Origin of the sequence: Pseudomonas sp. M47T1, assembly GCF_000263855.1 — a bacterium.
GTDB lineage: Bacteria > Pseudomonadota > Gammaproteobacteria > Pseudomonadales > Pseudomonadaceae > Aquipseudomonas.
Map to the genome: position 1 here is coordinate 1 of NZ_AJWX01000038.1, position 50,285 is coordinate 50,285.

Below are 50,285 nucleotides of genomic sequence, written 5' to 3' on the forward strand. Positions count from 1 at the left end.
GGTTGCGCACGGCTGCTGGTGAGCGGCCGCGGCATGCGTTCCTGATTGACTCGGCCCATTGCCTTGACCTGTAGCCGCTGCCGCAGCGGCTACGGGCGTTTCGCGTGACGGCGGCGCCATTGGCGCGCCACCCACCAGCGCCAATACCCCAGGGTGGCCACATAGCCCAGTGCCCCCATCACTACCCCCGTCACCACGGACCCCAACACGAACGGTTGCCACAGCGTGACCAACTGCCCGCTGATCCACTCCCAGCTCAGATTGTCGGGCAGGGTGCGTGGGGGCGAACCCATCAGCCAGGCGCCCACCTGGTAGGTGACGAAGAATATCGGCGCCATGGTCAGCGGGTTGGTCAGCCACACCAGGCTGACGGCAATCGCCAGGTTGCCCCTTGCCAGGATGGCCAGCGCGGCGGCCACCAGCATTTGCAGGGGGATGGGCAGGAACGCGGCGAACAGCCCCACGCCCATTGCCCGGGACACGCTGCGCCGGTTTAGGTGCCACAGGTTGGGGTCGTGGAGCAGTCGCCCGAGAAAGCGTAATGACGCGTGTTGGCGCAGTTGCTCGGGGTCGGGCATGTAGCGTTTGAACAGGCGGCGCGGCATGCAGATTCTCGCGAAACGGCCCAAGGGGTATAGGCGCAGTATGCCCGCCTTCACGGGCGCTCAGGTTCAGACTTTGTGACAAATATTTAGCGGCGCTGCCCGGTGTTTGCGCCGATGCTGGCGGCTCGATTGCTCAAGGATGAGTGTATGCGCACCGCGATGCTGGCACTGGCCGTCGGCCTGGTTACCCTGCGTTTTCTGCCGGTATTGCCCGGCCCGTGGGCGTTGGCCGCCTTGCTGGCACTGGGTGTTACGCTGCTGGCGCGGCGTTGGGTAAGGCCTGCATTGCTGGTGCTTGGGCTGGCATGGGCGTGCGTACAAGCGCACTGGGCGCTGGATGACCGTCTGTCGCATTCGCTGGATGGCCAGACCGTGTGGCTGGAAGGCCGGGTGACGGGCCTGCCCGACAATCAGGGCAGTTCGGTGCGGTTCGAATTGGCCGACGCCCAGTCCCGGCGCCATGACCTGCCTCGACAACTGCGCCTTTCCTGGTTCAACGGCCCGGTGGTGAACAGCGGCGAACGCTGGCGCCTGGCCGTGACCCTCAAGCGCCCGCGTGGGCTGGTGAACCCGGCGGGCCTGGATGCCGAAGCGTGGCTGCTGGCGCGCGGCATTGGTGCCACCGGCAGCGTCAAGGACGGCCAGTTGCTGGCCCCGGCCCAGGGCGCCTGGCGCGACGCCTTGCGCCAGCGGCTGCTGGCGGTGGATGCCCAGGGCTACGAAGGCGTGATCACCGCGCTGGTGATGGGGGATGGCTCGGCCATCAGCCGAGAACAGTGGGGGGTATTGCAGGCGACCGGCACGGTGCACCTGTTGGTCATTTCCGGCACCCATATCGGCTTGCTGGCCGGGCTGGTCTACGGGCTGGTGGTCGGCCTGGCGCGGCTGGGGCTCTGGCCGGCGGCGTTGCCCTGGTTGCCCTGGGCGTGCGGGCTGGCATTTTGCGCTGCTGCCGGTTACGGCGTGCTGGCCGGTTTGCAGGTACCGGTGCAGCGGGCCTTGATCATGCTCGGGCTGGTGCTGCTATGGCGCCTGCGCTTTCGCCACCTGGGGGTATGGCTGCCGCTGCTGGCGGCCATGAACGCGGTGCTGCTGATTGATCCGCTGGTCAGTCTGCTGCCTGGTTTCTGGCTGTCGTTCTCTGCCGTCGGCGTGCTGATGCTGGTGTTTTCCGGGCGTCTGGGCGCCTGGCCCTGGTGGCGGGCCTGGACGCGAGCGCAATGGTTGATGGCGGTGGGGTTGCTTGCGCCACTGCTGGCGCTGGGGATGCCCATCAGCCTTGGCGGGCCGCTCGCCAACCTGGTGGCTGTGCCCTGGGTCAGCATCGCAGTGTTGCCCGCGGCGTTGCTGGGCGCGCTGATGCTACCGGTGCCCTGGTTGGGTGAGGGGTTGTTATGGACGGTGGGCGGGCTGTTGGCGTTGCTGTTCGATGGCCTGGCCTGGCTGGCAGCGTGGTTGCCGGCCTGGGTGCCGCCCGGGTTGCCATTGGGGGTGTGGTTGCTGGTGTCGGTGGGGGTGCTGCTGCTGTTATTGCCAGCGGGCCTGTCGATGCGGCCTTTGGGGTGGCCATTGGTTTTGCTGGCGGTGGCGCCGCCGCCGCAACTGCTGCCCTACGGAGAAGCCCAGGTCACCCAGCTGGACGTAGGCCAGGGCCTGTCGGTGCTGATACGCACTCGTCATCACGCGCTGCTGTATGACGCCGGGCCGCGCACTCCCGGCCAGGACGCCGGCGAGAGGGTGGTGGTGCCCAACCTGCGCGACCAGGGTGTGCGCACCTTGGACCTGATGCTCATCAGCCACGCCCACATGGACCACTCGGGCGGGGCCCCGGCGGTAATGCGCAGCCTGCCGGTAACGGCGGTGTGGAGTGGCGAGGCCGAGCAGTTGCCGGCCTCGCTGGCGGCGCAGCCCTGCGAGTCGGGGCGCAGCTGGCAGTGGGACGGCGTCAACTTCACTGTGTGGCGCTGGGCCCAGGCGCGGGACAGTAACCCGTCGTCGTGCGTGTTGCTGGTAGAAGCCAAGGGCGAGCAGCTGCTGCTGGGCGGCGATATCGACAGCGCCGCCGAGCGTGCCCTGGTCGCCAGTGGCCTGAGCCTGGGCAGCCATTGGTTGCAGTCGCCTCATCATGGCAGCCGCACGTCGTCGTCCCAGGCCCTGCTTGATGCCATGCAGCCGCGAGGGGCGCTGATCTCCCGCGGTTACGGCAACTCGTTCGGCCACCCTCACGGGCAGGTGCTGGACCGTTATCGCGCCCAGGGCATGGAGGTCCATGACAACGCGCTGCACGGCGCCTTGCACCTGCGTCTGGGGCGCTTTGATGGTGTCAGCGGCGAGCGTGAGCGAAGGCGCTTCTGGCGCGACCCGACATGACGGTCTACGACCCGTAGCCCCCCTATGTTAGAGTGGCGGACTTTTTCGAGGGGGTCCTTACTGTGTGGGAATTGGTCAAATCCGGCGGCTGGATGATGTTGCCGATCATTCTGAGCTCCATCGCCGCGCTGGGCATCACCGCCGAACGCCTGTGGACCTTGCGCGCCAGCCGTGTAACCCCTGCGCACCTGCTGGGTCAGGTATGGCGCTGGATCCGCGACAAGCAGTTGGACAAGGAAAAACTCAAGGCGCTGCGCGCCGACTCGCCCCTGGGCGAAATTCTGGCCGCAGGCCTTGCCAACTCGCGCCATGGCCGCGAGATCATGAAAGAGTGCATCGAAGAGGCCGCAGCCCGCGTCATCCATGAAATGGAGCGCTACATCAGCATGCTCGGCACCATTGCCGCCATGGCGCCGTTGCTGGGCCTGCTGGGCACCGTGCTGGGCATGATCGAGATCTTCAGCTCGTTCATGGGCAGCAACATGGCCACCAACCCGGCCGTACTTGCCGGCGGTATCTCCAAGGCATTGGTCACTACGGCGTCCGGCCTGTTCGTGGGTATTCCGGCGGTGTTCTTCCACCGTCTGCTGCAACGCCGCATCGACGAGCTGGTGGTGGGCATGGAGCAGGAAGCAATCAAATTGGTGGAAATGGTGCAGGGTGACCGCGAAGTCGATCTGGCTGAGGAAAAAGCGTGAAATTTCGCCGTAAGCAGCGGGAAAACATCGACATCAACCTGGTCTCGCTGATCGACGTGGTTTTTGTGTTGCTGCTGTTCTTCGTGGTGACCACCACGTTCACCAAGCAGACGCAGTTGCGGGTGGACTTGCCGGAGGCTGTCAGCGGCAGCCCCGAGCAGGACACCGGCAAGACCCTGGACATTGCCATCAGTGCCGACGGCGTCTACTCGGTGAACAACAAACTGTTGCCCAAGAGTGACCTGAGCACCCTGATGGATGCCCTTGAGGCTGAATCGGCGGGCGACACCCAGTTGCCGCTGTCGATCAGCGCCGACGGCAAGACCCCGCACCAGGCGGTCATCACCGCCATGGACGCGGCCGGCAAGCTGGGCTTCAGCCACCTGAGCATGACCACGGTCGAGGCGCAGGCGAACAACTGATGGCCCTATCCGATCGCTTGTTGGCGGCCTGGTACGCAGGGCATCCGGCGCTGACGCTGCTGCGCCCGCTGGAATGCCTGTACCGCCGCGTGGTGCAGGGCAAGCGCCAGCGCTTCCTGCGCGGGCAGGGCACTATCTACCGCTCGCCGGTACCGGTGGTGGTGGTCGGCAATGTCACCGTAGGCGGCACCGGCAAGACCCCGATGATTCTCTGGCTGATCGAACACTGTCAGCGCCAAGGCCTGAAGGTGGGCGTGGTCAGTCGTGGTTATGGCGCCAAGCCACCACAGTTGCCGTGGCCAGTATTGCCTGAGCAGGACGCCAGCGTGGCCGGCGACGAGCCGTTACTGATCGTGCAGCGCACCGGCGTGCCGCTGATGATCGACCCCGATCGCAGCCGCGCCGTGCAGGCCCTGACTGCCGCGCAGCCGCTGGATCTGATCCTGTCCGATGACGGCATGCAGCATTACCGCCTGGCCCGCGACCTGGAGCTGGTGCTGATCGACGCCGCCCGTGGCCTGGGCAACCGCCGCTGCCTGCCGGCCGGGCCACTGCGCGAGCCGGCCGAGCGCTTGCAGTCGGTGGATGCGGTGCTGTTCAACGGCGCCGCGCAGGACACCTCGCAAGGCTTTGCCTTCACCCTGCAGCCCATGGCCCTGATCAATGTGCTGACCGGCGAGCGCCACGGGCTAAACCTGTTTGCCCCCGGGCAGGCGGTGCACGCGGTGGCCGGTATCGGCAACCCGCAACGTTTCTTCAATACCCTGCAGGCGCTACACTGGCGGCCACAGGCCCACGCGTTCGCCGACCATGCCGAGTACAGCCTGGCGGCCCTGACTTTTTCGCCGCCGTTACCATTGGTCATGACTGAAAAGGACGCGGTCAAGTGCCGCGCCTTTGCCCGTGACGACTGGTGGTACCTGGCGGTAGACGCGCAGCCATCGCAAGCCTTTGTCGACTGGTTCGATGGGCGTTTGCCCGGCTTGCTGGCGCGTACCTGACCTTATTGCCTTCACGCTGCATCTTTGCCAAGGACCCACCATGGACACCAAACTGCTCGATATCCTCGCCTGCCCGATCTGCAAGGGCCCGTTGAAACTCAGCGCGGACAAGACCGAGCTGATCAGCAAGGGCGCCGGCCTGGCCTACCCGGTTCGCGACGGCATCCCGGTGATGCTGGAAAGCGAAGCGCGCACCCTGACCGACGAGGAGCGTCTGGATAAATGAGCCAGGCCTTTACCGTTGTCATTCCGGCGCGTTTTTCGTCCACGCGCCTGCCCGGCAAGCCGTTGCAGATGATCGCCGGCAAGCCGATGGTCCAGCACGTGTGGGAGCAGGCTTGCAAAAGCAGCGCCGAGCGCGTGGTGGTGGCTACTGATGATCAGCGTATCGTCGATGCCTGCCAGGCGTTCGGCGCCCAAGTGCTGTTGACCCGCGCCGATCACGAGTCGGGTACCGACCGTCTGGCCGAAGTGGCCCAGGCGCTGGGCCTGCCCGCTGATGCCATTGTGGTCAATGTGCAGGGGGATGAGCCTTTGATCCCGCCAGCGGTGATCGATCAGGTAGCGGCCAACCTGGCGGCCCACGCTGAAGCCGGCATGGCCACCCTGGCCGAGCCGATCGAGGATGTGGCGTCGCTGTTCAATCCCAACGTGGTCAAGGTGGTCAGCGACTTCAACGGCCTAGCGCTGACCTTCAGCCGCGCCACGCTGCCGTGGGCGCGTGATCAGTTTGCCCAGGACCGTGACGCGCTGCCGGCTGGCGTGCCGTTCCGTCGCCATATTGGTATCTACGCCTACCGCGCCGGTTTTCTTCAGGCCTTCGTGGGCTGGGGCCCTTGCTGGCTGGAAGAGACCGAGCGTCTGGAGCAACTGCGTGCCCTGTGGCATGGCGTGCGCATCCATGTCGCGGACGCCGTCGAGGCGCCGCCGGCTGGCGTCGACACCCCCGAGGACCTGGAGCGCGTCAAGCGCCTGCTGGAGGCCTGATGCGGGTTCTGTTCGTGTGCCTGGGCAATATCTGCCGCTCGCCTACCGCCGAAGGCGTGCTGCGTCATCAATTGCAGCAAGCTGGGCTGGCCGAGCAAGTGCAGGTGGCGTCAGCCGGCACCGGCGACTGGCATGTAGGCAAGCCGCCGGACAGCCGCACCCGTAACGCCGCGCTGCGACGCGGCTACGACCTGTCGGCCCAGCGGGCGCAGCAGGTCAGTGCCGCCGATTTCGGCCGCTATGACCTGATCCTGGCCATGGACGAGAGCAATCTGGGTAACCTCAAGCGCTTGCAGCCAGCCGGCGCCCGCGCCGAGCTGGACCTGTTCCTGCGTCGCTACGACGGCCTGGTGGACGAAGTGCCGGATCCTTATTACGGCGGTGAGCAGGGTTTCGAGCAGGTCCTGGACTTGATCGAGCAGGCCTGCCACGGCCTGGTCACGGAATTGAAGGGGCGGCTATGAGCGTGCAGATTCGCGAACGGGTATCGCTCCAGCCATTCAACACCTTCGGCATTGATGTCAGCGCTCGTTGGTTTGTCGATGTCAGTGATGATGATCAGGTCCGCGAGGCGCTGTCCTGGGCCCGTGAACATCAAGTACCGGTGCTGCCCATCGGCGGTGGCAGCAACCTGTTGCTGACCGGTGACCTGCAGTTGCTGGTGATGCGCATGGCCAGCATGGGTGTGAGGGTACGGGTGGACGACGGTCAGTCGGTAGTGGTCGAGGCCCAGGCCGGCGAGCCCTGGCATCCCTTTGTCCAGCAGACGCTGGACATGGGGTTGGCGGGTCTGGAGAACCTCAGTCTGATCCCAGGTACCGTGGGTGCGGCGCCGATGCAGAACATCGGCGCCTATGGCGTCGAGATCAAGGACGTGTTCCAGGGGCTGACCGCTCTGGATCGTGAAACCGGCGAGCTGCGCGACTTCAGCCTGGCTGACTGCGCCTTTGGCTACCGCGACAGCCTGTTCAAGCGCGAGCCGGGGCGTTGGTTGATCCTGCGCGTGCGTTTCAACCTGACGCGCACCGCGCACCTGCATCTGGACTACGGCCCGGTGCGCCAGCGCCTGGCAGAGCAGGGCATCGAAGTGCCGACGCCTGCGGACGTCAGTGCGGCCATTTGCAGTATTCGTCGGGAAAAGCTGCCGGATCCTGCCGAGCTGGGCAATGCCGGCAGTTTCTTCAAGAACCCGGTGGTGCCGGCGGCCTTAGCTGAGCGCATCAAGGCCGAGCATGCCGACCTGGTGGGTTACCCCCAGGCCGACGGGCAGGTCAAACTGGCTGCGGGCTGGTTGATTGAGCGGGCGGGGTGGAAAGGTTTCCGCGAAGGCGATGCTGGCGTGCATCGCTTGCAGTCGCTGGTGCTGGTCAACTACGGATCGGCCACGGGTGAGCAATTGCATGCGTTGGCCATGCGTATCCAGGCAGATATTCTTCAGCGCTTTGGCGTGGCGTTGGAGATGGAGCCGAATCTGTACTGAGCCGGTTGCCTGTGCGCGACGCGCAGAGTGGGTTCGCTGACTGTTAGTTTTACCAGTAGTTGGGGGCTATCCATTTTGCTCAACTCTCGTGAGCGGCACCGAGTTGGTGCTGTCCTTTAGAGGGTCGGATCATGCAGGATTTTACCAAGCGAGCAAATGGGCAACTTGACCCCGAATTCGGCACCGCCGGACTTGTCAGGATGCAAGGCATCGGCGAGTTGCAGGAACGGGCATTTATCAGTGCACTGGCCCCTTTGCCAGAGGGGGCTGTGTTGGTTGCATCGACTGCGATCGACTTCCACAATTTCTATATAGCTCGATTGACTGATGATGGTGCCCCAGACCCCGGATTCCGGGGCGAAGGCGCCTGGCGGGATGATTTTGGCGAGAATGCCATCGTCAGACTGATTCACCCGCTGGAAGGGGGTGGCTTCCTCGTGGCGGCACAGTTGCTGAAAGGGATTGCCCTTGCGCGTTACCACGCCAGCGGTGAGCCCGACATGAGCTTCAACAACGGCAATAAGATGATCCTGCCGATCAGTGACCTTTCCCGGCTGAAGGCGTTTAGCGGGGGCGAAGCGCTGGCCATGGCGCCGCTGCACTCACGCGGCATTCCCGACAGCGACCTGGCTGGAGTGCAGTGTGTGGCTGATGGTGATCGTGTGTACTATGCGATGGACACCTTTTACGGGGAGTATGAGCGCCTGGTCGTGGTGATCTGCCTGACCAGCGAGGGTGTGCTTGCCCCTGATTTTGGCACCGATGGATACATTATTATCACCCTCAATGGGGCGATTGGCCCGTGGTCCGGGTTTGAGGCCATCGCACTTCAAGCACATGAGGGGGGCAAACTGCCCGTCATTCTTGGGCTTGTTCCTGAGTATGATCTTGGCCCGCGCCAGGGGTTTGTGCTGCGATGCCAATATGACGGATCACCCGATCCGCTATTTGGTCACGCCCAGCAACCGCAGAATCCGGGTGTGGTATTGATGCCCCAGGCGATGAGGTTTAGCTGGGCGTTGGCGGCGTCACCAAGCGGCTCGATAAGTGTGGGTGGCGAGGCCGCAGCGGGTGCAGTCGCTGTTTGCCTGGACAATAGTGGCGGATTTGATGAAGTCTTCAATCAGGGGCAGCCGCTGCTCAGTCTGCCTCCAAGTGCATGGACTTCGGCAACCTATGTGGATGGGCAGGTTGAGCGTTCATTGATGTTGGCGGGTACTACTCGCGTTTCCAATGGGTACAACATTGCGCTGCGACGGGTTGCTGCTGATGGGGTGGTGGACCCGGAATTCGGGGATCAGGGTTTATTGCAGTTGCCCTATTCCTTCCGGCCCGCAGGGATAGCGGATATTTATATGGACAGCCGTCGGCGCGGCAGCACCTACGTGGCGGCCGAGGTCGAGCTTTACCGACTGCTGGTGTGACAACCATTCCTTTTGATTGCGTCGAGTGCTACCTGCGTACCAGCAACTGCCCCTGCAGGCGCCGAGCTTGCTGGCGATGAGGCCCTTCCTGGCACGCTGCGGGGGCTGCATCGCGACCAAGGTCTGCTCCTACCCAATCGTAGCGTCACCACCGACGTAGCTGCCGAAGGCATGTGCTACCTACCGGCGCAGAGGGCTATGTTGCCTGGTTCCCAGCATTGCGCGCAGAACCAAAAAAAAGCCCCCGCTGCATCACTGCAGCGGGGGCTTTTTCATGCCTTCAATGTCAGGCGAACGGTTTGTGTTCGTGCTGTTCCTCTGAGGCGCGGTGCTGATGCTCAACCACTGGCTCGGCTTCGGCTGCCTGGGCTGCGGCAGCAGCGGCAGCTTCGGCTTCACGCTTGCGGCGACGCACTTCACGTGGGTCGTTCGGGGCGCGGCCGTTCGAGCTCAGGGCTACCGCCGGGGCTTCAACCACTGGCTCGGCCACGGCTGCAGGTTCGGCAACCACTTCAGGCTTGGCTTCGACTACAGGTTCGGCAGCAGCCACCGGCTGGGCTTCAACCACAGGCTCTGCCGGGGCTTCCACCACCGGTGCAGCTTCAACGATCGGGGCTGGAGCGGCTTCCACCACTTCTGCCTTGACCGGCTCGGCCACTGGCTCCGGTTGGATGTCGACGACCGGTGCGGCCGCTTCTTCCACGGTTTTCGGTGCCGGTGCTTCGAACACGAAGGATGGTTGCTCGACCACTGGGGCGGCAAACACTTCCGGTTCTGGCTGGGCTTCGATCACGGCAACAGGTTCGGCTACCGGAGTGGCCTCGACCACTGGCGTCACTTCAACAGGGGCTTCGCTGGCCGGGCTTTCGATGACCGGAGTCACTTCCACCGGCTGGTCGGCCACGACTTCGGCGTGCACAGCCGGGGTGGCGACTTCTTCTGCCGGGGCAGGAGCGGCTGCGACGACCGGTGCTGGCGCTTCGAACACTTCAGGGGCGGCTTCGTGCACGGTGGCAGTGGCGCGCTCGGCCTGAACGGCGGCCTCGGCTTCGGCTGGTGCGCTGATCACGCTGCTGGCAACGGCGGCAGTGACGGCCAGGCCGGCAGCCAGTTCGGCGCCCGACGGCTCGTGACCTTCTTCCTGACCTTCTTCCTGACCTTCTTCCTGACCTTCTTCGCTGCCTTCAACCACGTTGCCATTGGCATCGCGCTGACGCTCACGACGGTTGCTGCGACGACGCTGGCCGCGGGAGCGACGACGTGGACGTTCGCCATCGGCGCCTTCCAGGTTTTCGTCCTGCTGCAGTTCTTCGTTCGGCAGTGCCTCGTCAGCGGCGGCTGCCACGGCTTCCTCTTCGCCCTGTTCAGGACGCAGGGTGCGCGGTGCACGCTCTTCACGCGGGGCGCGTTCTTCACGCGGCGCACGCTCTTCACGTGGTGCGCGTTCTTCACGCGGTGCACGCTCTTCACGTGGCGCGCGCTCTTCGCGAGGTGCCCGCTCTTCACGTGGAGCACGTTCTTCACGCGGGGCGTCGTCTTCACGCAGTACGCGTTCTTCACGCGGTGCACGTGGCGCGCGCTCTTCACGAGGGGCACGTTCTTCACGTGGTGCGCGCTCAGGGCGCTCTTCGCGTGCGGCCGGTGCTACGGCGTCCAGCGGCTCGCGCAGTTCACGAACCGGGCGGTCCTCGCGGCTACGGCGCTCTTCGCGTGGTGCGCGTGGCTCGCGTGGTGGGCGTGGGGCGCGCTCTTCGCGGGCGGCCGGGGCTTCCTCGCGGGCTTCGCGTGGGGCGCGCTCTTCGCGTGGGGCACGGTCTTCGCGCGGCTTGCGCTCTTCGTCGCGACGGCCGTTGCGGTTGCGGCTTTGCTGGCGGCCGTTACGGCGTTCTTCGTTGCGCTGCGGGCGCTCCGTAGTCGCCGGCTTCTCGACAACCACGGGTGCGGCAGGCTCTTGCTTGGTGGCAAACAGGCTCACCAGGGATTTCACCAGGCCCTTGAACAGGCTTGGCTCCGGAATAACCGGGGCAGGGGCCGGGGCGGCAACCGGTGCGGCTGGCTCTTCGGCGGGTACCGGTGCCGAAGCGCGGGCCGGGGCGGTCTTGACTGCGGCTTCCTGGCGGACCAGGGTGCGGGTCGCGGCCACTGGCTGGACTTCTTCGACTTCGGCGGCAGCGATCTCGTAGCTCGACTGGGCGTTCTGGGCTTCAGGGCTGTCGTCGCGCAGGCGCTGTACTTCGAAGTGCGGGGTTTCAAGGTGGTCGTTCGGCAGGATGACGATACGAGCACGGGTGCGCAGTTCGATCTTGGTGATCGAGTTGCGTTTTTCGTTCAGCAGGAACGCGGCGACCGGGATCGGCACCTGGGCGCGGACTTCGGCGGTGCGGTCCTTCAGGGCTTCTTCTTCGATCAGGCGCAGGATGGCCAGCGACAGCGATTCGACGTCACGGATGATGCCGGTGCCGTTGCAGCGTGGGCAGACGATGCCGCTGCTCTCGCCCAGGGACGGACGCAGGCGCTGGCGGGACATTTCCAGCAGGCCGAAGCGTGAAATGCGGCCGATTTGCACGCGCGCACGGTCGGCTTCCAGGCATTCGCGGACTTTTTCTTCCACGGCGCGCTGGTTCTTGGCGGGGGTCATGTCGATGAAGTCGATCACGATCAGGCCGCCGATGTCGCGCAGGCGCAGCTGGCGAGCGATCTCTTCAGCCGCTTCCAGGTTGGTCTGCAGGGCGGTTTCTTCGATGTCACTGCCTTTGGTGGCGCGCGCCGAGTTGATGTCGATGGACACCAGGGCTTCGGTCGGGTCGATCACGATCGAGCCGCCGGACGGCAGTTCAACCACGCGCTGGAAGGCGGTTTCGATCTGGCTTTCGATCTGGAAGCGGTTGAACAGCGGCACGCTGTCTTCGTACAGCTTGATCTTGCTGGCGTACTGCGGCATCACCTGGCGGATGAAGGTCAGGGCTTCTTCCTGGGCTTCAACGCTGTCGATCAGCACTTCGCCGATGTCCTGGCGCAGGTAGTCGCGGATGGCGCGGATGATCACGTTGCTTTCCTGGTAGATCAGGAAAGGTGCGGAACGGTCCAGGGAGGCTTCCTTGATCGCGGTCCACAGTTGCAGCAGGTAGTCCAGGTCCCACTGCATCTCTTCGCTGCTGCGGCCAAGGCCTGCGGTGCGCACGATCAGGCCCATGTCGGCCGGGGCCACCAGGCCGTTCAGTGCTTCGCGCAGTTCGTTGCGTTCTTCGCCTTCGATGCGGCGCGAGATGCCGCCGGCGCGCGGGTTGTTCGGCATCAGGACCAGGTAGCGGCCCGCGAGGCTAATGAAGGTGGTGAGGGCGGCGCCCTTGTTGCCACGTTCTTCTTTCTCGACCTGGACGATGACTTCCTGGCCTTCGCTCAGGACGTCCTTGATGTTGACGCGGCCTTCGGGGGATTTCTTGAAGTATTCGCGGGAGATTTCTTTGAGTGGCAGGAAGCCGTGACGTTCGGAGCCGAAGTCGACGAAGGCGGCTTCCAGGCTCGGTTCGATACGAGTGATTCGGCCTTTGTAGATGTTGGCCTTCTTCTGCTCGCGGGCGCCGGACTCGATGTCCAGGTCGTAGAGGCGCTGGCCATCTACCAGGGCAACACGCAACTCTTCGGGTTGAGTTGCGTTAATCAGCATTCTTTTCATGTAGTACCGTCGGTTTCCGGGCTGCCGGAAACGGCGTTCGGCACACACGACTTCTCACGGTCGGTGTCAGGTGCGTCAGCAGTGGCGGGGGCCATTGCAGTGTCTAGCGAGTCCACCCAACGGGGGTGAAGTCGCGACCACGCTTCCTGCTTGCTGTGGTGTCAAAAGCACTCAGTCAGGAGGAGGAATCAATTGTCCTGCGTGGACGCCCGTGGCGTCTGATCAAGCCCGGGTCGTGTCGTGAGGCGCCTGTGGCAGTACTCGACATGACGCGGTGCTACACGGTCCGACGATTGTGCATCTCCACCCTACACGTATCCCTGATAATTCGGGTGCTGCCGCGCGCTGAATCCGCAACGGGTTGGCATTTATCGCAAGCACCGACAGGGCGCATGCGCATTTATGGCTAAGGCTTTGTGTTTCCGAAGCATTCGCCGCTACCGAGTGACAACGACCGCGATGGATGGGAGTGGCATCGAAAAAAAACTGAAAATGAGTGCAAAAACACCGCTCTTTTTGGCTTTCTCTCGGTCTTCTCACATCTGCGCCGGTTACGTTGCGTACCACCCCGTAATCAAGCAAAAACCCCGTCGGACGGCCTCGCGTCCTCATGAATTGCGTAGGCAAGGGCCGGTCTACTACCGCATATCCGCTTGCCCGCCACTTTTGGCGGCGTTCGCGACTATAGCAGCAATCATTAAGTGCTTCAAATCCATAAAAAATTGTTATTATGGGGAAATGACGACTACAACCCCTCCAACCTCCGGCGTCCAGCTGCTCGAGGTTGCGCCGGAATATGCCGGCCAACGCATCGACAATTTCCTCATTACTGCGCTCAAGGGTGTGCCCAAAACCTTGGTCTATCGCATTCTCCGCAAGGGTGAAGTGCGTGTGAACAAGGGGCGGATCAAACCCGAGTACAAGCTGCAGGCCGGGGACATCGTCCGTATTCCACCTGTTCGCCTGCCCGAGCGCGACGAGCCCGTGCCGCTGGCCCAGGGGCTGTTGCAGCGCCTGGAAGCCTCGATCGTTTTCGAGGACAAGGCGCTGATCGTGATCAACAAGCCGGCCGGCATTGCCGTGCATGGTGGCAGCGGCCTGAACTACGGGGTCATCGAGGCCTTTCGTCAGTTGCGCCCGGACACCAAGGAGCTGGAACTGGTGCACCGCCTGGACCGCGACACGTCTGGCCTGCTGATGATTGCCAAGAAGCGCAGCATGTTGCGCCACCTGCATGCGGCCCTGCGCGGCGATGGCGTGGACAAGCGCTACATGGCCCTGGTGCGCGGGCGTTGGGACACGGCTCGCAAGCAGGTCAACGCGCCGTTGCAGAAGAGCAACCTGCGCTCCGGTGAGCGCATGGTCGAGATCGACGAAGAAGGCAAGGAGGCCCTGACCCTGTTCAAGGTGCTGCGCCGTTTCGGTGATTTCGCCACCATGGTGGAAGCGCGACCCATTACCGGGCGTACCCACCAGATCCGCGTGCATGCCCTGCATGCCGGCCATAACATCGCCGGTGACACCAAATACGGTGACGAGGACTTCAGTCGCGAGATCCGCGACCTGGGCGGCAAGCGCCTGTTCCTGCACGCCTACCAGTTGACCGTACCGCTGCCCGATGGCGGCTCGCTGAAGCTTGAGGCGCCGGTGGACGACATGTGGGCCAAGACCGTGGAGCGCCTCGCCAGTGCCCCGTGACTATGATCTGCTGATCTTCGATTGGGATGGCACCTTGGCCGACTCCATTGGTCGGATTGTCGAGGCCATGAAAATGGCGGCGCGCTCGGCGGGTTATGCGCAGCGTGACGACGAGGCGATCAGGGGCATCATCGGTCTGGCGTTGCCTGAGGCAATTCTTACGCTGTATCCGGAAATGGATGACAGTCAGGTCGTGGCTTTTCGTCAACACTATGCCGATTGCTACATGACCATGGATGCCGAGCCATCGCCCTTGTTTCCGGATGTGCTGGAGTCGCTGGCGGCATTTCGGGCCGCTGGTTACCGTTTGGCGGTGGCCACGGGCAAGGCGCGTCGTGGCCTGGATCGGGTGTTGAAGGCCCATGGTTGGGAAGCGTACTTCGACATCACTCGCGCCGCTGACGAAACCCGCAGCAAGCCGCACCCGCTCATGCTCGAGCAGATCCTCGAGCATTGCCAGGTGCCGCGCGAACGAGCACTGATGGTGGGTGATGCGTCGTTCGACCTGCTGATGGCACGCAATGCCGGCATTGACGCCGTGGCGGTGGGGTATGGGGCCATGCCGCTTGAGGCTCTGAAGGTGCATGGGCCGGTACTGGCCATCGAGCGTTTCGCCGAGCTGCACAGCTGGTTGAGCGATTCGACGAATTGAATTTTTCCGTAGGGAGCTGAACGATGTCTGATGAATGGAAAGCGCCCGACGCCGAAAAGCGTGGTGATGACAAAAGCTGGCAATTGTTGGAGAGGACGTTGCAGGCCAACGTGATCGAGCACCGGCGTACTCGCCGCTGGGGGATCTTCTTCAAGTCGCTGACCTTCATCTACCTGTTCCTGGCCCTGGCGGCGTTCACGCCGTTGATGGACATGGAAAAGAGCGCCACCCGTGGCTCGCACTACACCGCGTTGATCGAAGTGCGTGGCGTGATCGCCGACCAGGAGGCGGCCAGCGCCGACAACCTGATCGGCAGCCTGCGTGCCGCCTTCGAGGACCCGAAGGTCAAGGCTGTGGTGTTGCGCATCAACAGCCCTGGTGGCAGCCCGGTGCAGGCAGGTTATGTGGTCGACGAGATTCATCGCCTGCGCAAGGAGCATCCGGATACCAAGCTGTACGCGGTGATCAGTGACCTGGGGGCTTCGGGCGCCTATTACATCGCCAGCGCCGCTGACCAGATCTACGCCGACAAGGCCAGTCTGGTGGGCTCCATCGGTGTGACGGCGGCCGGTTACGGCTTTGTGGGTACCATGGAGAAGCTGGGCGTGGAGCGTCGCGCCTACACTTCGGGCGAGCATAAGTCGTTCCTCGATCCGTTCCAGCCGGCCAAGCCGGAGGAAACCCAGTTCTGGCAGGGCGTGCTGGATACCACGCACAACCAGTTCATCAATGTGGTCAAGCAGGGCCGTGGCGACCGCCTGAAGTTCAAGGAGCATCCCGAATTGTTCTCGGGCCTGATCTGGTCGGGTGAGCAGGCGCTGCAACTGGGCTTGATCGACGGGCTGGGCAATTCCAGCTACGTGGCGCGTGAGGTGGTGGGCGAGAAGGAGTTGGTCGACTTTACCGTCGAGGATTCCGCCCTGGACCGTTTCTCCAAGAAGCTGGGCGCCAGCGTGGCCGAAAAATTGGCCTTGTATATGGGGTTCAATGGCCCATCGTTGCGCTAAGCCTCGCCCTGGTGTGGGAATGGGTAGAGCCCGCTCCCACACCAGGCTTGTGATTAGATTTCCACCCCCTCCTGCAACAACATATCCACCAGTCGGATCAGCGGCAGCCCCACCAGGCTGGTCGCATCCGGCCCGTGGGTGCTCTTGAACAAACTCACCCCCAATCCCTCCGCCTTGAAGCTGCCCGCGCAGTCATACGGCTCCTCGGCGTGCAGGTACCGCTGGATGGTCGCCAGGTCCAGTTCACGCATCTCCACGGTGAATGGCACACAGTCCACCTGGCAGTGCCCTGTGGCGCTGTTGAGCAGCGCAAGGCCCGTGAGGAAGGTCACGCTGGTGCCGCTGGCCTCCAGCAGTTGCGTGCAGGCCTTGTCGAAGGTGTGTGGCTTGCCCAGGATCTGTTCGCCCAGCACGGCCACTTGGTCGGAGCCAATGATAAGATGGCCCGGATGGCTGGCGGCCAGGGCGCGTGCTTTGTGTTCGGCCAGGCGTTTGACCAGCGTTTCGGCGGGTTCGTCGGCCAGCCGGCTTTCATCGATGTCGGGGCTGGCGCAAGTGAAGGAAAGGCGCAGGCGGCCCAGCAATTCCCGGCGATACGGCGAGCTTGAGGCAAGTAGCAAGGGCAGCATGGCGGTCTCCTGAAGATGAGCGGTCATTCTATCACTGCCTAAAGGCCTAATTTCCTTTGACAGAGTGGGGGGTCGTCCCTAGAATGCTGCGCCTATGTTGAATGACCCGATTCCACCTCACGTTGACCCGCGCAAATTGGCCGATCGTGGCGTAACCCTAGAAGGTTCGCTGCCATTATCCGATTTGGAGAGACTCTGCGACCCGCTTTCCGATAACGTCGGTACGGTGCAGGCTAAATTCGTTTTCGAACGAGACGAGCGAAAGGCAGTGGTCATCCACAGCCATCTCGACGTCGAAGTCAAGATGGTTTGCCAGCGTTGTCTTGAGCTGGTAACCCTGCCGATTCACAGCGAATGCAGTTATGCTGTGATGAAAGAGGGTGCAAACACCCAGTCGTTACCGAAAGGTTATGACGTGCTGGAACTGGGCGAAGATCCTTTGGATCTGCAGGCTTTGATCGAGGAGGAGCTTTTGCTCGCCTTGCCCATTGTGCCTGCTCATCATCCGGAAGAATGCCAGCAGCCGGCGGGCGCAGATGAGCCCGAACCGAGCGAGGACGAGGTAACGCGGTCCAACCCGTTCAGTGTATTGGCGCAGTTAAAGCGTGACCCAAACGTTTAGGAGTTAATCAATTATGGCTGTTCAGCAGAACAAAAAATCCCGCTCTGCCCGTGACATGCGCCGTTCGCACGACGCTCTCTCGGCTAGCACCCTGTCGGTCGAAAAGACCACTGGTGAAGTACACCTGCGTCACCACGTATCGCCAGAAGGCGTATACCGTGGCCGTAAAGTGATCGACAAGGGCGCTGACGAGTAATCCTTGTCCGCTCAAGTCATCGCGATTGACGCAATGGGCGGGGACTTCGGTCCCCGCAGCATTGTTCAGGCCTGCCTCGCTTGCCTGGCGCAAACCCCCTCGCTGTACCTGACCCTCGTCGGTCACCCTCTACTTCTTGAAGAACTGATCGCCAGCCAACCCGGTGTGGATCGCACGCGCCTGCAGATTGCTGCGGCCAGCGAAGTCATCGGCATGGATGAGCGGCCCTCCCAGGCCTTGCGTGGCAAGCCTGACTCTTCGATGCGGGTGGCGCTGGAGTTGTTGCGCGACGGCAAGGTCCAGGCCTGTGTCAGCGCCGGCAATACCGGCGCGCTGATGGCCTTGTCGCGCTACGTGCTCAAGACCTTGCCGGGTATCGACCGGCCTGCGATGGTGGCGGCTATTCCGACCCAGACCGGCTACTGCCAGTTGCTGGACCTGGGTGCGAATGTCGACTGCAGTGCCGAGCACCTGTTCCAGTTTGCCGTGATGGGCTCGGTGGCCGCCCAGGCGTTGGGTGTGGCGCGCCCGCGTGTGGCGTTGCTCAACGTGGGTACCGAAGACATCAAGGGCAATCAGCAGGTCAAGCTGGCGGCCAATTTGCTGCAGGGCGCCAAGGGTCTCAACTACATCGGCTTTATCGAGGGCGATGGTGTGTACCGTGGCGAAGCCGACGTGGTGGTGTGTGACGGGTTTGTCGGCAACGTGCTGCTCAAGTCCAGCGAAGGCCTGGCTACCATGATTGGCGCGCGCATAGAGGGCCTGTTCAAGAACAGCCTGCTGTCGCGCGCCGTCGGCGCCCTGGCCATGCCGTTGCTCAAGCGCCTGCAGGACGACCTGGCGCCCGCGCGACACAATGGCGCCAGCTTCCTCGGCTTGCAGGGCATTGTCGTGAAGAGCCATGGTTCGGCTGGGGTCCAGGGCTTTCAGAGCGCCATTTCCCGAGCCTTGATCGAAATTCAGGAAAACCTTCCGCAGCGCCTGCATGGGCAACTGGAAGATCTGTTGCTTTAGGCAAATCCGCCAAGGAATGCTTAAATGTGACCACCCGGTTCCATCTGTCATCCAACTGTCAGTTTCTTGCGTTCAACTTCGGTTGCACGTCAATTCTCCGACGACAAGATCATTAAGGGCTTGTTAAATGTCTGCATCCCTCGCATTTGTCTTTCCAGGTCAAGGTTCCCAGTCCCTGGGCATGCTCGCCGAGCTGGGCGCCCAATACCCGCTGGTGCTGGACACGTTCAAGGAAGCCTCCGACGCGCTGGGTTACGACCTGTGGGCGTTGATCCAGGAAGGTCCGGTCGAAAGCCTGAACCAGACTGACAAGACCCAACCCGCCATTCTGGCGGCCTCGGTTGCCCTGTGGCGCCTGTGGCTGGCCGAAGGCGGCGCGCGCCCGGCATTCGTGGCCGGTCACAGCCTGGGCGAATACAGCGCCCTGGTGGCTGCCGGTTGCCTGACCCTGGGTGACGCGGTCAAGCTGGTGGAGCGTCGCGGCCAACTGATGCAAGAGGCCGTTCCGGCCGGGCAGGGCGCCATGGCGGCGATCCTGGGCCTGGACGATGCCGTAGTGGTCAACGCCTGCGCCGAAGCGGCCCAGGGCGATGTGGTCAGCGCGGTGAACTTCAACTCCCCAGGCCAGGTAGTGATTGCCGGTTCCGCGGCCGCTGTCGAGCGCGCCATCGAACTGTGCAAGGCCGCCGGTGCCAAGCGCGCCATGCCGCTGCCGGTCAGTGTGCCGTCGCACTGTGCGCTGATGAAACCGGCTGCCGAGCGCTTCGCCGAGTCGATCAACGCCATCGACTGGCAGGTGCCGCAGATCCCGGTGGTGCAGAACGTCAGCGCCGCGGTGCCGGCCGACCTCGACACCCTCAAGCGCGACCTGCTGGAACAACTTTACAAGCCGGTACGCTGGGTCGAATCGGTCCAGTACCTGGTGGCCCAGGGCGCCCCGCGCCTGGTCGAATGCGGCCCGGGCAAGGTCCTGGCCGGCCTTAACAAGCGCTGCGCCGAAGGCGTGAGCACTGACAACCTGAATACCCCAGATGCCTTCGCCGCCGCCCGTGCGGCGCAGGCCTGAACTAGGAGAAGCCTGCATGAGCCTGCAAGGTAAAGTTGCACTGGTTACCGGCGCAAGCCGCGGCATTGGCCAGGCCATCGCCCTGGAGTTGGGCCGCATGGGCGCTACCGTGATCGGTACCGCCACGTCGGCCTCGGGTGCCGAGCGCATCGCCGCCACCCTGAAGGAAAACGGCGTGCAGGGCACCGGCCTTGAGCTGAACGTGACCCGCGACGAATCCGTCGCAGCGGTCCTGGCGGCCATCACCGAGCAGTTCGGTGCGCCGACCATTCTGGTCAACAATGCCGGCATTACCCGCGACAATTTGATGCTGCGCATGAAGGATGATGAGTGGCATGATGTCATCGACACCAACCTCAACAGCCTGTACCGCCTGTCCAAGGGCGTGCTGCGCGGCATGACCAAGGCCCGTTGGGGTCGTATCATCAGCATTGGTTCGGTCGTCGGTGCCATGGGCAACGTCGGCCAGGTCAACTACGCTGCCGCTAAAGCAGGCCTGGAGGGCTTCAGCCGTGCCCTGGCCCGTGAAGTGGGCTCGCGTGCCATTACGGTGAACTCGGTTGCCCCAGGCTTTATCGACACCGACATGACCCGCGAGCTGCCTGAAGCGCAGCGTGAAGCCTTGCAGACCCAGATTCCCCTGGGTCGTCTGGGCCAGGCCGAGGAAATCGCCAAAGTGGTGGCTTTCCTGGCTTCGGAAGGTGCAGCTTACGTGACTGGTGCTACCATTCCGGTCAACGGCGGCATGTACATGTAAGTGAAATGTGACGGATTGCTTCAAAAAAATGTCATACGTGCTGTCTAAAATCCGTTATAAAGCTGCAACCAAATTCTAGGCAACCGGCGGGTGTGGAAAGGTGGTGATGGTTTCAGCTTGAAAAGCCGGGGCCTTCCTATAAACTTACACACCGGCCAGCTGCCTGACATATGTCCATTAGGAGTGAAAACTAGGTATGAGCACCATCGAAGAACGCGTCAAGAAAATCGTCGCCGAGCAACTGGGCGTTAAAGAAGAAGAAGTCGTCAACACTGCTTCCTTCGTAGAAGATCTGGGTGCCGATTCCCTTGACACCGTTGAGCTGGTGATGGCTCTGGAAGAGGAATTCGAGACCGAAATCCCGGACGAAGAAGCTGAGAAGATCACTACTGTTCAAGCCGCTATCGATTACGTCACTAAGCACCAGGCTTAAGACTTTGTAATCGCTGCGTCTTGTCATGGAAAAACCGCACTGCCATTGCTGGCGTGCGGTTTTTTCTTTAGATGAGATGTAAAGGTTGTTCCTAGAATAAGGAGAGCGCTGTGTCGCGTAGACGCGTCGTGGTCACCGGTATGGGTATGCTGTCGCCACTGGGCACGGATGTGCCTAGCACTTGGCAGGGCATTCTGGCTGGCCGCAGTGGCATTGGTCTGATCGAGCATACTGACCTTTCTGCCTACTCCACCCGTTTTGGCGGCTCGGTCAAAGGCTTCAACGTCGAAGAGTACCTGTCGGTCAAGGAAGCCCGCAAACTCGACCTGTTCATCCAGTACGGCCTGGCGGCCGGTTTTCAGGCAGTGCGTAACGCCGGCCTGGAAGTGACCGATGCCAACCGTGAGCGCATTGGCGTGGCCATGGGCTCGGGTATCGGCGGCCTGACCAATATCGAAGAAACCTGCAAGATCCTGCACGCCTCCGGGCCGCGTCGGATTTCGCCGTTTTTCGTGCCGGGTTCGATCATCAACATGATTTCCGGTTTTCTGTCCATCCACCTGGGTGTGCAGGGGCCTAACTACGCCATCGCAACGGCGTGCACCACCGGCACCCATTGCATCGGCACGGCCGCGCGCAACATTGCCTACGGCGACGCCGACGTAATGATTGCCGGTGGCGCCGAGATGGCTGCCTGCGGCCTGGGCATGGGCGGCTTTGGCGCTTCGCGCGCACTGTCCACCCGCAACGACGAGCCTGCCCGGGCCAGCCGACCGTGGGACAAGGGCCGTGACGGCTTCGTACTGTCCGACGGCGCCGGTGCCCTGGTGCTTGAAGAACTGGAGCACGCCAAGGCGCGTGGGGCGACCATCCATGCCGAGCTGATCGGTTTTGGCATGAGCGGCGACGCCTACCACATGACCTCGCCACCCGAAGACGGTTCCGGTGCGGCGCGCTGCATGGCCAACGCCCTGCGCGATGCCGGTATCAACGGCAGTGATGTGCAGTACATCAACGCCCACGGTACTTCGACGTCGGCCGGTGACCTGGCGGAAGCATCGGCCATCAAGTCGGTGTTCGGCGACCATGCCTACAAGCTGGCTGTCAGCTCCACCAAGTCGATGACGGGCCACCTGCTGGGTGCCGCCGGTGCCGTGGAAGCCATCTTCAGCATCCTGGCCATCAACAGCCAGGTGGCGCCGCCGACCATCAACCTGGACGAGCCAGACGAAGGTTGCGACCTGGACTTCGTCCCGCATCAGGCGCGCAACATGCCGATCGATGTGGTGCTGTCCAACTCGTTCGGCTTTGGTGGCACCAACGGCTCGCTGGTGTTTCGTCGGTTCAACGGCTGATGCTCAGCTGGGTCGACGGCCTGCCGGCAGACACGCTGGCGCTGGACAGCCGAGGCCTGGCCTACGGCGATGGTCTGTTCGAGACCATCGCCGTCAGGGCCGGCCGGCCGCTGCTGCTGGAACGCCACCTGCAACGGCTGGTGGAAGGCAGCAAGCGCCTGGCCATTGACCTTGATGCCGAGCTGATCCACAACGAACTCCTGGCTGGCGCCGCACAGTTGGGCGAGGGTGTGCTCAAGCTCATCGTCACCCGTGGCGACAGCCGACGCGGCTATGCCGCCGACCTCCAGGCGCCACCGCGGCGCCTGCTGCGTGGCAACCCGCCCGCAGCCTACCCCGTGGCCCATGCCGAGCAGGGCGTGAGCCTGTTCGAGTGCCAGACGCGTCTGGCCGAGCAGCCATTGCTGGCCGGCCTCAAGCACCTCAACCGCCTGGAGCAGGTACTGGCACGCGCCGAGTGGAGCGACCCCGGCCATTGCGAAGGGTTGATGCGCGACGTGTCCGGACGCCTGATCGAGGGTGTGTTCAGCAACCTGTTCCTGGTTCACAAGGGTCAGTTGCTGACCGCTGACCTGAGCCGGTGCGGCGTCGCTGGCGTGATGCGCGCCGAGCTGTTGGCACAGGCGGCCCGGCTGGGTATCGCGGTGCAGGTGCGCGACCTGTGGCTGGATGACCTGCACCAGGCCGATGAGGTTTTTGTCTGCAACAGTGTCTACGGCATCTGGCCGGTACGTGCATTTACATCACTGAACTGGCCGCCGGGACCGCTCACCCGTAAACTGCAGAGCATTGCCCGCGCACTATTGGATGTGTGATTCGTGAGACGTAAATTCTTGGTGCTGCTGGAAACACTGGTGATTCTGGCAGGCCTGAGCCTGGGCTTCGCCGCCTGGAAAGTGCACAGTGCACTGGACCAAACCCTCAATGTAGCCCAGGAAGAGCTGCTGGACGTGCCGTCCGGCTCGACCCCCACCGGTACCTTCAACCGCATGCAGGCCAAGGGCACGCTGCGTGATGCATTCTGGCTGCGGGTCTACTGGCGCTTCAACCTGGCCGGCCAGCCCTTGCACAGTGGCGAATATCGCCTCACCCCCGGCATGACCCTCAAAGACCTGCTGGGCGTGTGGCAGCGTGGCGAGGTGGTGCAATACAGCCTGACCCTGGTGGAGGGCTGGAACTTCCGCCAAGTGCGGGCCGCCCTCGACAAGCAGGAAAAACTCAAGCACACCCTGGCCGGGCTGAGCGATGCCGAACTGATGACTCGCCTGGGTCATGAGGGCGTGTTCCCCGAAGGGCGGTTCTTCCCTGACACCTATAAGTATGTGCGCGGCATGACCGACGCCGAACTGCTGGTGCAGGCCTACAACCGCCTCGATGAGGTGCTGGCCAAGGAGTGGACCGACCGTGCCCAGGACGTACCCTACACCGAACCCTACCAGGCGCTGATCATGGCCTCGCTGGTGGAAAAGGAAACCGGGGTGCCCCAGGAGCGCGCCGAAATCGCCGGCGTGTTCGTGCGCCGCCTGGCCGCCGGCATGCTGTTGCAGACCGACCCTACCGTGATCTACGGCATGGGCGAGCGCTACACCGGCAAGCTGAGCCGTGCCGACCTGCATGAGGCCACGCCCTACAACACCTACACCAATGCCGGCCTGCCGCCCACCCCGATTGCCATGGTAGGGCGCGAGGCCATTCACGCCGCGCTGAACCCGGCCAGTGGCACCAGCCTGTATTTTGTAGCGCGCGGTGACGGTAGCCATGTGTTCTCCGACGACCTGGAAGCCCACAACAATGCCGTGCGCGAATTCCAGCTCAAGCGCCGCGCCGACTATCGCTCCAGCCCTGCGCCCATTCCCCAGCCGGCCGCAGCGCCTGGCCAGGAACCGGCCGTGGAGCCACCGGCAGCAAGCCCCGACACGGCCACCGACAGCAATGCCGATGCGCCCCATGAATCTGAGAAGGACAGCCAGTGAGCGGTTTATTCATCACCCTTGAAGGCCCCGAAGGCGCGGGCAAGAGCACCAACCGCGAGTACCTGGCCGAGCGCTTGCGCGCCGCCGGGCTGGACGTGGTGCTGACCCGCGAGCCGGGCGGCACGCCGCTGGCCGAACGCATTCGTGAGCTGTTGCTGGCCCCCAGTGACGAAGCCATGCACGCCGATACCGAGCTGTTGCTGGTGTTCGCTGCCCGTGCCCAACACCTGAGCGAAGTGATCCGCCCGGCGCTGGCTCGCGGTGCTGTCGTGCTGTGCGATCGTTTCACCGACGCGACCTACGCCTATCAGGGCGGCGGCCGTGGCCTGAGCCACGCACGCATCGCCAGCCTGGAAAGCTTTGTCCAGGGTGAGCTGCGCCCGGACCTGACCCTGGTGTTCGACCTGCCGGTGGAAGTGGGCCTGGCCCGGGCCACGGCCCGTGGCCGCCTGGACCGTTTCGAGCAGGAAGGTCGGGCCTTCTTCGAAGCGGTGCGCAACACCTACCTGCAACGCGCCCACGCCGCCCCCGAGCGCTACACGTTGGTCAATGCCGCGCTGACCCTGGCTGAAGTCCAGCAGCAACTGGACGGGCTGTTGCCGCACATCGAGGCGCGCTGCCGTGGCTGAGGCCTATCCCTGGCAGGACAGCCTGTGGCAGCACCTGGCCGGCCGCAGCCAGCATGCGCACGCCTACCTGTTGCACGGGCCTCAGGGCATCGGCAAGCGGGCCTTGGCCGAGCGCCTGATGGCCTTGCTGTTGTGCCAGCGCCCGGTGGGCCTCGGAGCCTGCGGCGAGTGCAAGTCCTGCCATTTGCTCGCAGCCGGCACCCACCCCGACAATTACGTGCTGGAGCCCGAAGAGGCCGACAAGGCCATCAAGGTCGATCAGGTGCGCGACCTGGTCAGTTTCGTGGTGCAGACAGCGCAACTGGGCGGGCGCAAGGTGGTGCTGATCGAGCCGGTGGAGTCGATGAACATCAACGCCGCCAACGCTCTGCTCAAAAGCCTGGAAGAGCCGTCGGGCAATACCGTGCTGTTGCTGGTCAGCCACCAGCCCAGCCGCTTGTTGCCCACCATCAAGAGCCGCTGCGTGCAGCAGGCCTGCCCGTTGCCCAGCCAGGCCATGAGCCTTGCGTGGCTGGCCGGCGCGCTGCCCGATTGCACCGCTGAACAGCGCCAGGAACTGCTGACCCTGGCGGCAGGCTCGCCCCTGGTAGCCGTCAGCCTGCAGGCCCAGGGTGTGACCGAACAGCGTGCGTTGGTGGTGGAGGGGGTGAAGAAGTTGCTCAAGCAGCAGGCCTCGCCCACGCAACTGGCCGAAGGTTGGAATACCATCGCGCTGTTGCTGCTGTTCGACTGGTTCTGCGACTGGTCCAACCTGATCCTGCGCTATCAGTTGACGCAGGACGAAGAGGGGTTAGGCTTGGGAGATATGCGCAAGGTGGTGCAGTACCTGGCGCAGAAGAGCGGGCAGGGCAAAGTCCTCGCCGCCCAGGACTGGATCCTTGCCCAGCGCCAAAAGGTGTTGTCCAAGGCCAACCTCAACCGTGTGTTGTTGCTCGAAGCGCTGCTGGTGACCTGGGCAGGCTTGCCCGGGCAGGCATGACGAGCGTAGTGGGGCCCGTCGCCGGCGGGCCTTCGGTAGTAGGCGCAATCGAGGACTTTCAATGAATCAGCCAGTCAACCCCGGCCCGCGCAACGGAATCCTGTCCCTGACCATCAAGGACAAATCGGTGCTGTACGCCGCCTACATGCCGTTCATCAAGAACGGTGGGCTCTTCATCCCCACCACCAAGAGCTACAAGCTGGGCGATGAGCTGTTCATGCTGCTCAACCTGATGGACGAGCCGGAGAAGATCCCGGTGGCCGGCCGCGTCGCCTGGATCACCCCCAAAGGTGCCCAGGGCAATCGCGCCGCAGGCGTCGGCGTGCAGTTCAATGACGGTGACAACACCGCCCGCAACAAGATCGAAACCTACCTGGCCGGCGCCATCAAGTCCGACCGTCCCACTCACACGATGTAAGTTTGCCCATGCCCATGCTTGTCGATTCCCATTGCCACCTCGATCGTCTGGACCTTGCCCAGCACGACGGCTCCCTCGATGCTGCCTTGCAGGCGGCCCGTGAACGCGGGGTGGGGCACTTCCTGTGCATCGGCGTCAGCGCCGACAACGCCGCTGCGGTCAAGGCCGTGGCCGAGCGCTATGCCGACGTTGACTGTTCGGTTGGCATTCACCCCCTGGACCTCAAGCCGGGCGAAGCACCAGCGTTGCAGTGGCTGCTGGACGAACTGGATCACCCGCGCGTGGTGGCCATCGGCGAGACGGGGCTTGACTATCACTACGAGCCCGAGGCTGCCGAGCTTCAACAGGCCTCGTTCCGCCTGCACCTGGAGGCGGCGAAAATAACCGGCAAACCGGTGATCATCCACACCCGCGGCGCCCGTGCCGACACCCTGGAACTGCTGCGCGAAGCGCAGTTGGCCAACACCGGGGTGCTGCACTGTTTCACCGAAGACTGGGACATGGCCAAGGCCGCCCTGGACCTGGGCTACTACATTTCGCTGTCGGGCATCGTTACCTTCCGCAATGCCGACGCCCTGCGCGACGTGGCGCGGCAAGTGCCCGCCGATCGCCTGCTGGTGGAAACCGACTCGCCGTACCTGGCGCCCATTCCGCACCGTGGCAAGCCCAACCTGCCGCAGTACGTGCGTGAAGTGGCGCAATTCCTGGCGATGGTGCGGGGTGAGTCCTACGAGCAACTGGCCGAACAGACCACCGCCAACTTCAAGCGGCTGTTTCCCCTGGCGCATCTGTAAGCCCTGCCAACCCAAAACCGGGGCAAAAAAAACCCGGGTTCTGGGGGGTGAATCCGGGTTAAGACCATTAGGAGTAAAACAAAGGCGCACGGTCCATGGGCACCTTTACCGGCGTGCCACTTGGGGGGTGTGAGCGCGCCGACACTTCAAGTATTGGCTACCTTTCGCACTACGCCACTGCCGGTTGACTATTTTTTAAACAGATTTGGAATACGTCGGCATCCATTGAGTGCTCATGGCACGGTGAGGCCCTGAAAGCGTCAAAAATTGGGTGGTGTATTTGTACCGGGAAGTGTCAACAATCGCGATCATGATTGGAACTTCCGTGCAATTTGCTGCAAGTTAGGCATAATACCGGGCTTCGATTTTGACCCAGTCCTTCTTTATGCAGAAAGAACCTCGTAAGGTCCGTGAGTTTCGTCGCCGAGAGCAAGAGATCCTCGATACCGCGCTCAAGCTGTTTCTCGAACAGGGTGAAGACAGCGTCACCGTCGAGATGATCGCGGATGCCGTGGGTATCGGCAAAGGCACGATCTACAAGCACTTCAAGTCCAAGGCGGAGATCTACCTGCGCCTGATGCTCGACTACGAGCGCGATTTGAACCAATTGCTGCATTCGGCCGACGTCGACCGCGACAAGGAAGCCCTGTCGCGTGCCTACTTCGAATTCCGCATGCGCGATCCCCAGCGCTACCGGCTGTTCGACCGCCTGGAAGAGAAGGTGGTCAAGGGCAACCAGGTGCCGGAGATGGTCGAGGAGCTGCACAAGATCCGCGCCTCCAATTTCGATCGGCTGACCCTGCTGATCAAGGGTCGCATCAGCGAAGGCAAGCTCGAAGACGTGCCGCCGTACTTCCACTTCTGCGCCTCCTGGGCCCTGGTGCATGGCGCCGTGGCGTTGTACCACTCGCCCTTCTGGAGCAACGTGCTTGAAGATCAGGAAGGCTTCTTCCAGTTCCTGATGGACATTGGCGTGCGCATGGGCAACAAGCGCAAGCGCGACAGCGACCCGTCCTCCAGCTGATCTACCCCACCCGTAGGCTGCCGCCAGCCCTCAGGAAGCTGCCACCAGGCTGCGAAGTCCCGCACAGCGGCCCCCGGATCGGCTGCACACCGCAGCAAGGTCCCGCGGCCCTTTTCGCAGCCCGGCGGCAGCGCTGCGGGTGCCGGCATATACTCTTAAGGCTGGGGCTTGCAAAAACCTGACTTCTAGGTCAAATTCTTGCGATCCGCTTCCCCCATGCTGGAGTCATCATGATCGTCGATCGTCAAGGCAGGCGTTTTCGCAATCTGCGCGTCAGCCTGACGGCCGCCTGCAATTATGCCTGTACCTATTGTGTGCCAGACGGCAAGCGCCTGGTCGCCGCCCAGGACGAGCTGTCGGCGGCAACGCTGGTGCGCGGGGTGGCCTATTTGATCGAAGCCGCCGGCATCGAACGTCTACGCGTCACCGGCGGCGAGCCGCTGGTCAGTCCCAAGCTTGATGATTTCCTGCGCGGCGTGGCCGCCCTGGGCCTTGCAGATATCAGCCTGACCACCAACGGCCAATTGCTCTCGCGCAAACTACCGTTGTTGCTGGAAACGGGCATCAAGCGCATCAACGTCTCCCTGGACACCCTGGACCCGGATGCCTTCCGCAGCATTGCCCGCGGCGGTGACCTGCGCACCGTGCTCGATGGCCTGGAGCGGGCGAGGGCGGCGGGGCTGAGGGTGAAGGTCAACATGGTGCCACTGCGCGGGCGCAATATCGACCAGGTGGTGCCCCTGCTCGAGTACTGCCTGGACCGAGGCTTTGAGCTGCGTTTCATCGAACTGATGCGCATGGGCCATCTGGCCAGCGATGCCACGGCTTTCCATGCCCAGTTCATCAGCCTGGAGCAACTGCTGGCGCTGATTGGGGAAGGTCATGAGTACCAGCAGGCCAGCGCGCCGGTAGACGCCACGGCCATTCGCTACGAAGTTCCCGGGCGTGGTTTTTTTGGCGTCATTGCCAACGAAAGCGTGCCTTTCTGCCGTACCTGCTCGCGCCTGCGCCTGTCCTCCACGGGCTGGCTGCATGGTTGCCTGTCGTCCAGCAACCGTCACTACGTTGGCGATTTGCTCGACAAGCCCCGTCACCAGGCGCTGCCCGCCTTGCAGGGGCTGCTGATGAAGGCCTTGGGCGACAAGCAGGAAGTGGCGTTTTCCGGAGGGGCCACGGTGATGAAGATCATCGGCGGCTAAGCCTGGCGGGCTTTGATACACAGACTGGCGCAAAAGCTGCATCACGCGGCTATTCGCCGGTTTTCCGTCACCGGCCTCTGGAGGAAAGATGCGTAGCCTGGTCTTGCTGCTCGCGCTGTTGGCGCTGGGCGGCTGCATGAGTGTCAGCGACATGGGTGAAGTCACCCGCGAACAATTGAGTGACGCCGGTGTGCTGAACCACAGCAACACCCGGCGCCTGAATAACTTCCGGCTGCAGCCAGACTCGTTCATCTACATCGGCCAGGGTGCGTTCGCGCCCCCAGGCAGCGCCTACCCGCGGCCTAACGTGGTGGCCGAGGCGGCCTTCAACGGGTTCATCAATTACTTCCCCATGGTCCGCCGCGCACGCGCGCCCCTGGGCCTTGAGCAAGCGCTGGGCGAAGCCCGTGGTGCCGGCGCCAGCTACCTGCTGTACACCCGCTTTGCCGGCGCTGATGACCGCATTGGCAACGCCGACGAGTGGGCCGACCAGGAGGCCGTGGACCGTCTGGGCGTGGACAGCGGGACCATTCAGGTAATGCTGATCGAAACCAACACCCGCTACCTGATCGACAGCGCCACCATTCAGATGCGCGGCGGCCTGCTGACCCTGCACAACCAGAAGCCGGAAGATTTGCTAGAGCCGCCACTGGAGGATTACGCTCGTATCCTGTTGGGCATGAGTCGCCCTTAACGCAGTACAGGAGTAACCCATGAGCGGTGCAGGCAAGGCCAACGATTTGCTGGCGCAGATCCCCAAAAGCGAAAAGGGCCTGCCGCCCGTTCATCTGTGGAACCCGGATTTCTGCGGCCACATCGACATGCGCATCGCCCGGGACGGTACCTGGTACTACCTGGGCACGCCCATCGGCCGCAAACCCATGGTGCGCCTGTTCTCCACCATCTTGCGCCGCGATGGCGATGATTACGTGCTGGTGACCCCGGTGGAACGGGTTGGTATCACCGTGGACGATGCACCTTTCGTCGCCGTGACGCTGGAAGTGGAAGGGCAGGGCGATCGCCAGGTGCTGCGCTTTGTCACCAACGTTGAAGACACCGTGGTGGCCGATTCCGCGCACCCCTTGCGCGTCGAGATCGATCCCGCCACCCAGGAGCCTTCGCCCTACGTGCTGGTGCGCAGCAACCTCGAAGCCCTGGTGCACCGCAATGTCTTCTACCAACTGGTAGAGCTGGCCACGGTGCGCGAAATCGACGGTCAGCGTTGGCTGGGCGTGTGGAGTAGCGGCCAGTTCTTCCGCATCGGCCTGGAGCCCTGACAGGCCGCAGTTTTCGTAGGCGCTCCCGCCGCGCCCGCGATCGGCATCACACCGCCGAAGGTCCTGCGGACCTTTTCGCAGCCTGGCGGCAGCTCCTGCGATCTGACGCAAGACAGTCAGGCGATGCACATTGGCCACCCGATCTTCTCGCCCATTGGCACTGTAGCCGCCCCACGAACCGGCCTATCTTCACCTCACCCCCCCCAAGAGGTCACGAAGATGAACATCCGCACCCTGCTCGCCACCGCACTGCTGACCGCCAGCACCTTTGCCAGCGCCCATGACAACGTGCACATCCTGCAACAGCAAACGCCGCCCAATGCGCCTGGCCAGCAAGCCATCATGCTCACCGTCGACTACGCGCCCGGCCAAGCCTCCGACGCCCACAGCCACCCTGGCTCGGTCATGGCCTACGTGCTGGAAGGCAGCGTCGTGTCGCAGTTGAAGGGCGAAGCGCCGGTCACCTACAAGCAGGGGCAGTACTGGTATGAGCCGGCTGGCACGGTGCACCTGATGTCGCGCAATGCCAGCAACACCCAGCCGGCAAAGCTGCTGGTGTGGGTGCTGAAAGGGCAGGATCAGCAAGTCTTGGAGCCGTACAAGCAATAGCACGCCAGGCTGTCGGAAATTTCCACGCGGTGAAGCAGAAATTTCGTATGGCTTCGGCTTGAGATCCTGAGGCATTGTGGGTTGAACCATCTGAAAGGATGGGCACTGCAACCCAACCGCAGAAGGAGCCTGACCATGCCTGATTCCCCAGATGATTTCGAGCTGGTCATCCAGCTTCCACCACATGTCCATTTCAAGCTCACCAAAGACGCTCGCGCCAGCGAACGTTCAGTCGCCGAGGAACTCACCAGCCAGCTTGAGCGAGCAGGGGGGCGTGGGAAAACTGGCCAACGGCATGATCAATTCATCGCACAGCTCAGAGAGGCGCTGCAGCGGGCCGCGCTCGGCAGCATGGCACTGGACGGTGACATCGAGGTCACTAAGCGTGATCGTTCTTCGGATCATTGATCCGACAACGGCAAGTGATGAGGCCCGTAGATCCAGGTGGTCAATCTGAACCCGCTGGCATTTGGGTGTGGACAGCATGTGGGCACTTTGAAAAGGCCGGAGGTAGGATTTTCAAGCCCCTGAAACGACGAAACCCCTCTAGTGAGGGGTTTCTAAGATGGCTCCACGACCTGGACTCGAACCAGGGACCCAATGATTAACAGTCATTTGCTCTACCAACTGAGCTATCGCGGAATCTGGTGCCTATGTTACTGATTCAAAAGGGGAAGTCAACCCTTTGGTTGAATTCCCCGATGAAATCACAGTACCTGGACGATGGCCTTGATCACGCGGTCGATGTTGCTCTGGTTCAGGGCGGCTACGCAGATGCGGCCGGTGTCCAGGGCATAGATGCCGAAGTCGCTGCGCAGGCGTTGGGCCTGGGCGGCGGTCAGGCCCGAGTAGGAGAACATGCCGCGCTGCAGGCCGACGAAGCCGAAGTCACGGTTGGCGCCGGCGGCGGCCAGGCCTTCGACCATCTGGTTGCGCATGCCGCGAATGCGCAGGCGCATTTCGGCCAGTTCCGCTTCCCACATGGCGCGCAGTTCCGGGCTGTTGAGCACGGTGGCGACAATGCTGGCGCCGTGGGTTGGCGGGTTGGAGTAGTTGGTGCGGATCACGCGTTTGACCTGGGACAGCACGCGGGTGCTTTCTTCTTTCGATTCGGTAACGATCGACAGCGCGCCCACACGCTCGCCGTACAGCGAAAACGATTTGGAGAACGAGCTGGATACAAAGAAGGTCAGGCCCGATTCAGCGAACAGGCGCACGGCGGCGGCGTCTTCGTCGATGCCGTCGCCAAAGCCCTGGTAAGCCATGTCCAGGAACGGTACGTGGCCCTTGGCCTTGACCGTTTCCAGCACTTGCTTCCAGTCTTCCGGGGTCAGGTCGACGCCGGTCGGGTTGTGGCAGCAGGCGTGCAGCACAACGATAGAACCGTTGGGCAGGGCGTTCAGGTCTGCGAACAGGCCGGTACGGTTCACGCCATTGGTGGCGGCGTCGTAGTAGCGGTAGTTCTGCACCGGGAAGCCGGCGGTTTCAAACAGGGCACGGTGATTTTCCCAGCTTGGGTCGCTGATGGCGACCACAGCGTTAGGCGAGAGCTGCTTGAGGAAGTCAGCGCCGATTTTCAGGGCACCGGTGCCGCCAACGGCTTGCACGGTGACCACGCGGCCTTCGGCCAGCAGGGGCGACTGGGCGCCGAACAGCAGTTTCTGCACGGCCTGGTCGTAGGCCGCGATACCGTCGATCGGCAGGTAGCCGCGCGCCAGGTGCTGGGCAACGCGTGCGGTCTCGGCTTCGACAACGGCGCGCAGCAGGGGAATTCGCCCTTGTTCATCGCTGTAGACACCTACGCCCAAGTTGATCTTGTCGGTACGGGTGTCAGCGTTGAACGCTTCGTTAAGGCCCAGGATAGGATCGCGGGGTGCCAATTCGACAGCAGAAAACAGGCTCATTTTTACCGTAGCTCTGATTGGAGAGTGATGAGGGGTACACCGCTCCAAAAATGCACTAGAGCGGTGCACAAACGGGGAGTCAGTATAGAGATCCTTCTCGGCGCCTGCGACAGGTTGATGCAGGTTTTACCGTTGGATCGGTGATTTTTTTACGACCGTTAGTCATTTTGAAGTAGGCGCGGTCCAATAACCTTGTAGGCGTTGTCTTGAAACTGACCCTCAATGGCACCACTTGGGGTATAAGTACTGTCTATAAATACAGGCGTGATTGTGCGCTTGTGATCGCTTTCATCCGTAGGGCCTATCCCTGCCGGTGGCCAAGAGGTTCCTCATGTCCGAGTTCCAGCTCGTCACCCGTTTCCAGCCCGCCGGCGACCAGCCGGAGGCCATTCGCCTGATGGTAGAGGGGATCGAGGCCGGCCTTGCGCACCAGACCCTGCTGGGCGTGACGGGCTCGGGCAAGACCTTCAGCATCGCCAACGTGATCAACAAGGTTCAACGCCCGACGCTGGTGCTGGCACCCAACAAGACCCTGGCGGCGCAGTTGTATGGCGAGTTCAAGGCGTTCTTCCCCAACAACGCCGTCGAGTATTTCGTTTCCTACTACGACTACTATCAGCCCGAGGCCTATGTGCCGTCCTCGGACACCTTCATCGAGAAGGACTCGTCCATCAACGACCACATCGAGCAGATGCGCCTGTCGGCGACCAAGGCGCTGCTGGAGCGCAAGGACGCCATCATCGTCACCACGGTGTCGTGCATCTACGGCCTGGGCAGCCCCGAGACCTATCTGAAAATGGTCCTGCACGTGGACCGCGGCGACAAGCTCGACCAGCGCGCGCTGCTGCGCCGCCTGGCGGACCTGCAGTACACCCGCAACGAGATGGACTTTGCCCGCGCCACCTTCCGCGTGCGTGGTGACGTGATCGACGTGTACCCGGCGGAATCGGACCTGGAAGCCATCCGCATCGAATTGTTCGACGATGAAGTGGAGAGCCTGTCGGCGTTCGACCCGCTCACCGGCGAGGTGATTCGCAAGCTGCCGCGCTTTACCTTCTACCCCAAGAGCCACTACGTGACGCCGCGCGAAACCCTGCTCGACGCCATCGAGGGCATCAAGGAGGAGTTGAAGGAGCGCCTGGACTATTTGCGCAACAACAACAAGCTGGTGGAAGCCCAGCGCCTGGAGCAGCGCACCCGCTTCGACCTGGAGATGATCCTGGAGCTGGGTTACTGCAACGGCATTGAAAACTACTCGCGCTATTTGTCGGGCCGCCCCGCAGGTGCGCCGCCACCCACCTTGTATGACTACCTGCCGCCTGACGCGTTGTTGGTGATTGACGAGTCCCACGTCAGCGTTCCCCAGGTGGGGGCCATGTACAAGGGCGACCGTTCACGCAAGGAAACCCTGGTGGAGTACGGCTTCCGCCTGCCCTCGGCACTGGACAACCGGCCCATGCGCTTTGACGAGTGGGAAGGGGTGAGCCCGCAAACCATTTTTGTTTCGGCAACGCCCGGCAAATACGAAGCGGAGCACGCCGGCCGGGTGATCGAGCAGGTGGTGCGCCCCACCGGCCTGGTGGACCCGCAGGTGGAGGTACGGCCAGCGCTGACCCAAGTGGACGACCTGCTGTCGGAGATCCGCAAGCAGGTGGCCATTGAGGAACGTGTGCTGGTCACGGTGCTGACCAAGCGCATGGCTGAAGACTTGACGGACTACCTGGCCGATCATGATGTGAAAGTGCGCTATCTGCACTCGGACATCGACACCGTGGAGCGCGTGGAAATCATCCGCGACCTGCGCTTGGGCGCTTTCGATGTTCTGGTGGGTATCAACCTGCTGCGTGAGGGCTTGGACATGCCCGAGGTGTCGCTGGTGGCGATTCTGGACGCGGACAAGGAGGGCTTCCTGCGTTCGGATCGCTCGTTGATCCAGACCATCGGCCGGGCGGCGCGTAACCTCAATGGCCGCGCCATTCTGTATGCCGACCGCATGACCGGCTCCATGGAGCGGGCCATCGGCGAGACCGAGCGCCGCCGGGAAAAGCAGGTGGCCTTCAACACGGCCAACGGCATCGTCCCTCAGGGGGTGTTCAAGGATGTCGCCGACATCATGGAAGGCGCCACCGTGCCGGGTTCGCGCAGCAAGAAGCGCAAGGGCATGGCCAAGGCGGCCGAGGAAAACGCCAAATACGAAAACGAACTGCGCTCGCCGAGCGAGATCACCAAGCGCATCCGTCAGTTGGAAGAAAAAATGTACCAGCTGGCGCGCGACCTGGAGTTCGAAGCGGCAGCGCAGATGCGCGACGAAATCGCCAAACTGCGCGAGCGGCTGCTCAACGTCTGAGTCAATTTGCTGCCCTGCGGGGGCTGTCTGGGTGGGAGTGGGCTCTGCCCACGAAACGGGCGCCGCGTTTAGCCAGAATGTTCGCGTTATTGTTTTCGCGGGCAGCGCTCGCTCCCACAAGAGACCGTCAATCACGGGGGAGTGATGTCGCGCTCCAGCGGCGCAGGGCTGGGGTCGAAACCCTGGGGGTATTTGCCCTTCAGGTTCCAGGCGAAGGCAATGATCTCGGCAATGGTGCGGTACAGCGCCTCGGGAATGCTGTCGCCCAGTTCCAGGCGCGCCAGCAGCTTCACCAACTCAGCATTTTCATAGATCGGCACTTCATACTCGCGGGCCATGGCCAGGATCGCTTCGGCCAGCTCGTCGTCGCCCTTGGCACTGAGGGTGGGCGCCTGTTGGCCGTCGTACGTCAGGGCAATGGCCTGGCGGGGGGCTGTGTTGTTCATGCGGTTTCGTCCACCCAACGTTGTTCCAGTTGCGTACGCGGCCCCTGGGGCGGGGTGCCCTGGTGGCATTGCAGGTCGCTGACCGCCAGGCCCGAGTCCAGCAGGCGTTCGCGCAGGCTGTCCAGTTGGCTGTCGATCAGCCGCGCCGTGGCGGGCCACTGCGCCCATAGCTGGCCGCTGAGGCTGCCGCGCAACAGTTGCGCCTGAATTTGCAGGGGGCCCAGCGGGTCCAGGTCGAAGGCCAGTTCTACCCGCCACAGCGGCTCGCGCTGTTGCGCGGGTTGCTCGGCCTGCTGTTTCTTGCTGTCTTCAGGCTCGTCCTCGCGCTGCACGCGCACCTGCAGTGGCACGATGTCCTGCTGGTTACGCATGGGGATTTCCAGCTGCCAGGTGGTCAGCACTTTGCCGTCTTCGCTCAGGCCGCTCTGTTCCAGGCTCGACAACTGATGGCTCTGCAAACGCGACACCGCTGCCGACGCCAGGCGCAGCAAGTGTTCCAGGTCATTTTCGCCGTCGAAACTGCCCAGCAGGCGCGTGGGCAGTGGAAAACCGCTGGGCGGTTTTTCGCCCACCTGGCCCAGCGTGCCAAGGGCGCTGCGCACATAACCAGGCAGCACGTTGGCCAGCACCTTGGCGGCGTCAGCCGGGTTGAACGGGGCGTTGCCGGGCAGGTTCGGCAGTATTTGCGCCACCAGGCGCAGCAGGCTGCTTTTCAAGTCATCGGGCAGCGCGCCGCCCTGGGGTGTCAGCAACTGCGCTTCCAGAAACAGCCCGCTGGCGTTCAAGGCCTGGGCCACGCCGCGCGTGTCGGTGAGTTGGAGGATGTCGGGCAGGCTGGCCAGCAGGCGGCTGGCGCTGGCGCGCAGGTCGTCGCCCACTTCGCTGCTGTCGCCCAGGTTTTGCAGCGCGGCCAGCACGCCTTCCAGCGAGCCTTGGCGGCTTTGCTGCGTTTGCAATTGCTGGTTGACCGCCAATTGCGCCAGGCGCCCGCTCAGGGGCACGAAGTTGAGGCTTTGCGCGCCCTGCACTTGGGCGCTGAGCAGGCTGCCGAGGCGCAGCGGCCCAGGGCTGTCTATTTCCAGGGTGCTACCGGCCATGGCCGTGTTCAGCAACGTGACCAGCGAGCGATAGGTGCCGGCCTGGGGCTGCAACTGGCTGCTGATGACTTTGCCTTGCACCAGCGTGCCCACCGGCAATTGTTGTGTGTCGAGTTCGGTCAGGGTGCCGACGGCGTTGCTCTTGACCTGTTGCACCGTGACCGCCGCGCTGCCAGAGGCCAGCTGGGTCACCGTGACCTGGGTACCCTGGGGCAAGGGCTGTTTGCTGGTGGCCTGCACCGTGGCTTGTTCGCCACTGTTGGTGATCAGCGACAGCACCACCTGGAACGGCTGGCCGGCCACGGCCTTGCTCGACAGCACCTGGCCGCTGGCGCTTTCGCCAATGTCCAGCAGGCTGCTCAGCGGCGTCAGTAGTTTCACTACGTCACCGCTGGCGATGCTGGTGCCGGCACTGGCGCGCAGCGCACTGGCGGCGGGCAGCAGCGAGGACAGACTGGTGATGTCACTTGTCATGTAAACCTGGCCTGTGGAAATTGCCATGATGGCAGTGGGGGTCGGTATGTATAATGCGGCACCAACTTTTTCAAAGCTTGTATACAGTGCGCGTAGCTGCTTGCGAATTGCAAAAAGTACGCCATTGCCAGTTTAACGGCAGCCGCGGCGCGCACTTGAACGGCACCTGTACCCTTCATCCGATTGATAAGGCCATCGTTTGATTCCTCATCTTCAAGCCCAGGCACTGGCGTGCGAGCGCGACTGGCGGATGTTGTTCGAGAATCTCGAACTGTCCGTCGGCGCAGGCGACATGTGGCAGATCAGCGGCCCCAACGGCAGTGGCAAGACCAGCCTGTTGCGCTTGCTTGCCGGTCTGATGCAACCCACTGCCGGGCACGTACTGCTGGGCGGCAAGCCGCTGCCGGGCCAGGGCGCCACCCTGGCGCGGATGATGCTGTGGATCGGCCACGCCGCCGGCATCAAGGACGTGCTCAGCGCCGAGGAAAACCTGACCTGGCTCTGTGCCCTGCACCAGAACGCCTCGCGCGATGCCATCTGGCAGGCGCTGGAGGCGGTGGGCCTGCGTGGTTTCGAAGACGTGCCGTGCCATACCCTGTCGGCTGGCCAGCAGCGTCGTGTGGCGCTGGCGCGGCTGTACCTGCCGGCACCGCCGCTGTGGATTCTCGACGAGCCGTTCACGGCGCTGGACAAGCACGGCGTGGCGCAGTTGGAAGCGCACCTGGCCGCCCATTGCGAAAATGGCGGTATGGTGGTGCTCACCACCCACCATAATATTGCCGTGAAACCGTCAGGCTATTGCGAGCTGGACCTGGCGCGGTGGGCGGCATGAGCGGCGTTTTCGTCACCTTGCTCAAGCGCGAGGCTCGCCTGCTGGTACGCCGGCCTGCGGAATTGGCCAATCCACTGGTATTCTTCGCCATCGTCATCGCCCTGTTCCCGCTGGCGGTAGGCCCGGAGTCGCAGTTGCTGCGCACCTTGTCGCCGGGGCTGGTATGGGTGGCGGCGCTGTTGGCGGTGCTGCTGTCGCTCGATGGTCTGTTTCGCAGCGATTTCGAAGACGGCTCGCTGGAACAATGGGTTTTGTCGCCGCACCCTCTGCCCTTGCTGGTGTTGGCGAAAGTACTGGCGCACTGGTCATTTTCCGGGCTGTCACTGGTGCTGCTGTCACCCTTGTTGGCATTGATGCTCGGCTTGCCAGTGGAATGCCTGCCGGTGCTGCTGGCGTCGTTGCTGCTGGGCACGCCAGTGCTCAGCCTGTTGGGCGCCGTGGGCGCCGCCCTGACGGTAGGGCTCAAGCGTGGCGGCCTGTTGCTGGCGCTGGTGATCCTGCCGTTGTACATCCCGGTATTGATTCTAGGCAGTGGCGCCTTGCAGGCAGCCCTGCAAGGCATGCCGACCGCCGGTTACCTGTTGTGGCTGGGTAGCCTGACCGCGCTTGCGGTCACCCTCACACCCTTTGCGATAGCCGCTGGCCTGAAGATCAGCGTCGGCGAATAATGAGGCTGGCCCCCAAGAGGGCTGGCGAAGATCCAGGATGCACCGTGATGAATAGCAGCGTGATCAGTTGGACTTGGTTTCACAAACTCGGCTCGCCGAAATGGTTCTACGGCATCAGCGGGCGCCTGCTGCCCTGGCTCAGTGTGGCCGCCGCCGTACTGCTGGCCATCGGCGTGGTCTGGGGGCTGGCGTTCGCGCCGCCGGACTACCAGCAGGGCAACAGCTTTCGCATCATCTATATCCACGTGCCGGCGGCCATGCTGGCCCAGTCCTGCTACGTGATGATTGCCGTGGCCGGCCTGGTGGGGTTGGTGTGGAAAATGAAGATCGCCGACATTGCCCTGCAGTGTGGCGCGCGCGTGGGCGCCTGGATGACGGCGCTGGCGCTGCTCACCGGCTCCATCTGGGGCAAGCCCACCTGGGGCACGTTCTGGGTGTGGGACGCACGGCTCACCTCGATGCTGATCCTGTTGTTCCTGTATGTGGGCCTGATCGCCCTGGGCCATGCCATCAGCAACCGTGACAGTGCTGCCAAGGCCTGCGCAGTGCTGGCGCTGGTGGGCGTGGTGAACATCCCGATCATCAAGTATTCGGTACAGTGGTGGAGCACCCTGCACCAGGGCGCTACCTTCAGCCTCACGAAAAAGCCGGACATGCCCGCCGAAATGTGGCTGCCATTGCTGTTCACGGTGCTGGGCTTCTACTGCTTCTTCGGCGCCGTGCTGCTGATGCGCATGCGCCTGGAACTGCTCAAGCGCGAAGCGCGCAGCGGCTGGGCCAAGGCCGAAGTGGCCCAGGCGCTGGAGGGTCGAGCATGAATTTCGCTTCATTCGGTGATTTCCTCGCCATGGGCCATCATGGCGCCTATGTCTGGTCGGCCTACGGCATCTGCCTGGTGGTGCTGGCGAACAACATCGCCACGCCGCTGCTGGCGCGTCGACGCTATTTGCAAGAAGAGGCGCGCCGTTTGCGCCGGGAGAAAGGCAAGTGAATCCGCTGCGCAAGAAACGTCTGTTGATTATCATCGGCCTGCTGGTGGGCCTGGGCGTGGCCGTGGGCCTGGCGCTGAGCGCGCTGCAACAGAACATCAACCTGTTCTACACCCCTACGCAGATCGCCAACGGCGAGGCGCCTGCCGGTACCCGCATTCGCGCGGGCGGCATGGTGGAGAAGGGCTCGCTGGTGCGCTCCGCCGACTCCCTGGACGTGCGCTTCGTGGTCACCGACTTCAACAAGAACGTGACCATCACCTACCGCGGCATTCTTCCCGACCTGTTCCGCGAAGGGCAGGGCATCGTCGCCCTGGGCAAGATCAACGCCGACGGCGTGGTGGTGGCTGACCAGATCCTGGCCAAGCACGACGAGAAATACATGCCGCCTGAAGTCACCAAGGCCCTCAAGGACAGCGGCCAGTCTGCGTCCAGCGCAACCGCTGCGCCCGGCAAGGAAGGTTGAAACCATGATTCCCGAACTCGGCCACTTGGCCATGATCCTGGCCCTGTGCTTTGCCCTGGTACAGGCCACTGTCCCGTTGTTCGGCGCCTGGCGCGGCGACCGGCAATGGATGGCCCTGGCCCAGCCTGCGGCCTGGGGGCAATTCTTTTTCCTGGCGTTTGCCTTTGGCAGCCTGACCTACAGCTTCATGACCGACGACTTTTCCGTCGGTTACGTGGCCAGCAACTCCAACAGCGCCTTGCCCTGGTACTACAAATTCAGCGCGGTGTGGGGTGCCCATGAAGGCTCCCTGCTGTTGTGGGCTTTGATCCTGGGCGGCTGGACCTTCGCCGTGTCGGTGTTTTCCCGGCAACTGCCGCAGGTCATGCTGGCCCGGGTGCTGGCGGTGATGGGCATGATCAGCACGGGTTTCCTGCTGTTCCTGATCCTGACCTCCGACCCCTTCGCGCGCATCCTGCCGCAAGTGCCGGCCAACGGCGCAGACCTCAACCCGTTGCTGCAAGACCCCGGCCTGATCATCCACCCGCCCATGCTGTACATGGGGTACGTGGGGTTCTCGGTGGCGTTTTCCTTCGCCATCGCCGCCCTGCTGGGCGGGCGCCTGGACGCTGCCTGGGCACGCTGGTCGCGGCCCTGGACCATCGTCGCCTGGAGCTTTCTGGGCTTGGGCATCACCCTGGGCTCCTGGTGGGCCTACTACGAACTGGGCTGGGGCGGCTGGTGGTTCTGGGACCCGGTGGAAAACGCCTCCTTCATGCCATGGCTGGTGGGCACCGCGCTGATCCACTCCCTGGCGGTCACGGAAAAACGCGGCGTGTTCAAGAGCTGGACCGTGCTGCTGGCCATTGCTGCGTTTTCCCTGAGCCTGCTGGGTACGTTCCTGGTGCGTTCCGGCGTGCTGACCTCGGTGCACGCCTTTGCGTCCGACCCGGCGCGCGGCGTGTTCATCCTCATTTTCCTGCTGTGCGTGGTGGGCGGCTCGCTGACGCTGTTTGCCCTGCGCGCGCCGGTGGTCAAGAGCCACGTGGGCTTTGGCCTGTGGTCGCGGGAAACCCTGCTGCTGGCCAACAACCTGGTGCTGGTGGTAGCGGCCTCGATGATTTTGCTCGGTACCCTTTATCCGCTGGCGGTTGATGCCCTCAGTGGCGCCAAGCTGTCGGTGGGTCCGCCGTACTTCAATGCCTTGTTTGTGCCACTGATGGGCCTGCTGATGGTGGTGATGGCGGTAGGCGTGCTGGTGCGCTGGAAAGACACCCCGTTGCAATGGTTGCGCGGCATGCTCACCCCGGTGCTGATCGGCGCCGTGGTACTGGCGCCCATCGGTGGCCTGCTGGTGGACAATTTCGACTGGGCTATCCTGACGGTGTTTGCCCTGGCGGCTTGGGTACTGCTGGCCGGCGCCCGTGACCTGTTCGACAAGACCCGCCACAAGGGCCTGCTCAAGGGCGCCCGCAGCCTGACCCGCAGCTATTGGGGCATGCACGTGGCGCACGTGGGCATCGCCGTGTGCGCCCTGGGCGTGGTGCTGTCCAGCAGCCACAGCGCCCAACGTGACCTGCGCATGGCGCCGGGCGAGTCGGTAGACCTGGCCGGTTACCACTTCATATTCGACGGAGCCCAGCACTACCAGGGCCCCAACTTCACCTCCGACCGCGGCACGATTCGCGTCAGTAAGGACGGTAAGGACGTGACCGTGCTCTACCCGGAAAAACGCCTGTACACCGTGCAGCAATCGATGATGACCGAGGCCGGTATCGACGCAGGCTTCACCCGTGACCTGTACGTGGCACTGGGTGAGCCGCTGGAAAACGGTGCCTGGGCGGTGCGTGTGCACGTTAAACCGTTCGTGCGCTGGATCTGGTTCGGTGGCCTGTTGACGGCTCTGGGCGGCGCCCTGGCGGCTACCGACCGGCGTTATCGGGTCAAGGTGCGCGACAAGGTGCGGGATGTGTTGGGCCTGGACGGAGCGGCGGCATGAAGCGTTGGATGTTGTTGGTGCCCCTGGCACTGTTTCTGGTGGTGGCGGTGTTTCTCTACCGTGGCCTGTACCTGGACCCTTCGGAACTGCCGTCGGCCATGATCGGCAAGCCGTTCCCGGCGTTCTCGCTGCCGTCGGTGCAGGACGGCAAGACCGTTACCCAGGCTGACCTCAAGGGCAAGCCGGCACTGGTGAACGTGTGGGGCACCTGGTGCATTTCCTGCCGGGTCGAGCACCCGGTGCTGACCAAGCTGGCCCAGCAGGGCGTGGTGATCTACGGGGTCAACTACAAGGATGACAACGCCGCCGCGCTGAAATGGCTGCAGGACTTCCACAACCCTTATCAAATCAATATCAATGACGAGCAGGGCGGCCTGGGCCTGAACCTGGGCGTGTACGGCGCGCCGGAAACCTTCCTGATCGACGCCAAGGGCGTGATTCGCTACAAGCACGTGGGCGTGATCGACGACACCGTGTGGCGTGAGCAACTGGCCAGTGAGTACCAGGGCCTGGTAGACGAGGCGCGGCCATGAAGCGCTGGCTAGCTGCCGCCGGCCTGGCCATCGGCCTGTGCGGCATGGCCCAGGCGGCCATCGATACCTACCAGTTCAAGAGCGACGCCGAGCGTGATCGCTACCGTGAACTGACTCAGGAACTGCGCTGCCCCAAATGCCAGAACCAGGACATCGCCGACTCCAATGCACCCATTGCCGCCGACTTGCGCCGGGAAATTTTCCGCATGCTGGGCGAGGGCAAGGACAATCAGCAGATCATCGACTTCATGGTCGACCGCTACGGCGAGTTCGTGCGCTACAAGCCGGCGCTGACCGCGCGCACCTGGCTGCTGTGGTTCGGCCCCGGCCTGTTGCTGGTGGGCGGCGTTGGCGTGATCCTGCTGATTGTGCGTCGGCGCACGCGCAGCGGTGCCTACGCCGAACCTGACCTTTCCCCTGAAGAGCGCGCGCGCCTTGCCACCTTGCTGGATAAAGACCACCCATGATTGATTTCTGGCTTGCCGTAGGGCTGCTGTTGCTGGTTGCCCTGGGCTTTTTGCTGATTCCCGTGGTGCGCGGCCGTCGCGTGCAGCAGGAAGAAGACCGCACGGCCTTGAACGTGGCCCTGTATCAGGAACGCATCGCCGAATTGGCCGTGCAGCAGGACGAAGGTGTGCTCAACGCCGAACAGTTGGAGGCGGGCCGTGCCGAGGCCGCCCGTGAACTGCTGGCCGATACCGAAGGCGCCGATCAGGGCCGGGTGTCGCGGCTGGGGCGGCCACTGCCGCTGCTGGCGGCCGTGTTGGTGCCGGTGCTGGGCCTGGGGCTGTACCTGCATTTCGGTGCCAGCGACAAGGTTGAGCTGAGCCGCGAGTTCGCCACGGCGCCCACGTCCATGCAAGACATGACCCACCGCCTGGAGCGTGCCGTGGCCGCGCAGCCGGACTCGGCCGAAGGGCTGTTCTTCCTGGGTCGCACCTACATGTCGCAAAATCGCCCGGCCGATGCCGCGCGGTTGTTCCAGCGCACCCTGGCGGTGGCCGGGCGTCAGCCTGAAGTGCTGGGCCAACTGGCCCAGGCCGAATACTTTGCCAGTGACAAAAAATGGTCGCCCGAGATCCAGGCGCTTACCGATGAAGCACTGAAGGCCGACCCCAAGGAAGTCACCAGCCTTGGCCTGCGCGGCATCGCTGCGTTCGAGGGCCAGCGCTACCAGGAAGCGGTGGATTACTGGCAACGCCTGCTGGCCTTGTTGCCCGCCGATGATCCCTCGCGCGCCGCGTTGCAGGGCGGCATCCAGCGCGCCGCCGACAAGTTGACCGCCGGCGGCGGCACCCTGGCAGCCGCGCCGGTCGAGAAAGCCGCGGCACTGCTCAAGGTGCACGTGGACCTGGGCGCTGATGTGAAGGCCAAGGTACAACCCGGCGACAGCGTGTTCATCTTTGCCCGTGCCTCAAGCGGCCCGCCCATGCCGCTGGCGGTGAAGCGCCTGACCGTGGCCGACCTGCCAGCCAGTGTCGAACTGCGTGACAGCGACGCCATGATGCCGCAGCTGAAACTGTCGAACTTCCCCGAGGTCCAACTGGTGGCGCGCATTTCCCGAGCCGGCCAGCCTACCAAGGGTGAATGGGTCGGCCGCAGCCAGCCCCTGGCCAGCGGTACCACCGCGCCGCAAAACCTGACCATCGACAGCCCGGATCTCTGATCATGCACGCCATTGCTCGTGTTTCCCTGTTAACCCTGGTGCTGGGCCTCAGTGCCTGCGCGGTTCATCACCCGCAGCCCCAGCCCACGGCGCCGACCATCCCGTCGTGGCCGCAGACCACCCCCTCGCCGCGCCCCGGCACGCCGCTGCCGGTGACCCCGGGCACGCCGTCGGTCAAGCCCATGCCGCGCACCTCGGCCAGCTTCGCACCGCCCCCGGGCGGTGCCAGCCATTGGGACCCGAAACTGGGGGTGTATGTGCTGGAGGGGCAGGACAATACCTACTACCGCCAGCGTACCTACTACCGCTGGGACGGCGGCTGGACCTGGTCCACCAACCTGAACGGGCCGTGGCAGCCCACTGATACCGGCGGCGTGCCGCCTGGGTTGGGGCGTTTGCACGCGCAGTGATTGCTTTAATAGGGGCCAACGCAGATCCATCGCCGGGCATACAGCGCGGACGGTGGAGATGCCCCACTTGTATGTCTGGCGGCAGATGGGTGTCGCCTCGTTGCGTCTCGCGCGCCGTAATGAGCCAAAAAAACAGGTCAATTTGTAAGAAGTTTTACCTAAGTAAGTAGGCGATTTCGGAAATATCGCCCCCGCCCCATAATCGCTTTCTCCCGCCTGCCAGACTTGGCACTCTGCTCCCTGACCTTTATCTGCCGGTCACTATCAGCCCTCTTTTTAAACCTTGGGAAACTTCCTACGGATTAAGGCTGCGGGTCTGGAAAACAATAAGATTTCAGGGAGATCACTCATATGCGTACAACAACAGTCGGGGCACCCGTGTGCCTGGCGCCGGCCCGCGCCGGTTATACCTTGGCCGGGCTTTTGCCCATGCTGGCGTGCCTGCCGGCCGAGGCCGTGGAGTTCAGTTTTCTCGAAGATGAACTGCACGGTTCGTTCGATACCACCCTTTCATACGGGCAGTTATGGCGCGTGCAGGGCAGGGACAAGACCAACGACGATATCAATGCCAACGACGGCAATCGCAACTTTGACCCGGGCCTGGTTTCCTCGGTATACAAGTTCACCAGCGAGCTGGAAACATCCTATAAAAACTACGGATTATTTCTGCGTGCAACTGGCTTCTATGACAGCCGCCTCATGAACGGTCATACCGATTACAACCATAACAACTCACCGGTACAACCCAGCCAGAACTACCGCGATAATCGCCACTTCACCCGCGCCACTCGTGACCATGCCGGCAGCGACGTGCAAATCCTCGATGCCTATGTGCGCGGTGATTGGCAACTGGCCGGCTTGCCGGTGTCCGGGCGCCTGGGCCGGCAGGTGTTCAACTGGGGCGAGGGCATTTTCTACCGCGGCGGGGTGAACACCACTAACCCCATCGACGCGGCGCAGTTCCGCCTGCCGGGCGCCGAGCTCAAGGAAGTGCTGATGCCGGTGGAAGCGGTGAACGTCAGCGTCGGCCTCACCGACAACCTGTCGGTGGAAAGCTTCTACCAGTTCAACTGGAAAGAAACCGCCATCGACCCGGTGGGCACCTATTTCGCCGAGACCGACCTGTTCGCCAAGGGCGGCCACACCGCCTACGCGCCGGTGCCTGCGCTCACCGCCGTCAGTGGTTTGTACCAAGGGCTCAGCGCCCTGGGTGTGGGCGGCCTGCAGGGCGGTGGCAGCATCGACCGCTACGGTAACCTCAAGGCCGCCACCATCGGGCGCGACATCAATGCCCGTGACGATGGCCAATTCGGCGTGGCGTTCCGCTACACCGCTGAACAGCTGAACAACACCGAGTTCGGCTTCTACTTCGTCAATTATCACAGCAAGGAACCCACCATCCATGCCGACCTGGGTGCTTATAAGGGCCTGGACCTCACGCAGATAAAGGCCGGCGCGACGCCTGCTGTACAGCAACAGATGGCCAGCCAGATGGGGGTTTCCGTCGAGCGCTTGCAGGCCATGATCGCGGCAGATCCCACTGGCCAGGTGGCGGCGCAGTTCAACAGCGCCCTGCAACAGGCCGTGGGCGGTGTAGCAGCCCTGGACGTGGCCAACCAGGTGCGCGGCCGCCGGGACTTCGCCGAGGACATCCGCATGTTCGGCGTCAGCTTCAACACCCGCCTGGGCGAAGCGGCACTGTTTGGCGAACTGGCCTACCGACCGAACATGCCCATCGGCATGGCCGCCACCAGCGATCTGCTCGGCGACTTGCTGGCCCAGGCCGGCCCGTTGGCGGCGGGGCAGGTGGTGAACATCGGCGGCCAGCACGTGCGCCTGGGTGACCAGGTGCAAAGCAGCGAGCGGGTGCAGATGTTCAACGCCTCCCTGGGCACGCTCTACAGTTTCGGCCCGCGCCTGGGCTTCGATGGCCTCAATGCCGTGGCCGAGGTGGCGTCCGAGCACTTGCGCGGCAGCAGCCTGCAATACACCGCGTTCGATGGCAGCCGGCGTTACTACGCCAGCCGCGCCAACGTCGGCTACGCCAACGGTTTTGGCCGCGACAGCCAGGTTACCGCCGACGCCTACGGCGCCACGTTGATGTTCATCGGCACCTGGAACAACCTGGTGGGCGGCGTCAACGTTTCGCCGTTCCTGACCTACAAGGACGACTTCAAGGGCAACTCGCACCAGAGCGGCAACTTCATCGAAGGGCGCAAAGCCTATTCGGTGGGCCTGCGCGCCAGCTACCAGAACAGCCTGGAAGGTGAGCTGCAGTACACCGAGTTCTATGGCGGTGGCCAGAGCAATGCGGTGCGCGACCGTGACAACGTCGGTTTCAACGTCAAATACTCGTTTTAAGGGAGAAGCACCATGCTCAAAGACTTGAGATTGCCCATCGCCCTTGCGCTGTGCACGCTGTGGGTCGGCCCGGTGCTGGCCGCCGTCCCCGCCGACGGCGCGCAACTGGGCAAAACCCTGACGCCGCTGGGTGCCCAGCGCGCGGGCAATGCCGCCGGCACTATCCCGGCCTGGACCGGCGGGCTGGTCACGCCCCCGGGTGGCTATGCCGGGTCGGGCCACCACCATATCGACCCCTATCCCGCCGACAAGCCGTTGTTCAGCATCACCGCGGCCAACCTTGCGCAGTATCGCCAGCACCTGTCCCCCGGGCAGTTGGCACTGTTTGCTGCCTACCCCAACAGTTTCCGCATGCCGGTGTACCCCACCCGGCGCAGTGGCTCGGCGCCTCAGTGGCTGTACGACAATACCCGCCACAACGCGGCCAACGCCCAGTTGACGGCCGGCGGCAATGGTTTCAGTGGGGCGCGCGGCGGCATTCCCTTTCCCATTCCAGGCAACGGCGTGGAGGCGGTGTGGAACCATATCGCCCGCTACCGCGGCATCTACGTGGAGCGCCGCGCGGCCGAAGTGGCGGTGCAGCGCAATGGCAGTTTTGTGCCCATTGTGTCGCGGCAGCAGGGGTTGTTTCGCTTCTACGACCCGCAGCTGGCCGATGAGCCAGCGGACAACATGCTGTTTTTCTACATGAACCAGATCCGCAGCCCGGCGCGCCTGGCCGGTGGCGTGGTGCTGGTGCACGAGCCCCTCGACCAGGTGCTGGAGCCGCGTCAGGCATGGATGTACAACGCTGGCCAGCGCCGCGTGCGCCGCGCACCCACGCTGGCGTACGACACGCCCATCGGTACCGCCGATGGCCTGCGCACGGCGGACGACACTGACCTGTTCAACGGTTCGCCCGATCGCTACGAATGGCGCCTGGTGGGCAAGCAGGAGCTGTTCATCCCCTACAACAACTACCGGCTGGGCCAGCCTTCGGTGAAATACGCCGACCTGCTCAAACCCGGGCACCTGAACCCCGACCTGGCCCGTTACGAGCTGCATCGCGTGTGGGTGGTGGAAGGCACCCTCAAGCCTGGCATGCGCCACCTGTACGCCAAGCGCCGCCTCTACCTGGACGAAGACAGCTGGCAGGCCGCAGTGGTCGATCAGTACGACGGCAAGGGCGAATTGTGGCGGGTGTCCATGGCCTACCTGAAGAACTTCTATGAGCTGCCCACCACCTGGTCGGCTCTGGACGTGTTCCACGACCTGCAGGCCCGGCGTTACCACGTGCAGGGCCTGGACAGCGAGGAGGCCAGCACGGTGGATTTCAGCCGGCCAATCCCGGCAGCCGCCGATTTCACTCCGGCAGCGCTGCGCCGCCTGGGTACGCGCTGACCATCAGGGCCGATGATGGTCCGACATTCAGCCTTGCCACGCGGTGCCCTCGGGCGCTGCGTTGGCGTGGTTGGCTTAAAGGGGGCGCGAGGCTCTGGCCTGCAGATGTACACCCTTCTGCTAGGGTTGGGGGTGCGTTGTGTGGCTCGGCCGGCGGATGAAAGATGACGCGGCACGCGTTGTCAGCCCGATTCAAGGCTGGCTAGGATAGGGCTGCTTTTGCGGGGCTCTGGCATGCAGGTTTCAGCCAGCGCAGGCCCCAGGCCCCCACCCAGGCTGGTCCAATAACAATAATGGGAGTGCTCTCATGAGCGAGCCGGTCAGGCGTGGCGCCAAGCGCGTCACAGGGAAGGGCGCATGGCGCCCCTGGATGGCATTGTCACTGGTGGCAGGTATTGCCCTGGGTGGCGTGGCGGGCAGTGCATGGGCGGCTGACCCTGCGCCTGCCGCACAGGTATGGTCCATCGAGTCGGGCAAGGCGCTTCGCAGCCTGATGCTGGACGTGGTGGCCGCCGGCCCGCGCCTGGTGGCGGTGGGCGATCGCGGGCACATTCTGTATTCCGACGACCATGGCCAAAGCTGGACCCAGGCCAAGGTGCCCACCCGCCAGTTGCTAACGGCGGTGTACTTCGTCGATGCCAAGCATGGTTGGGCGGTGGGCCACGACGCGCAAATCCTTGCCAGCGACGACGGTGGCGCCACCTGGACCAAGCAATTCGAAGACCTCAAGCGCCAGGCGCCGCTGCTGGACCTGTGGTTCAAGGACGCCAGCACCGGCTTTGCCGTGGGCGCCTATGGCGCCCTGTTGACCACCAGCGACGGTGGCCAGCACTGGCAGGACGTCAGCGACCGCATCGATAACCCCGACCAGTTCCACTTCAACGCCATTGGCGCGGTGAAGGACAGCGGGTTGTTCATCGTCGGTGAGCAAGGCAGCCTTTTCCGTTCCCGGGACTGGGGTCAGAGCTGGGAGAAAGTGCACGGCCCCTACGAGGGTTCATTGTTCGGCCTGCTGCCCACCGGCGAGCCGCAAACGCTGCTGGTGTACGGGTTGCGCGGCAACCTGTTCCGTTCCACCGACTTTGGCGATACCTGGGCCAACGTTCCCCTGCAAGGCCCGCGCGGGCCACTGGAGTTTGCCCTGTCTGGCGCCACGCGCCTGGACGACGGCAGCCTGGTGCTGGTGGGCAACAGCGGTACGGTGTTGCGCAGCAATGACGACGGCAAGACCTTCAGCCTGTACAACCGCCCCGATCGTCTGTCCCTTTCGGCAGTGACCGCCGGTGCCAATGGCACGCTGATTCTCGCCGGCCAAGGTGGCGTGCGCGTGACGGCCGCCACCGGCGCCGACCTCGGCCAGCAGGTGGGCCAACAATGACCATCCGGGAGCCGATTTCCATGAGCAGCCACCACCAGGACAAGGCCACGTTCCTTGAACGCCTGATCTTCAACCACCGCCCCGCCGTGATCATCCTTTGCCTGCTGGTGAGTATTTTCCTGTTCTGGCAGGCCACCTTGATTCGTCCCTCCACCAGCTTTGAAAAGATGATCCCGCTCAAGCACCCGTTCATCGAGCGCATGATCGAGCACCGCAATGACCTCGCCAACCTGGGCAATACCGTGCGCATCTCGGTGGAGGCGGTGAACGGTGACATCTTCAACAAGGACTACATGGAGACCCTGCGCCAGATCAACGACGAGGCCTTCTACATTCCCGGCGTCGACCGCTCGGGCATGAAA

General features: G+C 63.4%; 51 protein-coding genes, 1 tRNA gene and 1 pseudogene. 46 read left to right on the forward strand and 7 right to left on the reverse strand.

Annotated features, from left to right (window positions below; all coding sequences use genetic code 11):
- Positions 1-89: 89 nt before the first annotated feature.
- Positions 90-605 carry a DUF2062 domain-containing protein gene (locus PMM47T1_RS26695; RefSeq protein ID WP_008375053.1) on the reverse strand — a complete coding sequence of 172 codons (516 nt, stop codon included), beginning with the start codon at positions 603-605 and terminating at the stop codon, positions 90-92.
- Between the two features lie 147 nt (positions 606-752).
- Here PMM47T1_RS26695 and PMM47T1_RS26700 point away from each other — a divergent pair, with 147 nt between their 5' ends.
- The 9 genes from PMM47T1_RS26700 to PMM47T1_RS26740 all read left to right on the forward strand — a co-directional run bounded on the left by PMM47T1_RS26700 (position 753) and on the right by PMM47T1_RS26740 (position 8,987).
- The gene (locus tag PMM47T1_RS26700) at positions 753-2,975 is read left to right on the forward strand and encodes a DNA internalization-related competence protein ComEC/Rec2 (RefSeq protein WP_008375055.1); all 2,223 of its coding nucleotides are present in this window, start codon (positions 753-755) and stop codon (positions 2,973-2,975) included.
- A gap of 62 nt (positions 2,976-3,037) precedes the next feature.
- Complete coding sequence (locus PMM47T1_RS26705) at positions 3,038-3,673, forward strand: MotA/TolQ/ExbB proton channel family protein (RefSeq protein ID WP_008375057.1); 636 nt, start codon at positions 3,038-3,040, stop codon at positions 3,671-3,673.
- On the forward strand, positions 3,670-4,095 hold the full coding sequence (locus PMM47T1_RS26710; protein WP_008375059.1) for an ExbD/TolR family protein: 426 nt from the start codon (positions 3,670-3,672) through the stop codon (positions 4,093-4,095). The genes PMM47T1_RS26705 and PMM47T1_RS26710 overlap by 4 nt, the downstream gene beginning before the upstream one ends.
- A complete protein-coding gene (gene lpxK / locus PMM47T1_RS26715) occupies positions 4,095-5,096 on the forward strand; it encodes a tetraacyldisaccharide 4'-kinase (RefSeq protein ID WP_008375062.1) in 1,002 nt (333 codons plus the stop codon). Before PMM47T1_RS26710 ends, lpxK begins: the two co-directional genes overlap by 1 nt.
- A gap of 40 nt (positions 5,097-5,136) precedes the next feature.
- Positions 5,137-5,322, forward strand: coding sequence for a Trm112 family protein (locus PMM47T1_RS26720; RefSeq protein ID WP_008375064.1), 186 nt, complete (start codon positions 5,137-5,139; stop codon positions 5,320-5,322).
- Positions 5,319-6,083, forward strand: a complete 765-nt coding sequence (kdsB, locus tag PMM47T1_RS26725; protein WP_008375066.1) for a 3-deoxy-manno-octulosonate cytidylyltransferase — start codon at positions 5,319-5,321, stop codon at positions 6,081-6,083. Before PMM47T1_RS26720 ends, kdsB begins: the two co-directional genes overlap by 4 nt.
- Positions 6,083-6,547, forward strand: a complete 465-nt coding sequence (locus PMM47T1_RS26730) for a low molecular weight protein-tyrosine-phosphatase (RefSeq protein WP_008375068.1) — start codon at positions 6,083-6,085, stop codon at positions 6,545-6,547. Before kdsB ends, PMM47T1_RS26730 begins: the two co-directional genes overlap by 1 nt.
- Positions 6,544-7,563 (forward strand): UDP-N-acetylmuramate dehydrogenase, encoded by a 1,020-nt coding sequence (gene murB / locus PMM47T1_RS26735; protein ID WP_008375070.1) that lies wholly within the window; start codon positions 6,544-6,546, stop codon positions 7,561-7,563. The genes PMM47T1_RS26730 and murB overlap by 4 nt, the downstream gene beginning before the upstream one ends.
- A gap of 131 nt (positions 7,564-7,694) precedes the next feature.
- Positions 7,695-8,987: a hypothetical protein gene (locus PMM47T1_RS26740; RefSeq protein ID WP_008375072.1), complete on the forward strand. Its 1,293-nt coding sequence runs from the start codon at positions 7,695-7,697 to the stop codon at positions 8,985-8,987.
- Between the two features lie 286 nt (positions 8,988-9,273).
- Here the strand turns inward: PMM47T1_RS26740 and rne are convergent, their stop codons facing one another.
- A complete protein-coding gene (gene rne, locus PMM47T1_RS26745; RefSeq protein ID WP_043301579.1) occupies positions 9,274-12,663 on the reverse strand; it encodes a ribonuclease E in 3,390 nt (1,129 codons plus the stop codon).
- Between the two features lie 738 nt (positions 12,664-13,401).
- Between rne and rluC the strand changes: the two genes are divergently transcribed.
- Genes rluC through sppA form a run of 3 tightly spaced genes read left to right on the forward strand, consistent with a single transcriptional unit; the run spans position 13,402 to position 16,020 of the window.
- Complete coding sequence (gene rluC, locus PMM47T1_RS26750; protein ID WP_008375076.1) at positions 13,402-14,361, forward strand: 23S rRNA pseudouridine(955/2504/2580) synthase RluC; 960 nt, start codon at positions 13,402-13,404, stop codon at positions 14,359-14,361.
- Positions 14,351-15,013 carry an HAD-IA family hydrolase gene (locus tag PMM47T1_RS26755; protein WP_008375079.1) on the forward strand — a complete coding sequence of 221 codons (663 nt, stop codon included), beginning with the start codon at positions 14,351-14,353 and terminating at the stop codon, positions 15,011-15,013. Before rluC ends, PMM47T1_RS26755 begins: the two co-directional genes overlap by 11 nt.
- A gap of 23 nt (positions 15,014-15,036) precedes the next feature.
- Positions 15,037-16,020, forward strand: a complete 984-nt coding sequence (gene sppA / locus PMM47T1_RS26760; protein ID WP_008375080.1) for a signal peptide peptidase SppA — start codon at positions 15,037-15,039, stop codon at positions 16,018-16,020.
- A gap of 53 nt (positions 16,021-16,073) precedes the next feature.
- Here the strand turns inward: sppA and PMM47T1_RS26765 are convergent, their stop codons facing one another.
- Complete coding sequence (locus tag PMM47T1_RS26765; RefSeq protein WP_008375082.1) at positions 16,074-16,649, reverse strand: Maf family protein; 576 nt, start codon at positions 16,647-16,649, stop codon at positions 16,074-16,076.
- Between the two features lie 94 nt (positions 16,650-16,743).
- On the opposite strand from PMM47T1_RS26765, the gene PMM47T1_RS26770 reads away from it, so the two are divergent.
- The 19 genes from PMM47T1_RS26770 (at position 16,744) to PMM47T1_RS26860 (ending at position 31,402) form a co-directional block, all read left to right on the forward strand.
- Entirely contained in the window at positions 16,744-17,271 is a 528-nt protein-coding gene (locus tag PMM47T1_RS26770) for a YceD family protein (RefSeq protein WP_008375084.1), read from the forward strand.
- A gap of 13 nt (positions 17,272-17,284) precedes the next feature.
- Entirely contained in the window at positions 17,285-17,467 is a 183-nt protein-coding gene (gene rpmF / locus PMM47T1_RS26775; protein WP_008375086.1) for a 50S ribosomal protein L32, read from the forward strand.
- A 3-nt stretch (positions 17,468-17,470) separates the two neighbouring features.
- A complete protein-coding gene (gene plsX / locus PMM47T1_RS26780) occupies positions 17,471-18,481 on the forward strand; it encodes a phosphate acyltransferase PlsX (RefSeq protein WP_081492721.1) in 1,011 nt (336 codons plus the stop codon).
- 127 nt (positions 18,482-18,608) lie between these two features.
- On the forward strand, positions 18,609-19,547 hold the full coding sequence (gene fabD / locus PMM47T1_RS26785; RefSeq protein WP_081492722.1) for an ACP S-malonyltransferase: 939 nt from the start codon (positions 18,609-18,611) through the stop codon (positions 19,545-19,547).
- A 16-nt stretch (positions 19,548-19,563) separates the two neighbouring features.
- Entirely contained in the window at positions 19,564-20,304 is a 741-nt protein-coding gene (gene fabG, locus PMM47T1_RS26790) for a 3-oxoacyl-ACP reductase FabG (protein ID WP_008375093.1), read from the forward strand.
- A 196-nt stretch (positions 20,305-20,500) separates the two neighbouring features.
- Positions 20,501-20,737 (forward strand): acyl carrier protein, encoded by a 237-nt coding sequence (acpP, locus tag PMM47T1_RS26795; protein WP_008375095.1) that lies wholly within the window; start codon positions 20,501-20,503, stop codon positions 20,735-20,737.
- 110 nt (positions 20,738-20,847) lie between these two features.
- Entirely contained in the window at positions 20,848-22,092 is a 1,245-nt protein-coding gene (gene fabF, locus PMM47T1_RS26800; protein WP_008375097.1) for a beta-ketoacyl-ACP synthase II, read from the forward strand.
- Positions 22,092-22,907 carry an aminodeoxychorismate lyase gene (gene pabC / locus PMM47T1_RS26805; protein WP_008375099.1) on the forward strand — a complete coding sequence of 272 codons (816 nt, stop codon included), beginning with the start codon at positions 22,092-22,094 and terminating at the stop codon, positions 22,905-22,907. Before fabF ends, pabC begins: the two co-directional genes overlap by 1 nt.
- 3 nt (positions 22,908-22,910) lie before the next feature.
- Positions 22,911-24,065, forward strand: a complete 1,155-nt coding sequence (mltG, locus tag PMM47T1_RS26810) for an endolytic transglycosylase MltG (RefSeq protein ID WP_043301580.1) — start codon at positions 22,911-22,913, stop codon at positions 24,063-24,065.
- Positions 24,062-24,694, forward strand: coding sequence for a dTMP kinase (tmk, locus tag PMM47T1_RS26815; protein WP_008375103.1), 633 nt, complete (start codon positions 24,062-24,064; stop codon positions 24,692-24,694). Before mltG ends, tmk begins: the two co-directional genes overlap by 4 nt.
- Positions 24,687-25,673 (forward strand): DNA polymerase III subunit delta', encoded by a 987-nt coding sequence (locus PMM47T1_RS26820; RefSeq protein WP_008375105.1) that lies wholly within the window; start codon positions 24,687-24,689, stop codon positions 25,671-25,673. The genes tmk and PMM47T1_RS26820 overlap by 8 nt, the downstream gene beginning before the upstream one ends.
- A gap of 61 nt (positions 25,674-25,734) precedes the next feature.
- Positions 25,735-26,091, forward strand: coding sequence for a PilZ domain-containing protein (locus tag PMM47T1_RS26825; protein WP_008375107.1), 357 nt, complete (start codon positions 25,735-25,737; stop codon positions 26,089-26,091).
- Between the two features lie 14 nt (positions 26,092-26,105).
- Positions 26,106-26,885: a TatD family hydrolase gene (locus tag PMM47T1_RS26830; RefSeq protein ID WP_008375109.1), complete on the forward strand. Its 780-nt coding sequence runs from the start codon at positions 26,106-26,108 to the stop codon at positions 26,883-26,885.
- A gap of 385 nt (positions 26,886-27,270) precedes the next feature.
- On the forward strand, positions 27,271-27,909 hold the full coding sequence (locus PMM47T1_RS26835; RefSeq protein ID WP_008375111.1) for a TetR/AcrR family transcriptional regulator: 639 nt from the start codon (positions 27,271-27,273) through the stop codon (positions 27,907-27,909).
- Between the two features lie 230 nt (positions 27,910-28,139).
- Positions 28,140-29,108, forward strand: a complete 969-nt coding sequence (locus tag PMM47T1_RS26840; RefSeq protein ID WP_008375113.1) for a GTP 3',8-cyclase MoaA — start codon at positions 28,140-28,142, stop codon at positions 29,106-29,108.
- 88 nt (positions 29,109-29,196) lie between these two features.
- On the forward strand, positions 29,197-29,802 hold the full coding sequence (locus tag PMM47T1_RS26845) for a DUF4823 domain-containing protein (protein WP_008375115.1): 606 nt from the start codon (positions 29,197-29,199) through the stop codon (positions 29,800-29,802).
- 19 nt (positions 29,803-29,821) lie between these two features.
- Positions 29,822-30,385 (forward strand): DUF1285 domain-containing protein, encoded by a 564-nt coding sequence (locus PMM47T1_RS26850; RefSeq protein WP_008375119.1) that lies wholly within the window; start codon positions 29,822-29,824, stop codon positions 30,383-30,385.
- Between the two features lie 219 nt (positions 30,386-30,604).
- Entirely contained in the window at positions 30,605-30,994 is a 390-nt protein-coding gene (locus PMM47T1_RS26855) for a cupin domain-containing protein (RefSeq protein WP_008375120.1), read from the forward strand.
- 135 nt (positions 30,995-31,129) lie between these two features.
- Positions 31,130-31,402 carry a hypothetical protein gene (locus PMM47T1_RS26860; RefSeq protein ID WP_008375123.1) on the forward strand — a complete coding sequence of 91 codons (273 nt, stop codon included), beginning with the start codon at positions 31,130-31,132 and terminating at the stop codon, positions 31,400-31,402.
- A 158-nt stretch (positions 31,403-31,560) separates the two neighbouring features.
- Here PMM47T1_RS26860 and PMM47T1_RS26865 read toward each other — a convergent pair.
- Both PMM47T1_RS26865 and PMM47T1_RS26870 read right to left on the reverse strand, forming a co-directional pair.
- A tRNA-Asn gene (locus PMM47T1_RS26865) sits at positions 31,561-31,636 on the reverse strand.
- Positions 31,637-31,701: 65 nt separating this feature from the next.
- Entirely contained in the window at positions 31,702-32,898 is a 1,197-nt protein-coding gene (locus PMM47T1_RS26870; protein ID WP_008375125.1) for an amino acid aminotransferase, read from the reverse strand.
- 331 nt (positions 32,899-33,229) lie between these two features.
- On the opposite strand from PMM47T1_RS26870, the gene uvrB reads away from it, so the two are divergent.
- Positions 33,230-35,245 (forward strand): excinuclease ABC subunit UvrB, encoded by a 2,016-nt coding sequence (uvrB, locus tag PMM47T1_RS26875; protein ID WP_008375128.1) that lies wholly within the window; start codon positions 33,230-33,232, stop codon positions 35,243-35,245.
- A gap of 131 nt (positions 35,246-35,376) precedes the next feature.
- On the opposite strand, the gene PMM47T1_RS26880 is transcribed toward uvrB, so the two are convergent.
- Entirely contained in the window at positions 35,377-35,691 is a 315-nt protein-coding gene (locus tag PMM47T1_RS26880) for an EscU/YscU/HrcU family type III secretion system export apparatus switch protein (RefSeq protein WP_008375130.1), read from the reverse strand.
- On the reverse strand, positions 35,688-37,250 hold the full coding sequence (gene fliK, locus PMM47T1_RS26885; protein ID WP_443216110.1) for a flagellar hook-length control protein FliK: 1,563 nt from the start codon (positions 37,248-37,250) through the stop codon (positions 35,688-35,690). The genes PMM47T1_RS26880 and fliK overlap by 4 nt, the downstream gene beginning before the upstream one ends.
- A 262-nt stretch (positions 37,251-37,512) precedes the next feature.
- On the opposite strand from fliK, the gene ccmA reads away from it, so the two are divergent.
- The 14 genes and pseudogenes from ccmA to PMM47T1_RS26955 form a co-directional block, all read left to right on the forward strand.
- Positions 37,513-38,094: a cytochrome c biogenesis heme-transporting ATPase CcmA gene (gene ccmA, locus PMM47T1_RS26890; protein ID WP_050990466.1), complete on the forward strand. Its 582-nt coding sequence runs from the start codon at positions 37,513-37,515 to the stop codon at positions 38,092-38,094.
- Positions 38,091-38,762, forward strand: a complete 672-nt coding sequence (gene ccmB / locus PMM47T1_RS26895) for a heme exporter protein CcmB (protein WP_008375137.1) — start codon at positions 38,091-38,093, stop codon at positions 38,760-38,762. The genes ccmA and ccmB overlap by 4 nt, the downstream gene beginning before the upstream one ends.
- 59 nt (positions 38,763-38,821) lie before the next feature.
- Entirely contained in the window at positions 38,822-39,580 is a 759-nt protein-coding gene (locus tag PMM47T1_RS26900) for a heme ABC transporter permease (RefSeq protein WP_177323409.1), read from the forward strand.
- Entirely contained in the window at positions 39,577-39,753 is a 177-nt protein-coding gene (gene ccmD / locus PMM47T1_RS26905; RefSeq protein ID WP_008375141.1) for a heme exporter protein CcmD, read from the forward strand. Before PMM47T1_RS26900 ends, ccmD begins: the two co-directional genes overlap by 4 nt.
- The gene (gene ccmE / locus PMM47T1_RS26910) at positions 39,750-40,217 is read left to right on the forward strand and encodes a cytochrome c maturation protein CcmE (RefSeq protein WP_008375143.1); all 468 of its coding nucleotides are present in this window, start codon (positions 39,750-39,752) and stop codon (positions 40,215-40,217) included. Before ccmD ends, ccmE begins: the two co-directional genes overlap by 4 nt.
- 4 nt (positions 40,218-40,221) lie before the next feature.
- Positions 40,222-42,195 carry a heme lyase CcmF/NrfE family subunit gene (locus tag PMM47T1_RS26915; RefSeq protein WP_008375144.1) on the forward strand — a complete coding sequence of 658 codons (1,974 nt, stop codon included), beginning with the start codon at positions 40,222-40,224 and terminating at the stop codon, positions 42,193-42,195.
- The gene (locus PMM47T1_RS26920) at positions 42,192-42,728 is read left to right on the forward strand and encodes a DsbE family thiol:disulfide interchange protein (protein ID WP_008375145.1); all 537 of its coding nucleotides are present in this window, start codon (positions 42,192-42,194) and stop codon (positions 42,726-42,728) included. Before PMM47T1_RS26915 ends, PMM47T1_RS26920 begins: the two co-directional genes overlap by 4 nt.
- Positions 42,725-43,195 (forward strand): cytochrome c-type biogenesis protein, encoded by a 471-nt coding sequence (locus PMM47T1_RS26925; RefSeq protein WP_008375147.1) that lies wholly within the window; start codon positions 42,725-42,727, stop codon positions 43,193-43,195. The genes PMM47T1_RS26920 and PMM47T1_RS26925 overlap by 4 nt, the downstream gene beginning before the upstream one ends.
- Positions 43,192-44,394 (forward strand): c-type cytochrome biogenesis protein CcmI, encoded by a 1,203-nt coding sequence (gene ccmI / locus PMM47T1_RS26930; protein WP_008375149.1) that lies wholly within the window; start codon positions 43,192-43,194, stop codon positions 44,392-44,394. Before PMM47T1_RS26925 ends, ccmI begins: the two co-directional genes overlap by 4 nt.
- Before the next feature lie 2 nt (positions 44,395-44,396).
- The gene (locus tag PMM47T1_RS26935) at positions 44,397-44,804 is read left to right on the forward strand and encodes a hypothetical protein (RefSeq protein ID WP_008375151.1); all 408 of its coding nucleotides are present in this window, start codon (positions 44,397-44,399) and stop codon (positions 44,802-44,804) included.
- A 351-nt stretch (positions 44,805-45,155) separates the two neighbouring features.
- Entirely contained in the window at positions 45,156-47,165 is a 2,010-nt protein-coding gene (locus tag PMM47T1_RS26940; RefSeq protein WP_050990467.1) for a DUF1302 domain-containing protein, read from the forward strand.
- A 12-nt stretch (positions 47,166-47,177) separates the two neighbouring features.
- Complete coding sequence (locus PMM47T1_RS26945; protein WP_008375154.1) at positions 47,178-48,545, forward strand: DUF1329 domain-containing protein; 1,368 nt, start codon at positions 47,178-47,180, stop codon at positions 48,543-48,545.
- Between the two features lie 307 nt (positions 48,546-48,852).
- On the forward strand, positions 48,853-49,923 hold the full coding sequence (locus PMM47T1_RS26950) for a YCF48-related protein (RefSeq protein ID WP_043301583.1): 1,071 nt from the start codon (positions 48,853-48,855) through the stop codon (positions 49,921-49,923).
- 20 nt (positions 49,924-49,943) lie between these two features.
- Positions 49,944-50,285, forward strand: a pseudogene (locus PMM47T1_RS26955) (RND family transporter); the annotation flags it as partial.

Coding starts and splice junctions, on each gene's coding strand:
- lpxK (WP_008375062.1), top strand. CDS start 4,095: ATGGCCCTATCCGATCGCTTGTTGGCGGCCTGGTACGCAGGGCATCCG.
- PMM47T1_RS26920 (WP_008375145.1), top strand. CDS start 42,192: ATGAAGCGTTGGATGTTGTTGGTGCCCCTGGCACTGTTTCTGGTGGTG.
- PMM47T1_RS26730 (WP_008375068.1), top strand. CDS start 6,083: ATGCGGGTTCTGTTCGTGTGCCTGGGCAATATCTGCCGCTCGCCTACC.
- PMM47T1_RS26915 (WP_008375144.1), top strand. CDS start 40,222: ATGATTCCCGAACTCGGCCACTTGGCCATGATCCTGGCCCTGTGCTTT.
- PMM47T1_RS26720 (WP_008375064.1), top strand. CDS start 5,137: ATGGACACCAAACTGCTCGATATCCTCGCCTGCCCGATCTGCAAGGGC.
- fabD (WP_081492722.1), top strand. CDS start 18,609: ATGTCTGCATCCCTCGCATTTGTCTTTCCAGGTCAAGGTTCCCAGTCC.
- PMM47T1_RS26850 (WP_008375119.1), top strand. CDS start 29,822: ATGAGCGGTGCAGGCAAGGCCAACGATTTGCTGGCGCAGATCCCCAAA.
- PMM47T1_RS26880 (WP_008375130.1), bottom strand. CDS start 35,691: ATGAACAACACAGCCCCCCGCCAGGCCATTGCCCTGACGTACGACGGC.
- PMM47T1_RS26700 (WP_008375055.1), top strand. CDS start 753: ATGCGCACCGCGATGCTGGCACTGGCCGTCGGCCTGGTTACCCTGCGT.
- ccmI (WP_008375149.1), top strand. CDS start 43,192: ATGATTGATTTCTGGCTTGCCGTAGGGCTGCTGTTGCTGGTTGCCCTG.
- acpP (WP_008375095.1), top strand. CDS start 20,501: ATGAGCACCATCGAAGAACGCGTCAAGAAAATCGTCGCCGAGCAACTG.
- PMM47T1_RS26950 (WP_043301583.1), top strand. CDS start 48,853: ATGAGCGAGCCGGTCAGGCGTGGCGCCAAGCGCGTCACAGGGAAGGGC.
- PMM47T1_RS26770 (WP_008375084.1), top strand. CDS start 16,744: ATGTTGAATGACCCGATTCCACCTCACGTTGACCCGCGCAAATTGGCC.
- PMM47T1_RS26765 (WP_008375082.1), bottom strand. CDS start 16,649: ATGCTGCCCTTGCTACTTGCCTCAAGCTCGCCGTATCGCCGGGAATTG.
- PMM47T1_RS26855 (WP_008375120.1), top strand. CDS start 30,605: ATGAACATCCGCACCCTGCTCGCCACCGCACTGCTGACCGCCAGCACC.
- kdsB (WP_008375066.1), top strand. CDS start 5,319: ATGAGCCAGGCCTTTACCGTTGTCATTCCGGCGCGTTTTTCGTCCACG.
- PMM47T1_RS26840 (WP_008375113.1), top strand. CDS start 28,140: ATGATCGTCGATCGTCAAGGCAGGCGTTTTCGCAATCTGCGCGTCAGC.
- PMM47T1_RS26825 (WP_008375107.1), top strand. CDS start 25,735: ATGAATCAGCCAGTCAACCCCGGCCCGCGCAACGGAATCCTGTCCCTG.
- rluC (WP_008375076.1), top strand. CDS start 13,402: ATGACGACTACAACCCCTCCAACCTCCGGCGTCCAGCTGCTCGAGGTT.
- PMM47T1_RS26830 (WP_008375109.1), top strand. CDS start 26,106: ATGCTTGTCGATTCCCATTGCCACCTCGATCGTCTGGACCTTGCCCAG.
- ccmA (WP_050990466.1), top strand. CDS start 37,513: ATGTTGTTCGAGAATCTCGAACTGTCCGTCGGCGCAGGCGACATGTGG.
- PMM47T1_RS26695 (WP_008375053.1), bottom strand. CDS start 605: ATGCCGCGCCGCCTGTTCAAACGCTACATGCCCGACCCCGAGCAACTG.
- rpmF (WP_008375086.1), top strand. CDS start 17,285: ATGGCTGTTCAGCAGAACAAAAAATCCCGCTCTGCCCGTGACATGCGC.
- uvrB (WP_008375128.1), top strand. CDS start 33,230: ATGTCCGAGTTCCAGCTCGTCACCCGTTTCCAGCCCGCCGGCGACCAG.
- PMM47T1_RS26870 (WP_008375125.1), bottom strand. CDS start 32,898: ATGAGCCTGTTTTCTGCTGTCGAATTGGCACCCCGCGATCCTATCCTG.
- PMM47T1_RS26835 (WP_008375111.1), top strand. CDS start 27,271: ATGCAGAAAGAACCTCGTAAGGTCCGTGAGTTTCGTCGCCGAGAGCAA.
- PMM47T1_RS26740 (WP_008375072.1), top strand. CDS start 7,695: ATGCAGGATTTTACCAAGCGAGCAAATGGGCAACTTGACCCCGAATTC.
- PMM47T1_RS26925 (WP_008375147.1), top strand. CDS start 42,725: ATGAAGCGCTGGCTAGCTGCCGCCGGCCTGGCCATCGGCCTGTGCGGC.
- ccmD (WP_008375141.1), top strand. CDS start 39,577: ATGAATTTCGCTTCATTCGGTGATTTCCTCGCCATGGGCCATCATGGC.
- sppA (WP_008375080.1), top strand. CDS start 15,037: ATGTCTGATGAATGGAAAGCGCCCGACGCCGAAAAGCGTGGTGATGAC.
- PMM47T1_RS26940 (WP_050990467.1), top strand. CDS start 45,156: ATGCGTACAACAACAGTCGGGGCACCCGTGTGCCTGGCGCCGGCCCGC.
- PMM47T1_RS26945 (WP_008375154.1), top strand. CDS start 47,178: ATGCTCAAAGACTTGAGATTGCCCATCGCCCTTGCGCTGTGCACGCTG.
- ccmB (WP_008375137.1), top strand. CDS start 38,091: ATGAGCGGCGTTTTCGTCACCTTGCTCAAGCGCGAGGCTCGCCTGCTG.
- murB (WP_008375070.1), top strand. CDS start 6,544: ATGAGCGTGCAGATTCGCGAACGGGTATCGCTCCAGCCATTCAACACC.
- rne (WP_043301579.1), bottom strand. CDS start 12,663: ATGAAAAGAATGCTGATTAACGCAACTCAACCCGAAGAGTTGCGTGTT.
- PMM47T1_RS26845 (WP_008375115.1), top strand. CDS start 29,197: ATGCGTAGCCTGGTCTTGCTGCTCGCGCTGTTGGCGCTGGGCGGCTGC.
- PMM47T1_RS26935 (WP_008375151.1), top strand. CDS start 44,397: ATGCACGCCATTGCTCGTGTTTCCCTGTTAACCCTGGTGCTGGGCCTC.
- fabG (WP_008375093.1), top strand. CDS start 19,564: ATGAGCCTGCAAGGTAAAGTTGCACTGGTTACCGGCGCAAGCCGCGGC.
- PMM47T1_RS26860 (WP_008375123.1), top strand. CDS start 31,130: ATGCCTGATTCCCCAGATGATTTCGAGCTGGTCATCCAGCTTCCACCA.
- pabC (WP_008375099.1), top strand. CDS start 22,092: ATGCTCAGCTGGGTCGACGGCCTGCCGGCAGACACGCTGGCGCTGGAC.